We start from the raw sequence: 54,169 nt of genomic DNA on the forward strand, positions 1-54,169 counted from the left end.
CGCGGGCCTCCGCCTGACCGGTGAATTCGTCCAGCGATTGCGGCCGGAGCGTTACATCCAGGTCTTCGCCCCGCTTTTCCGGCGATATCAAACGCGCGGCTTCACTCATGTCAGACGTTCCATTCCCGGTATGCGTTTCGCGGCGTTGGCGTCGAAGGTCATGGTCGCAACGCAACCAGCATTCTTATTGCGGAGTGCGATGAAAGTATCGGCAAACTCTATTGGAGACGCCGCCATCATTCCTAGCACCTCTTCGACAACGGGCTCGTCTTCAAGCACGATATCCTCAGACTCCAAAAGGTCCGAAATGCCTTCCATGATCTGCGATCTCGTCAAATTTATGCGTTTACGCAGAAACCAGGCAAACTCCATCAAGGTAATGCAATTTATGTAGCCAGGCCCGATCTCTGGCAAACGCGCGAAGAGATGTGCGACTTTCTCATTCTGCCCGGGATCATCCTGCAGAAAAAAGCGGAGCAGAATATTGGTATCAAGTCCAATCATTTCGAACCCAGGACATGCTCGACAATCGCGTCTCCAATAGCCTCATCCATCTCTTCGATCGTTATCGGAGCTCTGTTCGGATCGTGGAACTTTCCGGCGAGATCAATTGCCCGCTTGTTCTTTGCCTTCAAGATGATCTCCCCATTGCGATGCACGTAGCGAATCTTGTCGCCTGGCTTCAGCTTCAAGATTTCCCGTACCTCTGCCGGCACCGTGGTTTGCCCCTTCGACGTCATCGTTCCGTAAAATACCGTCATGATCAGCACCTCCTTACTTTGTAATAATAGTAAGGAATCAGGAAAAACTCAAGGAATCACCGCGACAGTTCCTTCAAACCCAGCCGGATCAGCTTGGCGCTATCGGCCTCGTCTCCGGCCACCTTCATCGCTGCCGCGATGGCATTCGCAGCCTGATCGCGGGAATAGCCGAGATTGGTGAGCGCCGAGACGGCATCGGATACCGGCGCCGGGGCAACGCCCTCGCCCAATTCCTGCTTGAAGCCGATATTCGTCGCCTCGCCGGCAAAGGCCGGCACCTTGTTCTTCAGTTCGGTGACAATCCGCATCGCCACCTTCGGTCCGACACCCGGCGCCCGTGATACCGCCGTGCGATCCTGGAGCGCGATAGCGTTGGCAAGCTCCGACGGCGTCAGCGTTGACAGCAGAGCCAGCGCTACCTTGGCGCCGACACCCTGCACGGTCTGGAGAAGGTTGAACCATTCCCGCTCCAGCACCGCCATGAAGCCGAAAAGCCGGATCTGGTCCTCGCGGACATAGGTCTCGATGAAGAGAATACAGGCCTCGCCAACGGAACCGAGCTTCGACAGCGTCCGCGCGGAGCAATAGGCGACGTAGCAGACGCCATGCACATCCACGAGCGCATAATCCTCGCCGATCTCTTCGATAGTGCCTTTCAACTTGCCGATCATGAATGATGTCCGTCAGGGATGGGTTTCGGGAGTGATGAGGTCAAGTGAAGGGAAGTATGAGCGATACCCCTTTGGGTCTCGCGTCAGTATGGAATAACCGCGCACCGCAGCATGCGCGCCGATCAAAAAATCAGGAAGAATGCGCTCTCTCCCGCCGCCAGCCTGACGGTAAACCCTAAAAGCCGCAGCCGCTGCAAAAGCTGCCGACCAAGGCAGGCTCTCCCGGCGAAATTCGCTCTGCGGCAACAGTTCGTCCACACGATCCATGCTGCTGTAACGCACCGAAAATTCCGCATAGATGATGGGATTGATAACGACCGGCCCCTGCTTGAAAGCGGAGAAAACCTGACCACTGGACCAACCATGCCAGGCTGAGCCGGGTATGGCCAAATCAACCAGCACATTCGTGTCGACGATCGTGACCATGATTACCGGTCACGCGTCAGCGACATCAGCGCTTCGGCGTCAATATCCTGATCGCCGGTGCCTTCCAGGCGTTTAAGAGTGGCCATGAACCGATCAAGCCGCTGCCGATCCTCGATCTCTCGCTTGCCGTTCTTCGGCGAAACAACCAGCTTTCCGTCCTCGACGGAAAATATGACTTCGCTGTTGAGCTCTATGCCAGCCAACTCGCGCAAATCGCGGGGGATGGTCACCTGCCCTTTGGATGTCACACGCATTCTTGTTCTCCAGATCTCTGCGGTAAGAATTATCATTACCACGAGAACAAGTCAAGAACAAACTATCCCGCCAATGCCGCCTGCCGCAGCCGGTTGGCACCGCGATTGTGGGCGTGACAGATAGCGATGGCGAGCGCGTCGGCGGCGTCATTGCCTTTGAACTCCGCTTTCGGCATCAGGATCTTCAGCATCATGTGGATCTGCTGCTTCTCGCCGTGGCCGACACCGATCACCGCCTTTTTGACGGCATTCGGCGCATATTCGGCAACCGGCAAGCCGGCGCGGGCCGGCACCAGCATGGCAATGCCGCGCGCCTGGCCAAGCTTAAGCGTCGCCACCGCATCCTTGTTGACGAAGGTCTGCTCGACCGCCGCCTCGTCCGGCTTGTAGCTATGGACGATATCGGCAAGCCCGTCGTGAAGCTGGCAGAGGCGGGAAGCGAGATCCATATCGCCATCCGAGGTCACTGTGCCCGAGGCAACGAAGCGCAGGGAGTTGCCAAGCGTATCGATCACGCCCCAGCCGGTGCGGCGCAGGCCCGGATCGATGCCGATGATGCGAATCGTGTTTTGCATGGGTCAACCTATCTTTCGAGGTTGAGATGTGCCAGCAAAATGTGAACAAAACAAAAACATCTCACAGCCGAGTGCCCAATTCCGGCACTTTCAAAGCACAACGAGAAAATCGGCAAGGCGGGGGTTTGGAATGACGTGTCCGCGCTCCTACATGGGAAGCATCAAACCTCCCTTTCACCACGCAGGTCTCTTGCCATGGTCCCCTTTTCCATTCTTGATCTTTCGCCCGTTGCCGAAGGCAGCACCGTCAGCCAATCCTTTGAAGGATCCAAGAGGATGGCGCAGAAGGCGGAGGAGCTTGGCTACACCAGGTTCTGGCTGGCGGAGCATCACGGCATGCCCGGCGTCGCCAGCGCCGCCACGGCGGTCGTGATCGGCCATGTCGGCGCCGCGACCTCACGCATCCGCATCGGCTCGGGCGGCGTCATGCTGCCCAACCATGCGCCGCTGGTGATCGCCGAACAGTTCGGCACGCTGGAAGCCCTGTTCCCCGGCCGCGTCGATCTCGGCCTCGGCCGGGCTCCGGGTACGGATATGCGGACCGCCCAGGCGCTGCGCCGCAATCTCGACGCCGGCGCCCAGAGCTTCCCCAACGATATCATCGAGCTTCAACATCTGTTCAGCCCCGCCGACGAAAACCAGTCGATCCTCGCTGTGCCCGGCAACGGCGCGAAGGTGCCGATCTGGCTGCTCGGATCGAGCCACTACAGCGCCCATCTCGCCGCCATGCTCGGCCTGCCCTATGCCTTCGCCTCACATTTCGCTCCGGAAGCCCTGCTCGACGCTGTCGCCATCTACCGTGACCGCTTCACGCCCTCGGCAACCCTCGACAAGCCCTATGTCATGGTCGGCGTCATGGGTTCGATGGCGGATACGGACGAAGAGGCGCAATATCAATTTACGTCGGCCGAACAGCAATTCGTCAATCTGCGCCGCAACGTCCGCGGCCCCTTCCCGCGTCCGCGCAAGGACATGGACGACTTCTGGACGCCGATGGAGAAACTGAACGTCGAGCACACGCTGCGCTACGCTGTCGTCGGCTCACCCGCGACCGCGGAGGCCAAGCTGTCTCAATTTATCAAGGATACGGAAGCCGACGAGGTCATCATCTCAATGCCGATCCACGACATCGAGGCGCGGCTGAAATCGGTCGAACTGTTCGCCACGCTGCCGAGCTTCAAGAAGGCGATTTAGCCACCTCCCCCTTGAGGGGGAGGTCGCGCGGAACGCGCGGGTGGTGGTGACGTTCGGCATCCGCAGAAATCACCCCACCCCGAACCTTGGGTCCGACCCTCCCCATCAAGGGGAGGGTAGATCAAGCAGAAAGCTTGGCCATGACTTCTTCGGAAACTTCGAAGTTCGAATAGACGTTCTGCACGTCATCATCGTCTTCCAGGCTGCCGATGAGCTTCATCAGCGACTGTGCCTTTTCTTCATCGACCGGCACGTTGTTCTGCGCACGCCAGATCGCCTTGACGGTTTCGGCTTCGCCGAGCGTCGCTTCCAGCGCCTTGGCGACTTCGTTCATCGCCTCGAAGCCGCAGATGATGGTGTGGCCGTCTTCGTCGCTCTCGACATCATCAGCGCCGGCTTCGATTGCCGCTTCCATGACCTTATCGGCATCACCGACTGTCGGCTTGTAGGTGATCTCGCCGACATGGTCGAAGGAGAAGGAGACCGAGCCGGTTTCGCCGAGCGCGCCACCGGCCTTGGTGAAGATCGAACGGACGTTCGAGGCGGTGCGGTTGCGGTTGTCGGTCAGCGCTTCGACGATGATCGCGGTGCCGCCGGGACCATAACCCTCATAGCGGACTGCATCGTAGTTTTCGCCGTCACTGCCGGCCGCCTTCTTGATGGCGCGGTCGATATTATCCTTCGGCATCGACTGTGCCTTGGCATTCTGGATTGCCAGGCGCAGGCTCGCGTTCATCGTCGGGTCGGGCAGGCCCGCCTTGGCGGCAACCGTGATTTCACGCGCCAGCTTGGAGAACATTTTCGAACGCACCGAGTCCTGACGACCCTTGCGGTGCATGATGTTTTTAAACTGTGAATGGCCAGCCATGGCACCCCTGTTCACGTCTTTTGTTGGGAATGGGCCGCCTTATAAGAGCGATGCGGCCTTCGTTCAAGCAAAAAGCCAGACATAGGCGGCTCGCCCGGCTGTGAACCCTCGCAAGCTGAGCCATACTGATCGGCTCACAGCCCCTTCAGCACATAGATCAGCGGCTTTCGCGGCAGCGCTTTCAACGACACCGTAGTGCTCGCGCTCGGTGCATAGGCGACATCGAAATCAGGGCCGAAAAGGGCGAGGAACTGATCGACCGGTGGCCCCCAGCGATGCATCGGCAGGATCAGCGACGAGCGCAGCCTCTTGACCACGCGGCTCATGCTGTCCGCCCCCATGGTCAAGCCACCGTCGACCGGAACCATGACAACATCGAGCCGGCCGATCTCTGCATATTGCTTGTCGTTGAGCTCGAAATGCAGGTGTCCGAGATGACCGATGCAGAGGCCGGCCACTTCGAAGATGAAGATGGAATTGCCGTTAGGCTCGATGCCCCCGGACCACGAGCGGATATCGGTCACCACATTGCGGATCAGCGTATCGCCGACAGTCAAATGGACCTTCGCCGGTTCGCCGGGCGTATCGCTCCAGCCATGCAGCACATATTGGATCGCCGGATCCGGCGTCAGCGTGTAATGCGTCGGATGCGCCTTGTTCATGGTGACGGCAGTCGGCGTATAGGGCGGCGGATAGGTGCCGCTGAAATCCGTCGCGATCGAGACGCCGCCGGGCGTTTCGATGAAGAAAGTGGCGTGACCGAGGAAGGTGATCTTCACATCACCGTTGACGGGATCCTTGGCAAGAGTCGGACCAGGACCGGAAAAGCTCGCAAAGGTCGCCTTGGGCAGAGACTGCGCAATCGCCTGGCATTGACTGGGTTGAGGGCGGGAAGGTTTCTCCTGGGCGTTCGCAACACTCCAACCCGCCAGAACCAGCAGGAAGAACATGGCAAAGACAGGAAATCGCAACATCATGCCACCCCCTCAAGCCTTACGGAAGCGGAGAGGATGCGGCACGGTTAGAGGCAGGTCCAGCGGCAATCCGATGGGGATTGCTCACAATCGCGTCATTGCCACTGGGCGATGAATGATTGGGCAGCCGCTACCGCCAGAACTCCGGAATGGTCTCGGCCAGACGCGGCCCAAGCCGCAGCGGCGCGATCTTTTCCGCAAGCCCGGTCGCATCCGAAATCTCCACGCCGACACCGCAGATGGTGGCAGGGCCGGAGGCGGCCTCGAAACGGCCCTTCGGCATTTTCGAGATGAAACGGTTGAGCGGTTCTTCCTTCTCCATGCCAAGCGACGAATCGTAGTCGCCGCACATGCCGGCATCCGACATATAGGCGGTGCCGCCGTTCAGGATCTGCGCGTCGGCGGTCGGCACATGCGTATGCGTACCGACGACCAAGCTGGCGCGGCCATCGACGAAATGGCCGAAGCACTGCTTCTCGCTGGTCGCCTCCGCGTGGAAATCGAAGACGATGGCATCAGCCTGTTCCTTCAGCGGGCAGGCATCGAGGATCGCTTCCGCCGACTTGAACGGGTCGTCCAGCTCCGGGTGCATGAAAACGCGGCCCATGATGTTGGCGACAAGCACGCGGGCGCCGTTGCGGGCATAATAGATGCTCGAGCCACGGCCGGGCGTGCCGGCGGGATAGTTGGCCGGGCGCAGGAACTGGTCGTGGCGCTCGCAGAACACCACCGCTTCCTTCTGGTCCCAGACGTGATTGCCCGTGGTCACCACATCGGCGCCGGCATTGATGGTTTCGAGAAAGATATCCTCGGTGATGCCGAAGCCGCCTGCGGCGTTCTCGCCATTGACGATGACGAAGTCGAGCTTCAGATCGGAAACCAAGCCCGGCAAGCGATCCCATACCGCAACCCGTCCGGTCTTTCCGACCATGTCACCCAGAAAAAGCAGCCGCATTCCCTATCCAATCTCCACGGAAACAAAATTGAGCCCGCTCTCGGTCAAAATCGCGTCCAGACGGACATCATGCGGCTCAGCCGGTACTGATGGCACTTCCTGGCAGTCGAATGCAATGCCGATCAGCCGCGGATTCAAGCCTTTTTGATGCAAACGATCGATGGCGCGGTCGTAATGGCCGGCGCCGTAGCCGATGCGATGGCCGGTGCTGTCGAAAGCCGAAAGCGGCACCAGCATGACCTCGGGGTCCAGAACGGCGGCATCAGGCCCGGGCCCCGCCGTGCCGAAACCGCTGGGGACCAACGGCGCACCGGGCACGAGTTCGCGAAAGACGATGGTGAGCTTGTCGAGAATGACCGGCACGCAGAGCCGCGCTCCTCGCTCCCGCAACCGCGCCATCAGCGGCCGAATGTCGGCCTCCGACCGGATCGGCAGGAAGCCGGACACGACCGTCCCCGGTCCGACCTCGATCGCATCGCCGGCATGGGCAAGCATCGCCAGCCCCTTTTCGATGCGCTCGTCTGGCGGGATCGCATCGCGGGCGGCAAGGCGCTCGTTGCGATATCGGGCTTTCAGCTCTTTGGGGGTCATCAGGCTTTCATACATTGGGACAATATCAGGAAAGCATAATGAGCCTGCGGCCTAATGCAATGCGCGAAAGCGACATGGGGTTATCGCCTGCCCGCCCGCGGCTTTAGCCGGCCTTGCTTACCACAGAAAGGTGGCCGTGCCCGTCGACATGCGCCCGAACATTCTCATAGTTCGGCAGCGTCGAATGCGCGGTATCAAGCGGATGGGAATGCGTCGCCGTGATCACCACGACGTCGGCGCCGGCAGCCTCACCGGCTTTGATGCCAGCCATGACATCTTCGAAGACCAGGCAATCGGACGGCCGCAGACCGAGGCGCTCGGCGCCGAGGATGTAGCACTGCGGATCGGGTTTGCCGACCTTGACGTCTTCGGCCGTGACGATGAAGCGCGGAACCGGAATGCCGGCGGCGGCGAGACGCGCATGGGCAAGCCGCAGTGGCGATGACGTGACGATCGCCCAGCGTTCCGGCGGGAGGGAGGCCAGGAATTCGATGGCGCCAGGCAACGGCACGACGCCTTCCAAATCGGTAATTTCCGCCTCCATGATCAGTGCCGATTCCGCGACCGGATCGACACCCGGCAAGTTGAGCTTGCCGATCGTGTCGATGCCACGCGCGCCATGCATGGTCGGCATGAACTTCTCGACATCCAGCCCCTTGCTTCGTGCCCAATCGCCCCAGACACGCTCGGCGGCAGCGATCGAGTTGATGATCGTGCCGTCCATGTCGAACAGGAATCCGGAATAGCTTTTGTCGAAGACGGAAGACGATATGGCGGACAAGGTTCAGTCCCCTCTCGGGTTGGCGGGATCAGGTGGGCGAGCCGGGATCGACTCGCATCGTCTTTCTTCCGACTACCGGCAGCCACGCCAAGAAGCAAACGAATGCTGGGCGGCGGACATGGAAAATAGCGGTGCGTATGGCTGAATAGCTGCTGGAATGCGCGGCGGAACAAGCCGCCGCGCGATCAGTGCGTCACTCGCCGAGCCGGCTCTTCAGGCCGTTGATGATGTGATTGGCCAGAGCCTGGTAATCGTCGTCGAAATGGTGGCCGCCATCCATGGCGATGACTTCGGCGCCCGTACCGGTCAAGACCGGGCAGGCAACATCCTCGTCATCGTCCTTGCCGTAGATGCATTGCACCATCTTCGGATTGATCGATTTGAGGTCATTGGTGGGATCGCCGCCTTTGCCCTCGCTTGTGGCGCCCAGCCAACCCATGACCGAGATCACGTAGTCGACCTTGCGCGACAGCGACAACAGCGACATCTGGACGATCTTGTCCTTATCGGCCTGCTTCAGCCGGTTATAGCTTGCCGGCAGCACGTCGGCGCCGAAGGAATAGCCGACCAGCACCACATGCTTCACCTTGAAGCGCTTGGTGTAGTATTGGATCATCCGACCGAGATCGTCGGCGGTCTGCTGCGGATCGCGCTCCGTCCAGAAGTAATGCAGCGTGTCGACGCCGACGACGGGGATGCCCTGGTCCTGCAGATAGCTGCCGACTTCCTTGTCGATATCGCGCCAGCCGCCATCGCCGGAATAGACGATCGCCAAGGTGTCTTCCGTGGGCTTGGTATCCATGACATCGACGGGCAGACCGAGAGGCGACTTCTCGCTGTCGATCGTCTTCATCAGATCCGCCAACCCGGTGCTGAGGGTGGCATAGGTGTCGTTATCGTCGGAATCGGTAACCTGGACATCGGGGTGATCCTTCTGGATCTCCTCGACATGGTCGCGTCCGTCCTTGGGAGCGTTCGAGGTGAATGTCGCGACGATCGGGTTCGGCAGCGCACCTTCCTGAAGCCCGAAGGACACCATGTCGCCATCGCTCTTCTTTTCGGCGGGCGTGCAGAGCTCCTGCTTCAGCGCAATGCCTGAGGTCGGATCGACGGCGAGCGTGCCGGCAACGGTAGCGTCCGGGGTCTGCGCGGCGATCGTCAAGGCCATGGCGCCGCCCGCGCCGACACCGGCGATGACCGGCAGCTGATAGCTGCTGTCGGCAAAGGAGCGCTGCACCTGCTGGCTAAGCGATTCCAGATCCGAGACCATGTAGATGCAGCCGTCATTCTGGCTGACGTCATATTTGTTGAGCGATGCCAGGAAGGACGGATAGTCGATGCCGATGACCAGCGTGCCGTTGGCGACGAGCTTGTCGGCGACGCCCTTTTCCTTGTCGCCCCAGCCGGCGACGTCGGAGATCAGAATGACCTCGCTCGTCACCTTGCCCTGCGGGCGCAGGATATGCGGTGGGGAGATCATGCCGAGATCGTATTTCGTATCGTCCTCGTCCGCTTTTGCCACGCCGGATACCAGCAGACCGGCAGTCAGCAGCAATGCGGAAGCCAAGGATGTTGCGTATTTCAAGATCATTTCCTCACGACCCCCTTAAGTCCGCCCCCGATGAGGAATGTGGCATCCATCAACGCGATCATTGGACTGACACCTCCCGAAACGGCCAGATAGCGTGGCTGCCATTCAGGATGGAACTTTGATTTGAAGGCACGAAGCCCTTTGAAATTGTAGTAACGTTCGCCGTGTTCGAAGACGGTCCCCCCGACCCTGTCCCAAACCGGCGCCGATTCCCGTCTCGACATGCCCGATAGCGGCGCCATACCCAGATTGAAGCGCTGGAAACCCTGCCCCTTCAGATATTCGAGGATCTGCACAAACAGGAAATCCATCGATCCCTTCGGGGCATCGGGCGAAAAGCGCATCAGGTCGACAGAGCCCTCCTCCCTGGTCTCCGTCATCAGGATATTAGCGAAAGCGACGATCTTACCATCCTTTTTCAGCACGCCAACCGATTGCGAGGCAACATAGTCGGGATCGAAGGCCCCCAGCGAGAAGCCTTTTTCCTTGGCGTTATGATCGGCAAGCCACGATTCCGAAACCTCGGCCAGCTGATCCATGATTTCAGGTACATGCTGCGGCTCGATAACGGCAAATTCTAGTCCGTCGCGCACAGCGCGGCTTGCGGTCTGGCGAAGATTGGCCCATTTGCCGCCCTTGAGCTCGAAATTGGTGAGGTTGACCACCGCCAGCTCGCCAAGCTTGAAAGCGCGCAAACCGGCATCGGCGCAATAGGACAGAAGCGCCGGCGATATCTGATAGAAGACCGAGCGGCAGCCTGCCGCGCGGGCGGTTTCGACGAAGCGCCAGACGAGCTCAGGCAGGGCGTGCTTGGGGCCGATCGGATCGAACAGCGCGATCCACGAGCGGCCCTGCTTGCCGTACATGATGAAGGCATCACCCTTTTCCGAGAACATGATGCTCTTGTCGCCCATCCGCACCAGATTGGCGTCGGCGACGCCCTGGTTGCGGACGATCTCGACAGCCCGCTCCACGGCATCTTCGGAAACCGGGTCCAGTCGCGGCGTCGCCGGCCGCAACAGGCTGAAGATCGCGATCGCCGACGAGACGATGGAAATACCGAGCACGGCGCGCAGCCCGCGCGGCGCCTCACCGGTGAACTCGAACTCCCACCAGAGCTGGTTGCTGTATTCGACGTCACGATAGACGAAGAACAGAATGACGATGGCGCCGATGCAGATCACCGCGATCGCCGTCAGCCAGCCGCCTGTCAGGGCCTGGTTCAGCAGCGATGCCGGCCGGGTGAAGAGCTGACGGCTGACGACGAGGCCGAAGATGAGGAAACCAAGCAGCCCGGCCTCGACAATGGCGATGGCCTTCAGCAGCGACAACAGCAGCGCCAGGACCGCCGAGAAGATCGAAACCCACCAGGCGCCGTCGAGACGCTGGCCAAGCCCGCGGGCGGCAACGATCATCGCAAGCCCAAGAAGGCTGGACAGGAAATGCGCTCCTTCGACGATCGGCAATGCCAGGTAGTCGCGGAGAAATTCGAGGTTCTGATCCGGCGTCGGCGTCACGCTCGAAAAGACCAGCATCATGCCGAGCAGCAGCGCGAAGGTCGACAGCAGCTGCGGCATGAGGCGGCCGCCGATGCGGCGCATGCTGGAGGCGGCAGGATGATCGACGAAGCGACGCAGTTCGGCCACGGAGACCGCCAGGATGGCGATCGCCAACGGAATGACGTTGTAGATGACGCGATAGAGAACCAGCGAACCAAGGACCGCGTCGGCATTCACCGAGCTGCCGAGCCAGGCGATGATGATCGTCTCGAACACGCCGAAGCCGGCCGGAACGTGGCTCAGCACACCGAGGCCGACGGCAATCGCATAGATGGCGAAGAAGCCCGGCCAGCCGATGGCCGTATCCGGCAGCAGCACATAGAGCACCGAGGCCGAGGCGGCGATATCGAAGGCCGTCACCAGGAATTGCCGCGACCAAGTGCGCGAATCCGGCAGGCGAATGGCGATCGGCCCGATCTGCACTTCGCGGCCGTTGCGGCCGATGACGATCACCACGGCGAGCGCCGCGAGAATGGCGGCGGCGATCAGGCGCAGCCACAAGCCGTTGACATTGATCAGCGGGCCGATCTCATCGGCGATGACCAGCAGCGCGATGGCGCCGACGGCGGCAAGACCGAGGCCGAAGGCGAGCGTAACGAAGGCAATGACACGGGTGATGTCATCGGGCGACAGTCCCATCCTCGTATAGGCGCGATAACGAATGGCGCCGGCGCTGAGCGCGCCGAAGCCAGCCGTGTTACCGACCGCATAGGCACTGAAGGAGGTGAGCGCCACATGCGGGAACGGCAGACGCTTGCCGATATACTCCAGCGCGTTCTGATCGTAGAAGATCAGCGAGGCAAAACTCAGGCCCGTGAAGAACAGGGCAAGCAGGATGGAGGAGAGCTTGGTCGTCTCCAGCGCGTGCACGACATCGTCATAGCGGACTTCGTTCGTCAGATCGAAGATCGCATAGGCGGCGATGCAGAAGACGGCGACGGTGAGGACGGCGACGATCAGCGTGCGGTTGCTGTTCAGGAACCCGCTTATCCCGCCGTGTTCCTTCAGTTCCTCATCGGCTTTTTCCAGATCGATTGGGGTCGACATGCTCTACCTGTTTCAAATGGCTTTCGCCGGTCCCGTTTGCTCGGATATGCAGTAACGCTAATATTGCATTTTTATGCTGTCGCCTGCACTTCTTTCCACGGGCTCTTTTTCTCGAGCGCTCCCATGTTTCTCAATTCGGGCAATTTTGGCGCAGGCCGCGTTCCTCTAACAAGGAATCCGTTATTATTAAAAGGAATTTGTCATTCACCAGGAATTTGAGCTTATCCACACAGAAAAGTGACCTGCGCTGCCGGCAAGCAGCGCAGGTCACGATCAGGACATTCAAGCGGGTCACATTCGCTCGACAAGCGTCCGCGAACGACTATCACCACGCGACACGAGACACACCGGTTTTGCTCAACCGCGCCTCAGCGATCCGGCGCCTCGGCGGGCACGCCGCGCATTTCGCTCAGAAAGAACCCTTCCCGCAGATTGATGCCATATTCGACGAAGGCCTTCATGCAGCAGAGCATCTGGGTCCAGCCTTCGCAATTGAGGTAGGTGCCGCGACGGCCGGCCGCATCCTCACGCCAACCGGATTCCGCGATCGTCACCAGGGTACCGCCGTCGTCGAGCGCTTCGAACGTCATCTCCACCTTGGTCCTGTAATGCGCGCCCTCCGCGTCGGTACCGCCATCCCAGTGAAAGACGATGCGGCGATTGGGATCGACCTCGCTCACCTCGACCGGCGCCTTCTTCCACCAGATGACCGTTGTCCCGGCCACGAGCGGCGCGCTGGCGCCGCCGACGGTGGTGAAGTAGCTCGAAAGCTTCTGCGGATTGACCACCGCGTCGAAGACCTCCTCCACCTTGCGGCCGACGCGGCCCGAAATACGGATATCCAACGTCATGGCTTCTCCTCCTCTTTCTGATCGGAATTGTTTCTCCATTGCGATCGACGCCATTATGTTATAAAAACATAACATGTCAAGCGAATCGGATAGCGACCTCATTTTCAAGGCCCTGGCGCACCGTCGCCGGCGCGAAATCCTCGACATGCTCAAGGACGCACCGAGAACCACCGGCATGCTCTGCGAGACCTTCCCGGACATGGACCGATGCACGGTGATGCAGCATCTGAAGGTGCTGGAAGAGGCCGATCTGGTGATCGCCAAAAAGGAGGGGCGCGAGCGCTGGAACCACCTGAACAGCCTGCCGATCAAACAGATTCACGATCGTTGGATCAGCGCCTATGCCGGCCACGCCCTATCCATTCTCGATAGGCTCAGGAGCGATCTCGAAGGCTAAGATGTGAGAGTTCATGACACCGCTGAACCGGACGCTATGCTTCGCCGCTCCGCCCCAGCAACGCCCTGAGCTTCTCGCTGGTGCCGTCCTCCTCGAGCGGCGTGTAGACCACCAGCTTCATGTCGGGCCGGTCGATGACGGTAAGTGCCGTATACTCGAAATTCATCAGCCCGCCCAAGGGATGGCGCAAGCGTTTGTGGCCCGCCAGCGGCCGCAATACGTCCTGCCGCGGCCACCAGGCGCGAAATTCCGGGCTTGCCTGCGTCAAGGTGGCGATCAGCCGTTCGAAATCGGGATCGCCGGCATAGCGCGCGCTATCGGCGCGGAACATGGCGAGCGAGTTCGCCGCCACGATCTCCCAATCGACCAGGAGCTGCCGGTGCACGGGATCGGTGAAGACGCGATGGACAGTGTTGCGCGCATCGCCTTGCAACAGGCCGTAATCGCCGAAAAGCGCCACGGACGCCGCATTCCAGGCGAGCACATCCCAGCGACGGCCAAGCACATAGGCCGGCTGGCCGGTGAGGCTCGCCAGCATGCGCCGCAACGCGGCTGGCACATCCTCCGGCCCGCCTATCGGAACTTCCGTCGATGGCCGATCGCTCAAGGTAAAGAGATGCCGTCGTTCGGCCGGATCGAGTAGCAGGGCATCGGCCAGCGCCGACAGCACCTCCACCGAGGCGCGCACGTCCCGCCCCTGCTCCAGCCATGTGTACCATGTGGTGCCGACACCGGCGAGAAGCGCCACTTCCTCTCGCCTGAGCCCCGGCGTCCGGCGGCGAAACCCGTCCGGAAGCCCGACGCTTGCCGGCGTCAACTTCTCCCGGCGCGAGCGAAGAAAAGCCCCGAATTCGCGGCGGCGGGCGTCTAGAACGGTTTGGTTCTGGCTGATGGTCATGGCTGATCATAGCAGGATGAATACTAGGATAAAGTCAGAACTGTTTGTCGCGTCCGCAAACTGCCAAATATCCCTCAAGAGACGAGGCAGAGGCGATCGCGATGACCATGAGCAACAAGACGATACTGGTTACCGGCTCGACCGACGGCGTCGGCCGGCGGGTTGCCGAAAGGCTCGCGGCAGCGGGTGGCAAGGTGCTGGTGCACGGCCGCGACCAGGCGCGCGCCGAGAGCCTGTTGGCCGACATTCATGATGCGGGCGGGAAAGCGGCCTTTTACCTCACCGATTTCTCCTCGTTGGACGAAGTCCGCGCGCTCGCCGACGCCATCGAGCGTGATCACGGTCGCCTCGACATTCTGATCAACAATGCCGGCATCGGCACGAGCGGCGGTGGCGCTGGGCGTCAGGTGAGCCGCGACGGACACGAATTGCGTTTCGCGGTGAACTACCTTGCCGGCTTCCTGCTCACACGTCGCCTGTTGCCGCTGTTGAAAGCGAGCGGGGCCGCCCGCATCGTCAATGTTTCCTCGGCCGGCCAGCAACCCATCGATTTTTCGGATGTCATGCTGACGCGCGGCTATAGCGGCGTGCGCGCCTATTGCCAGAGCAAGCTGGCACAGATCATGTTCACCTTCGATCTCGCCGAGGAAGTGGCCGGCTCCGGCGTTACCGCCAATTGCCTGCATCCCGCGACCTACATGAACACCACCATGGTCCGCCAGGCGGACGTCACGCCAATCAGCACCGTCGATCAGGGCGCCGACGCTATCCTCAATCTGACCGTGGGTACCGATCCCGAGGGACGCACCGGCCTCTACTACGACGGGCAGTGCCCCTCCCGCGCCAATGCGCAGGCCTATGACGCGAATGCACGTCAGCGCCTGCGACTCCTCAGCCAGGACCTTACCGGCCTGAGCTGAACCCCTCCACAGTCCCATCATTGTCAACCCAACAAGGAGACAGATCATGTCATCCCAACACGCCGTCATCATCGGCGGCTCCTCAGGCATTGGCCTTGCGACCGCCGCCCATCTTCTCGAAAAGGGCTATCGGGTCACCATCACCGGCCGCGATGCGGCGAAGCTGCAGGCGGCGGCCGAAAGTCTGAACGGCGATGTCGCCACGATCGCCATGGACGCGGCAGACCTCAACGGCCTTGCCAAAAGCTTCGAAACGATCGGCTCCTTCGACCACCTGATTCTGGCGCTCGGCGGCGGCAATGGCGGCGGCCCCTTCGCTGCCGTCGATCTTGCCGATCTCAGGAAGGGCTTCGAGCAAAAGACGATGGCGCATTTCGCCTGCGCCCAGGCCAGCCTCTCCTATCTCTCAAAGGAAGGCAGCATCACCTTCGTCTCCGCCGTTTCGGCGCAGGCAGCCATGCCGGGAACGGCGGGACTTGCCGCCATCAACGCGGCAATAGCTGCCCTCGCTCCGGTCCTTGCGGTGGAACTGAAGCCGATACGGGTAAACTGCGTCTCGCCCGGCGTTGTCGACACGCCCTGGTGGGATTTCCTCGGCGAGGATCAGAAGGCGCCGGTCTTTGCGGGCTTTGCCGCGCGCACCCCGGTCGGACGCGTCGGCCAGCCGGAAGAGATTGCCGAGGCCATCGGCTTCCTGATCGGCAACGGCTTTATGAGCGGCCACACGCTGATCTGCGACGGCGGCGTCCGGCTCGGCCAATAATCCGCAACACGCCATTGCCGGTCATCGCCGGCAGTGGCGTCTTCATTTGCCGCCAACGCCTGCCTGTAAATGCGTCAGGATATCGATCAACTCCGGCGCCATGTCCCGGATTTCCTGAAGGTGAATGGCGCTAAGTCTGCGCAGGACATCCTCGGATTTTTCCGCCAACTGCAGCGTCTGGCGGCGTTTGTCGACCGGATCGGGATGGCGGGTGACATAGCCGGCGTCGATCAGCCGACCGACCAGCTCGGTCGCCGTGTGCGGCGCGATCAGCAGGCGTTCGGCTAGCATGCCGATGGTCATTGCCTCGCCGGGCGGATTGCCCTTGATCGCCAGGAGCGCCTGATGCTGCTGCGGCGGCAATCCCTCCTGATGGGCGGCAGAGGTGCTGAAATCCATGAACTTTCGGAGCGTATAGCGCAGCGTCGCCAGTGCTTCATAGTCCGCCTGCGACAGCGTCTTCCCCAAATTCAGCGTCACGCTCATCGTCCTCATAAACACAGTTTGTTTTCTGTCGTTGATTTATATCGCATTACGATATAATTGCCATGGCAACACGATTCCAGCCACTTTGCCGTCGCGCTTTAGCACAGAAAGCATCCCATGCAGGATATCAACGCACATCATCGGCCTGCCCATGATTTTTCGGGCGGGGCCTCTCGCAAAGACAATGGCGACTTCACAACGGACAGGCGTGTTCTGGTTCTGGCAGTCATGGCGCTGGTCGTCGGCACCGGCGGCGCCCTGTCCGCCTGGGTACTGATCAACCTCATCGCGCTCGTCACCAACGCCGTCTGGCTGTTCAAGATCAGCGTCGAACCGCTGTCATTAGGCACTGTCGCACGCTCGCCCTGGATAGTGGCCGCGCCCATTATCGGCGGCATCGTCATTGGCCTGATGGCCCGCTTTGGCTCGGAAAAAATCCGCGGCCATGGCATTCCCGAAGCAATTGAGGCGATCCTCATCGGCGGCAGCCGCATGTCGCCGAAGGTGGCGATCCTGAAACCGCTCTCCTCCGCCATCTCGATCGGCACCGGCGGCCCGTTCGGCGCCGAAGGACCGATCATCATGACCGGTGGCGCCCTCGGTTCCCTCTTCGCACAATTCTTCCACATGAGCGCCGCCGAACGCAAAACCCTGCTGGTCGCGGGCGCCGCCGCCGGCATGACCGCGATCTTCGGTTCGCCCATCGCCGCCGTCATGCTTGCGGTCGAACTGCTGCTGTTCGAATGGAAGCCGCGTAGCTTTATTCCGGTGGTGATCGCATCCTGCGTCTCCATCGCCTGGCGACCTCTGCTGATCGGCAGCGGCCCTCTCTTTCCGGCCCATTTCGATATGCAGATGGGCTGGTGGGGCATCCCGCTCGCCGCCGGCCTCGGCATTCTATCCGGCCTGCAATCCGGCCTGCTGACGACGCTGCTCTACCGCATCGAAGACGCCTTCGAGAAGCTGCCTATTCACTGGATGTGGTGGCCAGCACTTGGTGGCCTCGTCGTCGGTCTCGGCGGGCTGATCGAGCCACGCGCGCTCGGCGTTGGCTACGACATCATCTCCGATCTGCTGAACGACCATATCATGGCGAGCGCCGTGCTCGCCATCCTCCTGGTCAAGGCTGGTATATGGCTGGTGGCCCTGTCGTCGGGAACCTCGGGCGGCGTGCTTGCGCCGCTACTCATCCTCGGCGGCGCGCTCGGCTGGCTGGTCGGCTTCGTTTTGCCCGGCGATCCCGGATTCTGGGCGCTGCTCGGCATGGCCGCGATGATGGGCGGCACGATGCGCGCGCCGCTGACCGGCACCTTCTTTGCAATCGAGCTCACAGGCGACATGCACGCGTTGGTGCCACTGCTTGCCGCCACCGTTGCGGCCTATGCCGTCACCGTATTGCTATTGAAGCGATCGATCTTGACCGAAAAGATCGCTCGGCGCGGCCAGCACATCACCCGCGAATACGGCATCGACCCGTTCGAACTGACCCGCGTGGCCGACATCATGATCGCCAAGGTGGACACGCTGCCCGCCGCCATGCCAGCCGGCGAGGCATTGGCGCAATTGACCGAGAAGATGGATGCCCATCGCTTCTATCCGATTGTCGAAGCTGACGGCCGTCTGGTCGGCATGATCTCACGGGCCGATGCACTGCGCTGGCAACATGGGACCGACCTCGCCGGCCAGACGCTCTACGACCTGATCTCGGATACGTCCATTCCGGTTGCCCATCCGGAAGACACGGTCGGCCGCGTCGCCGACATCATGATCCAGGCCGATACCGGCCGGGTTCCCGTCGTCGACGAGCGGACTGGCGTTCTCATCGGGCTCATTGCCCGCAAGGACCTGCTGCGCCTGCGCAGCGCCGCCAACCGCTCGGAATTCGAGCGTGGCGCCTATCTCGGAGCAAAACGTTAAGGGGAGGATTAGCGGCGTCGGCGGAGCAACAAGAATCCCGCGACGTTGTCTTTCTTTACACAGCCGGAAAAGAAAGAGCGATCCACGACGACCGATGGATTTTTACGATCCTGGGTGCCTACAAACGTAGGTGGGCGCCATATGTCCAAGCCCACGGGCCTGGCCAGGGACAGCTCCCTTTGGATCGAGTATGGCCCCAGGGATTGTGGTTCCTGTCGGGAAGCGCAGACCGCACCCTCTATATAAAGAGCTTTCTCGCCTTGCACCAGTGGGCGCGGTGCCCAGCACAAGAAATAAACGAAAGTCTTAGTTCGGCTCAGTGCCCGGACGCGCCGTGAGCTTCTCGGTGATGCCGCGAATGCGGGTCGCAACCTCGTCGATCACCGTCGCCAGCGTCTCCTCGTTGCGGGTATTGGCCGCAAGCACGGTGTCACGATTGCTGCGCAAGGTTTCGAGTTCGGCCTCGAGCGCCGAGACACGCCGGGTCAGCTCCGACACTTCGTCCATGATCATGATGCCGGCCATCACGGTGACGCGCAGATCGCCGATTTCACCGAACTGGCTCTTCAGATGCATGACGTAGCGGTCGAAGCGGGTGGCGAGATCCGTCAGATGCGCTTCCTGGCCCTCTTCGCAGGCCATGCGGTAGGCCTTGCCGTCGATCGTTACCGTTACCTGCGCCATTCGACTTTCCGATCATTGCCGCTGAACGCGACGGCTGCGTCCCCGAGGGGATCAGCGGTCGAGCACGGCTCTTATGGTTTCCATCGCCGTCACAAGCCGGCGCGACACTTCGCGATTGACTTCTTCGAGCCGGTTCGCTCGGAACTCCGCCTGGTCGAGTTCCTGGGCAAGCCGCGAACGATCGGCATGCACCCGGCGAACTTCGCCTTCGACATCGCTTTGCGCACGCTCGCGTTCAAACCGTCCATCGACGGCACTCTCCAAAGTCGAAAGCGCCTGGCGCAAATGAGTGAGCGCCGCATCCACCGTTTTGCCTGAGGGCTCCATGCCTTTCGAGTCTCCGCGCAAGGCCCGAATCAAAATATCCGGCCACTTGTCTGATTTCCCAACAATATTCAACTCAGCAACTGAACGTCAATAAAGGCGGCCATGCGGCAGGTGGCCTAATCTGTGGATGACGGTCACCTTTGCGCCTTACACAGGCTTTGTCTTACCATTGTCGTCTTTTGTCAAAGTCGACAGGCAAATGTCAAAAAAATGCCAAACCACCCCCGGATCGGCCTGTGGATTTATTGACTTGCGCGCCCTAGCTGCTATGTCTCAGCCGCCTGAGGCAGTGCTGAAAGTGGAGCTGGCAGACGCTTCTCCGCTGCAGCCGCCTTTCAACCGGTGACCCTGCTTTTTAGGCCATCCCCCGAACCCGGAACATTGCGGAAAAACCCATGATCTCTCGCGAACAACACGACCGGATGGCGAATGCGATCCGTTTCCTTGCCATGGATGCTGTCGAGAAGGCCAACTCCGGTCATCCCGGTCTGCCGATGGGGATGGCCGATGTCGCCACGGTTCTCTTTAGCAAATATCTGCGTTTCGACCCGAAGAACCCGCGCTGGCCGGACCGCGATCGCTTCGTGCTGTCGGCCGGCCACGGCTCCATGCTGCTTTATTCGGTCTTGTATCTGACCGGCTATCCGGACATGACGGTCGAGGAACTCTCGCGCTTCCGTCAGCTCGGCTCCAAGACCGCCGGCCATCCAGAATATGGTCACGCCACCGGCATCGAAACCACCACCGGCCCGCTCGGCCAGGGCATTGCCAATGCCGTCGGCATGGCGATCGCCGAGCGCAAGCTGCGCGAGGAATTCGGCTCGGAGCTGCAGGATCACTACACCTATGCCATGTGCGGCGACGGCTGCCTGATGGAAGGCATCAGCCACGAAGCCATCGCGCTCGCCGGCCACCTGAAGCTCAACAAGCTCATTCTCTTCTGGGACAACAACTCGATCACCATCGACGGTGCCGTCTCGCTCTCGGATTCGACCGACCAGGTCGCCCGCTTCAAGGCCGTTCACTGGAACACGATCGAAGTCGACGGTCACGACCAGGCTGCCATCGCTGCCGCCATCGAAGCCGCCCACAAGTCCGACCGCCCGACGCTGATCGCCTGCAAGACGATCATCGGCTTCGGCGCTCCGAACAAGCAGGGCACCCATAAGGTCCACGGTTCGCCGCTCGGCGCCGAAGAAATCGCCGCAACCCGCGTTGCGCTGAACTGGCCTTACGAGCCCTTCGTCATTCCGAACGACGTTCTTGCCGATTGGCGCGCCGCCGGCGAACGCTCGGTCGGCACGCGCGAAGCCTGGGAAGGCCGTCTTGCCGCTGCCGAAGCGGGCAAGAAGACTGAATTTACCCGCCGCTTCGCCGGCGAACTGCCTGCCGGCTTCGACGCCGCCATCAGCGACTACAAGAAGAAGCTCGCCGAAACCAAGCCGACGCTTGCAACCCGTAAGGCATCGGAAGACGCGCTCGAAATCATCAACGGCTTCATTCCGGAAACGATCGGCGGCTCCGCCGACCTGACGCCGTCGAACAACACCAAGACCAGCCAGATGAAGTCGATCACCCCGACCGATTTCTCCGGCCGCTACATGCACTGGGGCATTCGCGAGCACGGCATGGCAGCTGCGATGAACGGCATCACGCTGCATGGCGGCTTGATCCCCTATTCCGGCGGCTTCATGATCTTCTCGGACTATTGCCGCCCGCCTCTGCGTCTGGCTGCCTTGATGGGCATCCGCGCCATCCACGTTCTGACGCATGATTCGATCGGCGTCGGCGAAGACGGCCCGACGCATCAGCCCGTTGAGCAGGTCGCCAGCCTGCGCGCCATCCCGAACTTCATGCTGTTCCGTCCGGCGGACGCCACCGAAACGGCGGAATGCTGGCAGATTGCGGTCAAGACGGCCGATCGTCCGTCGGGCCTCGCGCTTACCCGCCAGAACCTGCTCGCCGCGCGTACCGAATATAGCGAGAAGAACCTCTGCGAACTCGGCGCCTATACGCTGGCCGGCAATGCCGATGCCAAGGTGACGATCTTCGCTTCGGGCTCCGAAGTCGAACTCGCCGTTGCCGCCCGCACGGAACTCGAAGGCAAGGGCGTTTCCACCCGCGTCGTTTCCGTTCCCTGCACGGAGCTGTTCTTCGAGCAGCCGGACGCCTACCGCAAGGAAGTGCTCGGCAACTCGCCGGTCAAGATCGCCGTCGAAGCCGGCGTTCGCGAAGGCTGGGATGCCTTCATCGGTCCGGAAGGCGCCTTCATCGGCATGAAGAGCTTCGGCGCTTCGGCACCGTACAAGGACGTCTACAACCATTTCGGCATCACCAAGGAAGCGGTTGTCGCCGCCGCCGAGGCAAAGCTTTCCTGAGGGCGCTGACAAGCGCTCTCCTTTCCGCTAGATAACCGCCCTGAGTGAACGGGAGTGAATTGAATGACTGTAAAAGTAGCTATCAACGGCTTCGGCCGTATCGGCCGCAACGTTCTGCGCGCCATTGTCGAATCCGGCCGCACCGACATCGAAGTCGTTGCCATCAACGACCTCGGCCCGGTCGAGACCAATGCCCACCTTCTGCGCTACGACTCGATCCACGGCCGCTTCCCGGCCGAAGTGAAGGTCGAAGGCGACACGATCATCGTTGGCGGCGGCAAGCCGATCAAGGTCACGGCGATCAAGGACCCGGCAACCCTGCCGCATCGCGATCTCGGCGTCGACATCGCGATGGAATGCACCGGCATCTTCACGTCTCGCGACAAGGCTGCCGCACACCTGACGGCTGGCGCCAAGCGCGTCATCGTTTCGGCTCCTGCTGACGGCGCCGACCTGACCGTCGTTTTCGGCGTCAACCACGACCAGCTCACCAAGGAGCACCTGGTCATCTCCAACGCGTCCTGCACCACGAACTGCCTGGTGCCGGTCGTTAAGGTTCTCGACGATGCCGTCGGTATCGACCATGGCTTCATGACGACCATCCACTCCTACACCGGCGACCAGCCGACGCTCGACACCATGCACAAGGACCTGTATCGCGCCCGCGCCGCAGCCCTGTCCATGATCCCGACCTCGACGGGCGCCGCAAAGGCCGTTGGTCTCGTTCTGCCACACCTGAAGGGCAAGCTCGACGGCACGTCGATCCGCGTTCCGACCCCGAACGTCTCGGTTGTCGACTTCAAGTTCGTGTCCAAGAAGGCAACGACGGTCGGCGAAATCAACGAAGCCATCAAGGCTGCATCGAACGGCAAGCTGAAGGGCATCCTCGGCTACACCGACGAACCGCTGGTTTCCCGCGACTTCAACCATGACAGCCACTCGTCGATCTTCGCGACCGACCAGACCAAGGTCATGGAAGGCAATTTCGTCCGCGTTCTGTCCTGGTACGACAACGAGTGGGGCTTCTCTAGCCGCATGTCCGACACGGCCGTCGCGCTTGCCAAGCTGATCTGATCATGGCTTTCCGCCCCCTCCTTCCGACGACAGTTCGCTGGCGTCCGCTGGAAGGAGACGGGCTGGAGCATCTGACGATCGCTCCCACCAATACTGCCACCGGCGCGGCCATTCGCGCCTGTGGCACCATTATCGGCGGCCGCGGCGGCTCGCCCTACGGCGTCCTCTACCGCATCGACTGCACGGCCGACTGGGCCGTCCTCTCCTTCTCGATCGAAACCACCGACGGCCGGCGCTTCGCCCTCTTCTCGGATGGCAAGGGCCATTGGCAGACCGAAGACGGTCTTGCTCTGCCGCAATTCGACGGCTGCATCGACATCGATCTCTACGGTTCGCCCTTCACCAACAGCCTGCCGATCCGCCGGCTCGAGATGATGCCGGAAGACGGGACCGTGAAGCTCTCGATGCTCTACATCCCCTTCGACAGCTTCGAGCCCGTGCGCGACAGCCAGCGCTACACCTGCATCACCCCGGAAAAACTCTATCGCTATGCCGCGGAAGACAGGGTTTTCACCGTCGACCTGCCTGTCGATGCCGACGGCCTGGTGATCGACTATCCGATCTATTTCAGGCGCGTGGATCTCTGACCCACTGCGGATATTGCAGGCAGCGGCGCATGGCCCACATTATTCCTCCGATCCGCCCAAATCTTCCCCTCGCCTGCCCTGCTATGGTCCAGATTCACCTATAAATTTTTGATAGGAATTCTCCCCAGGCATTCCGGAACCGATTCGTCGTTCTGTCGAAGCGCATCACACCTTGTAGTCGCAGTCATCGGAGCGGGTTTCGATCCTGACGCCCTCCCCGACAATATTTGTTTTACTAATTTCAAACTGCGCGACAGCATACTGGATGGTGGGGGAATTGCGATCGATCCGGGCTTAAGCCCGAGCAGGGGTATGCGGGAAAGGGGAAGACCGAGTGGAGGCATTTTACGTCATCGTGCTGGTGTGCACGGTTCTGATCCTGATTGCGGCCTTCTCGAGCCTGCTTGCCTTCCGTTTCGGCGCGCCATTGCTGCTGCTCTTCCTGGTGATTGGCCTGCTGGCCGGTACCGACGGGCTCGGTATCGAATTCTCCAACAACTATCTCGCCTATATTCTCGGCTCCCTCGCCCTTGCCGTCATCCTCTTCGATTCCGGATATGGCACGCCGATCCAGGCCTTCAAACTCGCCGCCGCCCCGGCATTGACGATAGCGTCCCTCGGCGTTCTCGTGACGGCGGCGCTGTTCGGCCTCGCAGCCACCTGGCTTCTCGGCTTCACCTGGCTGCAGGGCCTGCTGCTCGGCTCGATCGTCGCCTCGACGGATGCAGCCGCCGTCTTCTTCCTGCTGCGCATCGGCGGCATCAACATCCGCGACAAGGTACGCTCCACGCTGGAAGTCGAATCCGGCACTAACGACCCGATGGCGATCTTCCTGACGCTGGCGCTCGTCGAACTGCTGGCAAGCGGCGAAGGCTATGGCGGCATCAATCTTGCCATGCTTGCCACCTTCATCCAGCAGATGGGCCTCGGCGTTATCCTCGGCCTGCTTGGCGGCATGATGATCGTGCTGATCGTCAGCAATCTGGAGACCGACCGCGGCCTGACGCCGATCTTCGTGCTGGCGCTCGCCCTCCTCGTCTTCTCTTTCACTGGTGCTGTCGGCGGCAGCGGCTTTCTCGCGGTCTACGTCGCCGGCATCTACGCAGGCAATCGCAAGATGCCGGCCTCGGCCTCGATCAAACGCTTCCAGGACGGCATGACGTGGCTAGCGCAGATCATTATGTTCCTCGTTCTCGGCCTGCTCGCCACGCCATCGCAATTTCCGGCAATCGCCATTCCCGCCGTGGCGCTAGCCCTGTTCCTGATCTTCGTCGCTCGCCCGATCGCCGTCTGGCTCTGCCTGCTGCCCTACGATTACACGCAGCGCGAGACCGGCTTCGTCGCCTGGGTGGGCCTGCGCGGCGCCGTCTCCATCCTGCTTGCCATCATGCCGATCCTCGGCAACCTCGAAGCCGGCCAGACCTATTTCAACGTCGCCTTCATCGTCGTACTGGTATCGCTCCTCCTCCAGGGCTGGACGATCAAGCCGATGGCGCGCCGGCTCGGCCTCATCGTGCCCCCGCGCATGGGCGCGGTCGACAAGGTCGAGGTCGACCTGCCGGGTGCGGCCAATCATGAATTGCTCTCCTATCGCGTCGTCAAGGACAGCCCGGTCCTGCGCGGTGAACGCATTCCGCGTTGGGCCATGCCGTCGCTCGTCGTGCGCGACGGTAAATCGATGCGCTATCAATATGCCGGTCGCCTGCGCGAAAACGATCTCGTCTACCTCTTCGTCACCCCCAGCTATTCCCGCCTTCTCGACCGTCTCTTTGCCAGCCGCGCGCCGGTCGATCCTGAAGACACCGATTTCTTCGGCGCCTTCTCGATCTCGCCGCTGCGCCCCGCCGCCGATCTCGACGCCGCCTACGGGCCGGGGCTTCTGAGCGAACAGGAAAAGGGTCTGACGATCGCCGAACTCATGCGCCAACGCCTCGGCGGCAAGGCCGACTATGCCGACCGCGTCCGTCTCGGCGAGATCATCCTGATCGTCCGCGATCTCGATGAAAACGACCATATCCAGTCCGTCGGCATGTCGCTGGAAGCGCTGGAACCGGCAACGGCCCTGCCGATTTTCGTCAATCTGCACGACATCCTGAACGGCATTCGCGGCTACCTGCGCAAGCGCCGGGAACGCACCGAAGAGGCCGGCAAAAACGACGCCTGACCGCCTTGCGTCTCGCATCATCCGTAGTATGGTCGGCGCACTTTACGCCACCACCAACATTGGATTCCTCCCCATGGCAGCCTTCAAGACCCTCGACGATCTCACCGACATCACCGGCAAGCGCGTGCTCGTGCGCGTCGATCTCAATGTGCCGGTCAAGGACGGCAAGGTCACCGACGCGACCCGTATCGAGCGCGTAGCCCCGACGATCCTCGAATTGTCCGGTAAGGGCGCCAAGGTCATCCTGCTAGCCCATTTCGGCCGCCCGAAGGATGGCCCGTCGCCGGATCTGTCACTGTCCCTGATCATCCCGGCCGTCGAGGAAGTGCTCGATCACGCCGTTCTCTTCGCCTCCGATTGCGTCGGCGCGCCGGCAACTGAGGCCGTCGCCAAGATGGGCAACGGCGATATCCTGCTGCTCGAAAACACCCGCTTCCACAAGGAAGAAGAAAAGAACGACGCGACCTTCACGAAGGCCCTGGCCACCAATGGTGATATCTACGTCAACGACGCCTTCTCGGCCGCCCACCGGGCCCACGCCTCGACCGAGGGCCTCGCCCACCTCCTGCCCGCCTATGCCGGCCGTACCATGCAGGGGGAACTCACGGCGCTGGAAAAAGGTCTCGGCAATCCGGTCCGTCCGGTCGTTGCCATCGTCGGCGGCGCCAAGGTCTCTTCCAAGATCGACCTCCTGAAGAACCTTGTGCATAAGGTCGATGCGCTGGTGATCGGCGGCGGCATGGCCAACACCTTCCTCGCCGCGAACGGCATTGATGTCGGCAAGTCGCTCTGCGAACATGATCTCGCCGACACCGCCAAGCAGATCATCGCGGAAGCCAAAGCTTCGAACTGCCAGATCGTCCTCCCGACGGACGGCGTTGTCGCCCGCGAGTTCAAGGCAGGCGCCGCCAACGAAGTGGTTGCGATCGATGCCATCCCGGCCGATGCCATGGTGCTCGATGTCGGCCCGAAGTCGGTCGAAGCCGTGAAGAAAATCATCGAGGGGTCGACGACGCTGGTCTGGAACGGTCCGCTCGGCGCTTTCGAAATCACTCCCTTCGACACTGCCACCGTTGCGGCCGCCCAATATGCTGCCGAACGCACCAAGGCCGGCAAGCTGACCTCGGTTGCCGGCGGCGGCGATACCGTTTCTGCATTGAACCACGCCGGCGTTGCCGACGACTTCACTTATGTTTCGACGGCAGGCGGCGCCTTCCTCGAATGGATGGAAGGCAAGGTTCTGCCGGGCGTGGCCGTTCTTCAGGTCGCCAAGTAAGCAACAGCATCTGACGACGGGACGGGCCGCGAAAGCCAAAACTTTCGCGGCTTTCCACAAGGTGGTAGGATCACCGTGCAAACTTTCAAACGTTTGAAATCAATTCAATCGTTTCAATAGCTTAGCTGAGCATTTCCCTCCTCATATACTTCTGTTATCGCCGACCTATATTGATCTCGATGCCGACAGAAAACGCCTTGGAGAACGAAAAATGAGCGAAAGACTTGAAGACATTGCCGTAAAGATGGTTGCCGATGGCAAGGGCCTGTTGGCGGCTGACGAATCCACCGCCACGAACAAGAAGCGCTTCGACACGATCGGTCTCGTTTCCACCGAGGAGAGCCGCCGCGACTACCGCGAAATGCTCTTCCGCGCCGACGACGCGATGAAGAAATACATCTCCGGCGTCATCCTCTATGAGGAAACCCTCTTCCAGAAGGCTGCAAACGGCACGCCCTTCGTCGATATCATCAAGGCTGCCGGCGGCATTCCCGGCATCAAGGTCGACACCGGCGCCAAGCCGCTGGCCGCCTTCCCGGGCGAAACCGTCACGGAGGGCCTCGATGGCCTGGCCGACCGCCTTGCGAAATATTATGACGCCGGCGCTCGCTTCGCCAAGTGGCGTGGCGTGATCTCCATCTCCGATGCGCTGCCGACCTACGGCGCGATCAAGGCCAACGCACATGCGCTTGCCCGCTACGCCGCTCTTTGCCAGCAGGCCAAGATCGTGCCGATCGTTGAGCCGGAAGTCCTGATGGACGGCGTTCCCGGCACCCACGATCTCGACCGCAGCGAGGAAGTCACCCGCTGGACGCTGCAGATCGTCTTCCAGGAGCTCGCCGAAGCCCGCATCAGCCTCGAGGGCATGATCCTGAAGCCGAGCATGGTCATCGACGGCAAGAAGCTGCGCAAGGCATCGGTCGAACAGGTCGCCGAGCGCACCGTCAAGGTGCTGAAGGAAACCGTTCCTTCCGCCGTTCCGGGCATCGCCTTCCTCTCCGGCGGCCAGACGTCCGAAGAGGCGACCGCGCATCTCTCCGCCATCAACGGCTACGACCTGCCCTGGGACGTCACCTTCTCCTACGGCCGCGCCCTGCAGGACGCAGCACTGAAGGCATGGGACGGCAAGGCGGCAAACGTCGCCGCCGGCCAGCGCGCCTTCACCCACCGCGCCGAGATGAACTACCTCGCCGCCAAGGGCAGCTGGACCAAGAACAGCGAAAAGGCTGCTTGATTTAGATCAATGGTTGAATGACTGAAAGCCCCGATCGCGATGCGTTTGGGGCTTTTTGCATTCGTACTCGTTCTGAACTCAAAGTTCACGATTCCTACCGCCAAACCATCTTCCTCACTGTCATCCTCGGGCTTGACCCGAGGATCCAGGCACAAAGCCTTTCGAGGCGGCACATAGGAGCAAGCAGTATTGAGTGGTTGCCGCAAAAACAGCTTTAATCAAAAAATCGAACGTCAGTCGGGCGTGAAACAAAATACGAAGCTCGTGCGTGGATCCTCGGGTCAAGCCCGAGGATGACGGAGGGTAGGAGAGATCGGCGCAAGAGCCGCGAATTCAAAGCGCCTCGCCGATGGCCGCGGTAACATCGTCAACCTCACCCCAGCACCCCAACTTGTCACCCGCACAAGTTCCAGCTTCCAGCCGCAAACATCCTGCGGCTAAATCCTGCAAACCTATCCAAACTCGCAGGAGCCACCCATGAACACCGTCGCTTACGTCACCACCGACGTCTTTACCTCCGAGCGTTTTGCCGGCAATCCGCTGGCCGTCGTTTCCGATGCGCGCGGCTTGAGTGACAAGGCGATGCAGAAGATCGCGACGGAGTTCAACTATTCCGAAACGACCTTCGTGCTGCCGCCCGAAAATCCAGACAATACGGCACGCGTCCGCATTTTTACCCCGACCGCGGAAATCCCCTTCGCCGGCCATCCGAATGTCGGCACGGCCTTCGTGCTTGGTCAGCAAGCGAAGATCTTCGGAAAAATACCGGGTGACGGGTTGATCTTCGAGGAGAAGGCCGGGCTGGTAAATGTGCAGCTTCTTCGCACCGGCAACGACGTCACCGGCGCGAAAATACGGGCACCGGGCAATCTGCAAATCGGCGATTCCATCGCTGGCGACCTCATCGCCCGCTGCATCCAGCTCGAGCCCGCATCCATTCGACACTCGACACACGCCCCGACCTTCGCCTCCGTCGGCTTGCCGTTTGCCTTCGCGGAATTGGATAGTCTCGAAACGCTCGGCAAGGCGCGCCCGAACGCAGCCATTTTCGCCGAAGCGGCAGCCCTTCATAAGGAAGACAAGACCGGCTTCTCGCTCTTTGTCTATACCCGCTCGGCCGATAACCCCTGGCATATCCGCGCCCGCATGTTCGCGCCGCTGGATAATGTCATCGAAGATCCCGCAACCGGCAGCGCATCGGCCGCACTCGGCGCCTACCTCACCTCGTTGCTGCCCGAACCCGACGTCGAGAACCAGATCACCATCGAACAGGGCGTGGAAATGGGCCGGCGCAGCCTCATCGGTCTTGATATCAGGAAATCCGGCGGTATCGTTACGGATACCTTCCTCTCCGGCCAGTGCGTCAGCGTCATGCGTGGCGAAGTCGCATTTTGACCTGCGGATAAGCCTTTGAGAAAACCGATGCCGGCTTTGGGGATGGTGCGCTAAAACGTCTCGTTGACGATCAGCGCGATTGTCCAGACCGCAAAGGCGATAATGGCGATCTTCCAGAAATCAACACGCCGCTTGAGGCCGGGCAGCCCGAGCGGCTTGATGATCTGCACCGCCATGGCCAGCATCAGCAGCACCGCGATCACTTTTGTCACGGTATTTTTCCCCGTTTGCGCAAGAGTGAGCACGACCCCTTCAAAAACCACTGCGCAGTTTTCGTGATCATGCTCTATTCGTCATAGGACGGACATCTTTCCGCGCCAACAGACTGTTTCTACACGCCGATAGCGGCAATCCGGGGCACAATCAATAGCGAAAACTGGCGGGAACCCATTCCTGCCTTATCGGTTCTTTAAGCGGAGCCGATTGAAAGTAGGAACATGAAACGAAATATCCTGCCCGTTCTCGCCCTGCTTTTCGGCACGCTCTTCCTGTTTACGGGAAATGGCCTGCACAGCCTGCTTTTACCCGTGCGCGGCACGGCCGAGGGCTATGCCACGACGACGCTCGGTCTGCTCGGCACGACATGGGCTACCGGCTTCGTGCTCGGCTGCCTGACAGCGCCGAAACTGGTCCGGCGCATCGGCCATGTGCGCGCCTTTTCCGGCTTCATCTCGGTCATCGCCATCATCGCGCTTCTCACCGGCATCATCGTCGATCCCGTCTGGTGGGTGGCGCTGCGCGCCGTCACCGGCTTTTGCACGGCCGGAACCTCGATGATCATCGAAAGCTGGCTCAACGAACGCGCGACCAATGAAAGCCGGGGCGCGATCTTCTCGCTCTATATCGGCATCACCCTGATCGGCGCCGTCGCCGGCCAGATGATGATCCCCTTCGCCGACATCCACACACCCATCCTCTTCATGATGTGCGGCATTTGCTATTGCGTCGCCATGCTGCCGACGACGCTGTCGACCGCCGCTTCGCCGCAACCACTGAAGGCCGTCAGCCTGGACCTGAAGGCGCTCTATCGCAATTCGCCAGTCGCCTCCCTCGGCATCCTGCTGGTCGGCATCGCCAATGGCGCCTACGGAACGCTCGGCGCTGTCTTCGGCGCCAATGCCGGCCTCTCCGAGGGCAATATCGCATTGATGATGAGCTCGACCATCTTTGCCGGTGCAGTGATGCAGTTTCCGGCCGGGCGCCTTTCCGATCGTATCGACCGCCGCTACGTGTTGGCCGGCATGGCCGCCGTCGCCGCCATCGACGGCCTGCTGCTCTTCTTGGTGAAGCCAGGCAACCCGTATTTCCTGATTGGCATGGTGGTGATCTATGGTGCTGTCGCCAACACGCTCTACCCGATCACCGTCGCCCACGCCAACGACTTCGCCGCACCGGAGGAATACGTCAAGGTTTCCGGCGGCCTGCTGCTGCTCTACGGCATCGGTACGATTATCGGCCCGACGCTCGGCGGCCCGGTCATGTCGAGCATCGGCCCCTATGCGCTGTTCTTCGTCACCGCAGTCGCGCATGTGCTGATCACGACCTACGCGATCTTCCGCAGCCGCCAGCGAGCGGCAAAGCCGGCAGGCGATCGCGATGCCTATACAACCATGCCGTCGGCCAATGCGCAGATGATCACACCCGAGAGCATGTCGCTTGCGCGCAGCGAGACTTCAAAAAAGGATGATAACACTGTAAATTACGGCACCTGAGCCCAGTGGAGCATCCCGCTTTCAGACAGTATCGCCTGAAAGCCGACAAGATGCTCTGGATTCAAAAGGCTGGAGCAACCTTTACGCGTTCAGATGAACGCGCGGCGCTTTAGCGGCAAGGAGGAGCCGAAATGAGCATTTTCGACGACGACCAACCGAAGCAGCCTTCCGCCCATGAGATCGGCAGCGATCTTTCGCTGCTCTCCGTCGACGAGCTTAAATATCGCATCACCATGCTGCAGGCCGAGATCGCTCGGCTGGAAGACGAGATCGCCGCCAAGGCATCCGGCCGGAAAGCCGCTGAAAACCTCTTCCGCTTCTAGAGCAATTCCAGGAAAAGTGCGCGGCGGTTTTTCGTCCGGAATTGCGCAAAAAATACTCCGCCATCGGCGCAAAACCTGTGCACCCGAAACAGGCGGACGGATATGCTCAACGGAATATTAAGCTTTACGACATATTACTATAGGCATCCAGATTTGCTCTGGACTCAGACAGTTCCTCCACTTGTCGAATTGGTCTGATTTTTCTCCCTGTTTTACCTTGAGAGCCGCTTTTGCGGCTCTTCTTTTTTGTTTTTCGGAAGCTGTTCGACGAAACTGTGGAGATTAACCCTTTCTTAAGAATCGCCTTGCGGATTTCAGTTAAAATCATCATCTTGAAGTCATAAGAACGGATGCCGAGAGTCCTTCTGGACTTGCCCGGTCTTTCCTGAACAAAAGTGTTGCGTGAAGCAGGGATTTCTTCGATGTCGGAACTTGGGTTGAACACGATCAGCTTTGCTGGCCATGCAGCGTCGTCGGCACAGTTCAGGATGCTGTATTCCGAAGGCATGTCGCTGGTCGAAGAAACCGCCGGCTATCTCGATGGCCAGGGCCGCACCGCCTCCAAGGTTCTGCCGCGCATGGCCTCCGTACTCTACGCCGCCGAATCCATGCGGCTCACCACCCGCCTGATGCAGATGGCCTCCTGGCTGCTCTTGCAGCGCGCCGTCAACAATGGCGAAATGTCGCGCGATCAGGTGCTGGCCGAAAAGAACAAGGTCCGCCTCGACGGCTTCAACGTCGACCGCAACGCGCCCGGCTGGAACGACCTGCCGGAAGCCTTCCGCGACCTCGTCGAGCGCTCGCTGCGCCTGCAGAACCGCGTCGCCCTGCTCGACCGCGAAATCTATCGCCCGACCGAACCCCAGATCGTTCCGGACAACCAGAACAGCGTCAAGGCGCAGCTCACCCTGCTGCAGACGGCTTTCGGAGAATAACCGAGAAAGCATCATTTTGCGGACGAATTGAACCGGTCGTGCCCTGCGCGGCCGGTTTTGTTCTGCCGGGAAAAGCGATACCCTGGCGACGGCATCCTGGCGAGGTGATCATGGGTCCCGATGACGTTCTGAAGCTTTACGAGACCAAGATCAAATCACAGCGTTTCGATGAATTGGTGCCGCTCATAGCTGATGACGACGTCTTCTGGTTCTCCGACGGCTCCCATTGTGGCCTCGAAGAGATCCGGGCCGCGTTCGAAAGAACCTGGGAGAAAGCTAAGAATGAAGTCTATTGGCTTGAGGATCTCAGGTGGATCGCTGTCGGTAGCGACGCCGCAAGCTGCATCTACACTTTTCACTGGAAAGGATTGTGGGACGGCAAAGCCTTCGAAGGCAAAGGCCGGGGCACGACGGTTCTCCAGAAGAGATCCGGCGAATGGAAAATCACCCATGAGCATCTGAGTCATTTCCCGCGTTAGCAGACAACAAAAAAGCCCGGCAAAAACCGGGCTCTTGTCAAAACGTCGAATCGCGAAGCGATTAGACGCCGAGGCTGCCGAAGCGCTTGTTGAACTTGGAGACGCGGCCACCGCGGTCCATGAGCTGCTGATTGCCGCCCGTCCAAGCCGGATGCGACTTGCTGTCGATTTCGAGGTTCATGGTGGCGCCTTCAGAACCCCAGGTCGAGCGGGTTTCGTATTCGGTGCCGTCAGTCATGACTACCTTGATGGTGTGGTAGTCGGGATGGATGTTGGCCTTCATAACAATCTTCCTGTCATGCCAGGGTCCATTTGTCGCAAGCCATTGCGGCAACCGAACCGATTGAATAAATGAAGCCGCAGTCCGATTAGGCTACGGCTTCCAATTAAGATGGCGTGCCTATACATGAAGGCGGCAAGGATAACAAGGGGCGAAAAAGCGAAGTCCCTTGCTGATATGGGGATTGGAGACGACTTGTCAGAGACTGGCCAGACAGACGACAAAAAACGCGGATCCATCCGCCCCCTCGGGCGGCTGACGCCCTATCTCAAGCGCTATCGCGGCATGGTGGCGGGCGCCCTCATCGCGCTGATCGCCGCCGCCGTCACCTCGCTCGCCCTGCCGCTTGCCGTCCGGCGCATGATCGACCATGGCTTCGATCAGGCCGACCGTGGTCTCATCGACAGCTATTTCGTGGCGATGCTGCTCATGGCCGTCGTCCTCGCGGTGGCAAGCGCAATGCGCTACTATTTCGTCATCACCATCGGCGAGCGCATCGTCTCGGATATGCGCCGCGAAGTCTTCGACCATGTGACGCGGCTGTCGCCCTCCTTCTTCGACGTCAATCAATCCGGCGAGATCGTCTCGCGGCTGACGGCCGATACGACGCAGATCAAGTCCGCCGTCGGCGCGACAGCCTCTGTAGCTTTGCGCAATCTTATCCTCTGTCTCGGTGCTGTGGGGATGATGATCGTCACCAGCCCGAAACTGTCGAGCATCGTGCTCATCGCCATTCCGATCATCGTGCTGCCGCTCGTCAGTTTCGGACGTTCGGTGCGCAAGCGCTCGCGGGCAGCGCAGGATACGCTCGCCCAGGCATCGGCCTACGCCAACGAAACCATCGCCGCCAGTCGCACCATTCAGGCCTTCAACGGCGAGACCGCCGCCGCAGAGCGCTATGGCGCATCGGTCGAAGATGCCTATCAAGCAGCACGCGCCGCGATCAAATCCCGCTCGCTGCTCACCGGCTTTGCCATCACCATGATCTTCGGCAGCATCGTCGCCGTGCTCTGGGTCGGCGCCGAGAACGTGCTCGCCGGCACGATGACGGCCGGAACGCTCGGCCAGTTCCTGCTCTATTCCGTCATCGCCGGCACATCGCTCGGCTCCCTGTCCGAGGTCTGGGGTGAACTGTCACAAGCAGCAGGCGCGGCCGATCGCCTGGGCGAGCTTCTAGCGGAGGTATCGCCGATTGCCGCGCCCTCCGATCCCCTGCCCCTGCCCCAGCCGCCGCAAGGCCGGGTGGACTTCTCGGACGTACATTTCTCCTATCCGTCGCGGCCTGGCAGGTCGGCGCTGCATGGCCTGTCGCTGTCCGTCAAGCCGGGCGAGACGGTGGCGATCGTCGGCCCTTCGGGCGCCGGCAAGAGCACGATCTTCTCGCTGCTCCTGCGCTTTTACGATCCGCAACAGGGCAGCGTCGCCATCGACGGCATCGACATCAGCCGTGTCTCCCCGGAAGCCTTGCGCGACCGCATCGCCATCGTGCCGCAGGACACGACGATTTTCGCCGCCACGATCCATGACAATATCGCCTTCGGCCGACCCGGCGCGTCGCGCGACGAAGTGCGCGCTGCAGCGATCGCCGCCCAGGCGGATGAGTTCATTCTGCGCCTGGATCAAGGTTACGACACGCAGGTGGGCGAACGCGGCATTACCCTTTCCGGCGGGCAGCGCCAGCGCGTCGCCATTGCCCGCGCCATCCTGAAGAATGCGCCGATCCTGCTGCTCGACGAAGCGACATCGGCGCTCGACGCCGAAAGCGAGACACTGGTGCAGAAGGCGCTCGATGGCCTGATGGAAACACGCACCACCCTCGTCATCGCCCATCGCCTGGCGACCGTGCTCAAGGCCGACCGCATTCTGGTGCTCGATCAAGGCCGCATTGTCGAGGAGGGCACGCACCAGAGCCTCATCCATCACGGCGGCATCTACGCCAAGCTGGCCCGGCTGCAATTCGACGCCGGCGTCGAAGATCGCATGCTCGTTGTGAAATAACGACAGATTGATCAAGTCATTGCGAATGCAACAGGTGGAAATGGCGTTGAAGTTGCGCTAGATTTCCGGTGTTATCTCGCACTGATGCGATTCTAGGAGACGGGAACGATGTATAAATTTGAAGTCTACAAGGATAAGGCTGGCGAATTCCGATTCCGGTTCAAGGCCTCGAACGGCGAAACCATGTTTGGCTCCGAAGGCTACAAGGCGAAGGCTTCCGCCCTGCACGCCATTGAATCCATCAAGGCCCATGTCGGGGGCGCCGTTATCGACGACCAGACCACAGCCACCGCTTAAGACTTCACGTCGAGCGTCTGCTATGACAGCCTTCTACGGCCGGCCGCCTTTGGGCGTGTCGGCCGTTTTGTTTGATCGCCGGAAAACTTCGAAAAATTTCGCTCCGCTTTGTCGAAACCGGCCCGGCTCGCGGCTCATTGTATTGGAACGGCATGAAGCCGCTTCACCGGCGGCGTTGCGCATTTTTAGATTTGCTTCTTAGATGCAGCATCCGGCCCGGAAAACCGTCAACACAGCGAGCAGGAGTTTCCCATGCAATACGCCTTGATCATCCGTGAATCGGCCGAGGATTTTAAGCGCCGCGAGGATCCCGCCTACAAAAACGGCTGGATCGCCTATACGCAGGCGCTCGTCCAGGCCGGCATCATGACCGGTGGCGCCGGACTGACCGCGCCGGAAACCGCAACGCTTATCCGCCACCGTGGTGGTGATCATGATGTGCAGGACGGCCCTTTCCCGGAGGGCAAGGAGCAGCTCGGCGGCTTCTACCTGATCGATGTGCCGGATCTCGACACAGCCCTGGAATGGGCCGTACGTGTGCCGGTTTCTCAGCAGGGCTCCGTCGAGATACGTCCGCTCCTGCACATGTGAGACGACCATGAACCCCGACGCCGGGCGCGCCGCCGAGCGGGTGGCGCGTCAGTCCTACGGCAAGCTGATCGCCTTTCTCGCGGCACGTTCGGGTGATGTGCCGTCGGCTGAGGATGCGCTCTCCGAGGCGCTTGCCGCCGCGCTGAATAACTGGCCCGAGCGGGGCATCCCGGATAATCCTGAAGCCTGGCTGCTGGTCGCGGCGCGGCGCAACCTCTATCGCGCTGCAAGGCATGCGAAAGTGAAAGCCGCCACCCGCGATACGATCGCCGTGGCATTCGCGGAAGCAGAGGAACGCATGAATGCGGATGGCCCGGCCTTCCCCGACGAACGGCTGAAGCTGTTGTTCACCTGCACCCACCCAGCCATCGACCGCTCGGCACATACGCCGCTAATGCTGCAGACAGTCCTCGGCATCGACGCCAAAACCATCGCGCGGGCCTTTATCGTCTCGCCCGAAACAATGAGCCAGCGGCTGGTGCGGGCAAAGGCCAAGATCCGCGAGGCGCGCATTCCTTTCACCGTTCCCGATCGCTCCATGCTGCCGGAACGACTGGCGGGTGTACTCTCGGCGATCTATGCCGCTTACGGTCTCGGCTGGGACGGGCTTGACGGCGAAGACGGCAAGCGTAGCTCGCTGGCAGATGAGGCCATCTGGCTCGGCCGCGCCCTGCTCACCATCCTGCCGGAGGAGCCGGAAGCGGCCGGCCTGCTGTCCCTGATGCTCTATTGTGAAGCCCGCCGCAGCGCTCGCCGGGATGCCGAAGGCTGCTATGTACCGCTCGACGAACAGGACACCACACGCTGGAACGCCATCATGATCGCCGAAGCCGACAATCTGTTGCGGCAGGCAGGCGCTTTCGACCGCTTCGGCCCGTTCCAGTGCCAGGCGGCAATCCAGTCCGTCCACGCCGAACGCCGCCGCTCCGGCGTCACCAACTGGGCGGCGCTCGCAATGCTTTACGATGCGCTCGTTCAGATGACACCAACCGCTGGCGCCCGCGTCAGCCGGGCCGCCGTCATCGGCCGGGCACAAGGCGCAGCCGCGGGATTGCATCATCTGAACCAGATGGTCGAGCGCGATATCGCCAGCTACCAACCTTACTGGGCTGTGCGCGCGCATCTGCTGGCTGAGGTGGGCGATACGGAAGGCGCCGTCGCGGCCTATCGCACGGCAATCGGTCTCAGCGATAGCGAAGCTGTTCGCGAGTTTCTTTCAGAGCGGCTGGTTGCTCTCGAGACATAACGAGGTTGAGCGCGCGCTCCATCCCCGGCAGGCCCCCTCACTTCTCCGTCAGCTTCAGCTCGATACGCCGGTTGGTGGCGCGAGCTTCCGGCGTGTCGCCGGGGGCGATCGGCTGGAACTCGCCAAAGCCGGCGGCAACGAGCCGGTCTGCGGGAACGCCCTGGGCAATCAGGAACTTGACGACGGCGATGGCACGGGCCGACGACAGCGCCCAGTTATCCGGATAATGGCCACTGCCCGAGAGCGGCACATTGTCCGTATGCCCGTCGACGCGCAGCACCCAGTTGATCTCCGGAGGAATTTCCTTGGAAAGGTCGATCAGCGCGGCGGCGAGCTTGGCCATCTCCGTCTGGCCGGCCGGATTGAGATCGGCCGCCCCCGAGGGAAACAGCACTTCGGACTGGAAGACGAAGCGGTCGCCGACGATGCGGATATTGTCGCGGTCCGAGAGGATTTCGCGCAATCGCCCGAAGAAGTCCGAGCGATAGCGGTTGAGCTCCTGCACCCGCTGCGCCAGCGCCACATTCAGCCGCCGGCCAAGATCGGCGATCTTTACCTGCGATGACTGATCCTTGCTTTCCGACGCCTGCAAAGCGGCCTCGACGGCGGCGATCTGGCTTCGGAGTGCGGCAATCTGCTGATTGAGGAGTTCGACCTGACTGAGCGCGCGGGCGCTTGTCTGCTTCTGCTCGTCAAGCTGCTGCGTCAGCGTGCCGACCTGCTGCTGGGCGGCTTGGCTATTGCCGGAGCCGGCGCTGAGCAGTGCCTGCAGACGTGAACGGTCGCTTTCCGCCATCGACAGCGATGCTTGCAGATTGGCGACCGAATCTTCGAGATCCTGCTTGCCGTTCTTCTCCAACGCCAGTTGCTCCACCAGATCGTTGATGCGGCTGTTGAGGCGGTTCAACACCTCGTCACGGCCGGAAATCTCACGGCTCAAGATAAACTGCCCGACGACAAACACCGTCAGCAGGAACATGATCGCCATCAACAGCGTGGATAGCGCATCGACGAAGCCGGGCCAATAATCGACCGATCGCTGATGGCGGCGGTTTCGCGCGAGCGCCATGGCTTACTTGCTCCCGGTTTTCTCGGTATGGCTGATGCGGTCGGCGAGACGGTCGAGCGTGCGACGCATCGATTTCGCCTCCTCCTGCTGTGCCTCGATCCAGTCGCGCAGCATCTGCTGTTCGTTGCGCATGTTCTTGACCAGGCCCTGAATGCCCTCAGCAAGGTTCGCCATCGCCGTCACCGAACGCTGGCCGCCGCCCTCGTCGGCAATCTTGCGCAGATAGTCCGACAGCGCACGCACATCCTCCGAGGAGGCGCCGTTGGCACCTTCGATGACCGGGGCAAGATCGGAACCGACATCGGTCACGGAGGAAAGCCAGTTTTCCAGTTCCGTATAGAAACGGTTCTGCGCGCGGCCGGCCTGCAGATCGAGGAAGCCGAGGATCAGCGAGCCGGAAAGACCGAGCAGCGAGGAGGAAAAGGCCGTGCCCATGCCGACCAGCGGGCCGGAGAGGCCGGATTTCAGCGCACCGAGAATATCGCCGCTATCACCCGAGCCGACATCGAGGCTCTGGATGACGTCGTTGATCGACCCGATCGTGCCGATCAGGCCCCAGAAGGTACCGAGCAGGCCGAGGAAGACCAGCAGGCCGATGAGATAGCGCGAGGTGTCGCGCGACTCGTCGAGGCGGGTGGCGATGGAATCGAGGATCGAGCGCAACGTTGCCGTCGAAAGCTGCATGCCGCGGCGGTTGCCGATCAGCGCCCGCATCGGCGCCAGAAGCCGGGGATTGCGGCCAACCTTGTCGGCATTGCCAACGGCGCGGAAATGATTGAACCAGCGGACTTCCGGCCGCAGCATCAGCACATGGTTGAAGACCAGCAGGATGCCGACGGCGAGAACACCGAGGATCAGGCCATTGAGGCCGGGATTGTGCATAAAGGCGACTTGAGCCTGACGAAACAGGATCGCCACGATAAAGCCGACAATGACCAGGAAGAGGATCATCGTCCAGAAGAAGGCCATTGGGCTGGAGAGCTTGTAGGTATATCCGCCCGACGCATTGTCGGTCGACCCCAGATCCCCCAGGTTCACATTTTCCATCGCACACTCAGCCTCCGGAGTTTCCGCAGGCGGAGACTAGAGCAACATTGAGCCGAATTGAAGAGACGGAAACCACAAAACGACCCGTTGGCAACAGGCAGTTTTGCCACAGGTGATTTGGTGTAAGGCGACCTTATTTCGTCGGGATCGGCCGCTTGACGACCTCGGCCAGCGCCTTGTGGATATGCTCGTTGCCGCAGACGATCGAGCTGGTGGCGAGCATGTCGTTGCCGCCGTCGAGATCCGACACGAAACCACCGGCTTCACGCACCAGCAGAATGCCCGCCGCCATGTCCCAGGGCGACAAGCCCACTTCCCAGAAACCGTCAAAACGACCGGCGGCGACATAGGCAAGGTCGAGAGCTGCCGAGCCGACACGGCGGACACCGGCGACTTCACCCATGACGTGACGCAGCTCGATGAGGAACTTGCCATGATTGCCGCCGCCGAGATGCGGAATGCCACAGCCGATGACGCAATCCGACAGCACGCGGCGCGAAGCAACGCGCAGGCGGCGATCGTTGAGGAAGGCGCCGCCGCCGCGCTCGGCGGTGTAGAGCTCGTCGGTTGCCGGATTGAAGACGACACCGCCGACGATTTCACCATTGCGCTCGAGTGCGATCGACACGGAGAACATCGGAATGCCGTGCAGGAAATTGGTCGTGCCGTCGAGCGGATCGACGATCCAGCGATGCGCGCCGTCGGTGCCCTTGATCTCCTCGTGCGACTCTTCGCCGAGGAAGCCATAGGTCGGCCGCGCCTTCAGCAGCTCGTCACGAATGATCTTCTGCGCCTTGAAATCGGCCTGGCTGACGAAATCGCCCGGTCCCTTCACCGAAACCTGCAGGTTCTGCACTTCGCCGAAATCGCGGCTGAGCGACTTGCCTGCCTTGAGGGCAGCCTGAACCATGACATTGAGAAGAGCAGAACGGGCCATCGGTTTTCCTTGGGTAATATAGAAGGCACTGACCGGACCCGAAAAAGGCCCCGGCGGAGCGGGATCGGCAGCGCAATAAAAGATTGGCGGCCTCAAGACCACAAAATCGGGGGAATTTCAAGTGCCGAGGCAAAGGCCGACGTTATGAGCTCGCTCGCAGGACTTCAGGAAAGCCCAAACGCGCTACCGCGCCCGGCGGAACTTGTTGGCCGCGTCGATCGCGGCCTTCTGCTGATAATCCTCGATGCCCTGATAGAAATCCTCGAGCTCCGGATCCTTCAGACCAGCGCGGCGGGAGATGACATACCAGGTGGCAGCCGCCACCGGATCCTGCTTCGTGCCGAGCGCATTGATATAGAGATGCGCGAGCTTGTTCTGGGCAACGACATTGCCACGATAGGCGGCAACCCGCATCCAGTTGAAGCCGTTTTCCAGATCCTGCTTGCCACCGGTGCCATTGATCAACCAGACGCCCATGTCGAGCTGCGCGGTATCGAAACCGGAATTGGCGGCACGCGATAACCATTCCCGTGCGCGCGCCTTCTTTTCCGGCGGCAGGTCGGGCATGTTGAGATAGAGCTGCGAGACGGCATATTGCGCGTCTGCAATGCCCTGTTCGGCGGACTTCTCATAATAGGGGAGAGCCATTTGCAGGCCCTTGATGCCGGGATTTTCGGCCGTCAGGATCTGCCCCAAATTGAATTCGGCGGAAGCCTGACCGGCATCGGCGGCCTTCCTCATCCACTCATCGGCTTTCTTCCGGTCGCGCGGCACGTCACGCCCCTCCATCAGGACCAGGGCATATTTGAACATCGCGGTGGCGTCGCCGCCCTCGGCGGCCTTGCTGTACCAGAAGGCCGCATCCTTGGTATCGCGCTTGACGCCGAGACCTTGAGACATCAATTCGGCAATAAGGGTCTGCGCGGCGGGATCACCGAGCTGCGCCCGTGGCAGGGCCTTTTGGAAAGCGGTCAGATAATAACCGCGCTGGAAGGCGCCATAGGCCTCGTCGACCTTGCCCTTGAAGGGCTTTTCCGGCGGCAGATCGGGCAGATTCGCGCCCATGCGCTCAAAGACCCCGACGCCTTCGGACGGCTGTACAGTGTCGGGCTTCGGCTCCGCGCCAGGCTGGATCTTCTCGGTCTTGAAAGTGTTCGCGCCGGCGTCCAGCGGGCGTGTCACAACGCTCTCGCCATGCGTCGGGGCATCGTCCGGAGGCACGTCGGTATCGTCGGCAAGCCCGCCTTCGGTGGGTTTGGCACCCTTGTTAGGCTGCGCGGTAATGCCTGGCAGCGACGTATCGCTGTTGCTCGACTGCGCCACCGCCAGCAACGGCAACGCCGTCAGTCCGACGGCGAGCGCGGCAAGAAAGGAACGGTGACTGAATCGAGGCGTAAACGACATGGTTTGCTATCAATCTTCAAACCGTGGCGCTTTTTCGTCGAGAAGTGCATTCACTTCGGCAACGATGGACGCCGCCGCTGCGGGATCGGCGAAAACAGCCGTGTGCAGCGCCACGAATTCGGCGCCTGACAAAGCCACCTCCAGCGCCGATTTCGGATCGGTACCGCCCATGACGATGCAGGGGATGGCAATCATCGAGGCCCACCACTCGCCAAGCGCCACGTTTTTCGGATGCGCCTCTGGCTTGATGTCGCCGTCGAGCTTGCCGAAGAAGATATAGTCGGGCCGCAGCTCGCCGATCTCCAGCGCGTGATGCCTGTCGGTGGCATTGCCGCCGCCGACGATCAGCTTCGGCACATGTTTTTCCACCGCCTCGGTGAATTCGGCAAGATTGCCGGTGATGTGCAAGCCGTCGGCCTTGGCCCGGCCGGCCACGCGGCTGTCGCCGGCGATCAGCGCTGCGGCGCCCGTCTCCTGCACCAGGGGCACCAGCTTTTCCGCGTGCTTCTGGAAAGTGTTGTCGTCAAGCCCGTATTGCGGGATGATGACCGAGGCCACATCCCCGCCCCTCAACGCATCGGCCACCACCTTCGCCTGCTCGTCGATATCGGCAATATCGGGAGCGATGAGAACGAGGCGGCAACGATCTTCAGGCACGGTCATTGAGAGTTTCCATGTTTACGGGTTCATTCGTCAGGAATGGCGTACCCGTTCGATGTTTGTGAGTAAATCCGTTAGAACGCTCTGACAAGGGGCAGGCCGCCGAAACCGCTCCACGCCATGAACACCTTATCTGTTACGAAGACCCCGTGGAACCTTTCGGCCGAGATGCCGGAAACAAAGCGCAATCCATCATTGCATCGCACAATTGACTTGCCGGTCCCCCAGGTTTGACGTAGCCTTTTGCCATGTCGATCATGGACCCCTTCGCAGCCATCGCTGATCCGAACCGGCGCCATCTGCTGGAAGAGTTGCGGCGCGCACCTAAAACGGTCAATGAACTGGCGCAGGGCCTGCCCATCAGCCGCCCCGCCGTGTCGCAACATCTCAAGGCGCTGCTCGACAGCAATCTCGTTTCCGTCACCTCCGAAGGCACGAAGCGGATTTACGCGGTCAACAGCCGCGGTTTCGACAAGCTCAATTTGTGGCTGGATCAGTTCTGGGCCTGAGAGCGGCGCTTAGCGCCTTGCGGCGAATTCCCGGCATTTCACAGAAAACCGGTATTTCACATAAAAATTGCGCCGACTTCCACTTGTGACATGTTGAAGCCGGCGCATTTTTTGAACTGGAATGCCCACCATCTCGACCGGGATTGTCCCTGGGCCTTTTGGCCCGCCTGTCCTTCCTGGCTGTGATCGGTGGTTTTGTCCCTTAAAAGACGTTGCGTCAGTGAACTGACGATTTCAGACGATGGATTTCGTCCTTGAGGCGCAGCTTCCTGCGCTTGATGTCGGCTATTTCGGTATCATTGATAGAGGGAGATGTCAGTGCAGAATGCAGCGCCTCCTCGAGAGCGACATGTTTCTTTTCGAGCGATTCAAGATGTGCTTGAACAGTCATATGACCCTTCCTTCCTCTTACGATCTCCGGCTATCCCGTCGCCAGAGCTCTAGGTGTCAACCCTATCAGTGTGACATAATATTGAACCCTTGTCGAAGGCGAAAACGTGGCCTTTGAGCGACAAATTCATGATGACGGATAACTTCCCGTCCCCGCCATTTGGTGATAGGAGCTTGCGGAATTCATGAGGCGGGACGAACGCGATTCCGCAAGCATTGGGGAAATAAGCATGGCCGATCAGGAACAGGCGGAAATCAGGCTGATCGTGGCGCGGTTGCGTCAGGAACACGAGGATTACGACGCCGCGATCAATGCCATGATCCAGACGGGCTGCGAGGCTCTGCGCATTCAGCGCATGAAAAAGAAGAAGCTCGTCATCAAGGACAGGCTGACCAAGCTGGAAGACCAGATCATCCCCGACATTATCGCCTGAGGAGCAAGACGCGACGATGATGACAGAAAGACCGCCCGTTGCCATTATCATGGGCAGCCAGTCCGACTGGGAAACCATGAAGAACGCCGCGGATACGCTGGAAGCGCTGGAAATCACCTATGATGCGCGCATCATTTCCGCGCACCGCACCCCGGACCGGCTGATGAGCTTCGCCAAGGGCGCGCGCGACGAGGGCTTCAAGGTCATCATCGCCGGCGCGGGCGGCGCTGCCCACCTTCCAGGCATGGCCGCCTCGATGACGCCGCTGCCGGTCTTCGGCGTGCCGGTGCAATCGCGTGCCTTGTCCGGACAGGATAGTCTTCTTTCCATCGTCCAGATGCCGGCCGGCATTCCCGTCGGCACATTGGCAATCGGCAAGGCCGGCGCCATCAATGCCGCGCTTCTGGCCGCCGCCGTCCTCGCGCTCAGTGACGAAGAGATCGCCGACCGGCTCGACGAATGGCGCGCCCGGCAGAGCGCCGCGGTTGCCGAATATCCGATGGACGACCTATGACCGCGAAAACGATCGGCATCATCGGCGGCGGCCAGCTCGGCCGCATGCTGGCCATGGCCGCGGCCCGGCTGAATTTTCAAACGGTCATCCTGGAGCCGCAGGCCGATTGTCCGGCAGCGCAGCTGGCAAACGAGCAGATCGTCGCTGCCTATGACGATCCCTCCGCCCTTGCCGAACTGGCGAAGCGCTGCGACGTCGTCACCTATGAATTCGAAAACGTGCCGGTCGTTGCCGCCGAAAGGCTGGCCAAGGATGTCCCCGTCTATCCACCGCCGAAGGCATTGGAAATGGCGCAGGACAGGCTGACTGAAAAGCGCTTCATCAACGATTGCGGCATTCCGACCGCCCGCTTCCACGCCGTCGACAGCCAGGCCGATCTCGAAGCCGCCCTTGCCGATTTCGGCGGACAGGGCGTGCTGAAGACCCGTCGCCTCGGCTATGACGGCAAGGGCCAGCGTGTCTACCGCTCGTCCGCCGATAGCGCCGAAGGCGGCTATGCAGCCCTCGGCAGCGTGCCGCTGATCCTCGAAAGCTTCGTGTCCTTCGAGCGGGAGATTTCCATCATCGCCGCCCGCGGCCTGGATGGCGCAATCGCCTGCTATGATCCGGCGGAAAATATCCACCGCGACGGCATCCTCCACACCTCCACCCTGCCCGCGAGCATCTCCGACGAGACAGCGGCAGCAGCCCGCGAGGCTGCGGAGAAGATCTTGGCTGCGCTCGGCTATGTCGGCGTCATCGGCATCGAGTTCTTCGCGCTTGCCGACGGCAGCCTGATCGCCAATGAAATGGCGCCGCGCGTGCACAATTCCGGCCACTGGACAGAGGCTGCCTGCGTCGTCTCACAATTCGAGCAGCATATCCGCGCCGTCGCCGGCCTGCCGCTCGGCAATCCCGTCCGGCATTCCGACTGCGTGATGCAGAATCTGATCGGCGACGACATCCTTTCGGTCCCCGATTGGCTGCGCCGTGACGATGTGCTAGTGCATCTCTACGGCAAGACGGAGTCCCGTCCCGGCCGCAAAATGGGCCATGTCACGCAGCTTCGCCGCTAACAGTACAGGGAAAAAGCCCCTGACGTGGTTGACAGGGCCCAGGCGACGAGGTATTTGCTCCCCACCCTAAAGAGCGCGCCCTGAGCGCGCTTTTGATTGTTAAAAGATACGGGCGAATGTGACATTCCCCCTCAGAGATCGCGGATCAGAAAAATGAAGATCAAGAATTCGCTCAAGTCGCTCAAGGCGCGTCACCGTGACAACCGTCTGGTTCGCCGCAAGGGCCGCATGTACATCATCAACAAGCTGAACCCGCGCTTTAAGGCTCGTCAGGGCTGATTTTGCGTGGAGCCCGGTTTACGAACCGGGCCGGCCGTCTAACGGCCGGATTATGATCTCGCATCATAATCGTTCGGGATGATCACATCAAAATTGTTTTGATCTTCGACATTGGCGGGCTACTATGCCCGCCATGCGCGTTTTTGCTTTGTCATATCCGGCCCTGCCGATTCTCCTTGCCCTGACCGTCGTCGCCCCGCATGTCGCGATGGCAGATGATTCCGGTATCGTTGAGAAAAAAGACCCTAGCACCGCTGCCGCGAGCCTATCGCCGAAGCAGCAGGTCGACAATCTCTTCACAGCTCTGAAGCGCCAGCGCGATCCCGATCAGGCAAACCTGATTGCCGACCAGATCCGCGTGGAATTGAGTGATTCCGGCAGCGCCACCATCAATCTCCTGATGCAATGGGCCGACAAGGCCATCCAGGAAAAGCGCAATCCGGCGGCCATGGATTTTCTCGACCAGGTCATCTCGCTGAAGCCGGACTATGTCGAGGGCTGGAATCGGCGCGCAACGCTGAATTACGCCATCGGCGACTATCGCAAGTCGATGGAGGACATCAATCAGGTCCTGCGGATAGAGCCGCGCCATTTCGGCGCGCTCGGCGGCATGGCCGCGATCCTGAGCGAGGCCGGCAAGGACGAGATGGCGCTGAAGGCGTGGGAACGCTTCCTTGAGGTCTATCCGGCGAATCGCGCCGCCCAGGAGCAGGTGAATACGCTCTCGGAAAAAATCGCCGGGAGCCGAACTTGAGATTTATCAACAACGGGTAAGCCTGCGACGGACGAGAGGTCATAGACGTCGGACTGGCTGACGGCCCCAATAGCTGCATCATACCGAAATGATCAATGTGCTGTTTTACGCCCTTGTTTTCATTCTGATCGCCGTTGCCGGTTTCTCGGCCTTCAAGACGCGCGCCATAGAGCAGGCCCATCCCAATATCGGCGAGTTGACCGATATCGGTGATCTCCGCATCAATGCCGTGCATCTGCCGCGTCCGGCCACAGCCGACCTGCCGCCTCTGATCTTCATCCATGGCGCCAGCGGCAATCTGCGCGACCAGTTCGAAGCCTTTGCCGGCCCACTTGCGGGCCGTGCCGAAATGCTGTTCGTCGACCGGCCCGGCCACGGCTATTCCGAACGCGGCGGCCCGGAAAACGCCCTGCCCTCCGGCCAGGCCGACGCCATCGCCCGATTGATGGAGAAACGCGGCATCGAAAAGGCCATCATCATCGGCCATTCCTTCGGCGGTGCGATCGCCGCCTCCTTCGGCGTTCGCCACCCCGACAAAACTGCCGGCCTGCTCTTCCTCGCACCGGCGACCCACCCCTGGCCCGGCGGCATCGACTGGTACTATACGCTTGCCGCCATGCCGGTCCTCGGCTGGCTCTTCTCGCATCTGCTGGTGATACCGATGGGTCTGCGGCGGGTGGAAAGCGGCACGCGCAATATCTTCCGTCCCAACGAACGACCGGCCGACTATGTCGAAAAGACAGCGCCAGCGCTGGTGTTGCGACCGAAGACCTTCCGCAACAACGCGGCCGATGTCGTCAACCTCTTCGCCTTTGTTTCGGCGCAAGCGCCCCGCTATCGCGAGATCAAGGCGCCGACTGTCATCATCACCGGAGATAGTGACGATATCGTTCTGGAGGAACTGCATTCGCGCGGCCTGGCGCGCGACATTCCCGGCGCGGAACTCATCACCATCCACAATCTCGGTCACAAGCCGGACTATGTGGCAACCGACGTCGCCATCGCCGCGATGGAACGCCTCGCTGGCGCATCACGCGACCTCCAGTCACTCGCCCGACAGGCGGAAGCGCGCATCGCCAACCTGAAGCCGCAGCCGGCGACCGAAATCGCCGCGCCGCCTCAGGCAGTCTCGACCTCGTAGTCCGGCTTGTCAGCAAAGACCCGCCCCTGCGGCATGGTCTCCACCGTCTGCCGCACCGCCTGCAGCATGATCGAAGCCAGCCGTTCCGTCGCCGGGCTCGCCTCCGCCTCGGCGCGATGCAGCACGAGATCAAGCTTCGGCAATGGCGGCAGGCCGGCTTCGCCCGCCATTAGCGGCCGCACCTTGTCCGGCAGGCCCAGCGGCGTTCTCACCGTCACGCCCAACCCCGCCGCCGTCGCGGCCCAGAGACCACCAAGGCTCGGGCTGACGAAGGAAATCCGCCAGCCGATGCGGGCGCGATCCAGCACCTTCGTCGCAATCGACCGCAGCAGGCAAGGCGCCTCCAGCGATGCCAGCGGCAGCGGCTCGCCTCCCGCGGCATGCCAATGGATAGGTCCCTCAGCCGGCCCGACCCAGCACATCGGCACTTCGGCGATCCGTTCGCTGTGGGCGGTGCGAAATCCGTCGCTCCAGGCAAGCGCCAGATCGAGCTTGCCGGATGTTACCCGGTCGACCAGCTCCGCATTACGAACCACGCGCGCCTCGATGCGGACCTTCGGATGGGCACGGGCAAAGCGCCCCAGCACCTCCGGCAGCAGCGTCTCGCCGAAATCCTCCTGCAGGCCAAGCCGCACCCAGCCCTCCAGATCCCGCCATGGATCGCGGTCGCGGCCTCGTCGTTGAGATCGAGCAATCGTCGCGCATAGGCGAGCATGGTCTCCCCGGCCTCGGTCAGTGCCAGCCCGCGTCCGGCCTTGCGGAAGATCGGCGTGCCCGCCTGCTCCTCCAGCTTCTTCAGCTGCGCGCTGACAGCCGATGTCGAACGCCCGAGCCGGTCGGCCGCCTTGGCAAAGCTGCCAAGCTCCATGCCGGTGACGAAACTGCGCAGGACGTCGAGATCGAAGATGATTTTCCGCACGGCAAATCGTCCATATTTTTGGGACTATACGTCCAATATTTTCTGATTTTCAGTATGATTATCCCGTGACATGGTGTGCTCGTCAAGTGGACAGAGAACAGGAGCACATCATGCCCTTCACGAATATTTCCCTTCTCCGCGGCAAGTCGCCAGAATTTCTGAAGGCTCTCTCGGACAATTTCCACCGCGCCATGGTCGAGACCTTCGACGTGCCGCCGACCGATCGTTTCCAGGCGATTCATCAGCTGGAACCGAACGAGCTGATCTTCGACCGCACCTATCTCGGTGGCCCACGCTCGGACGATTACGTCTTCTTCCACATCACCATCGGCAAGCCGCGCTCGACGGAGGTCAAGAAGGCCTTCTACCGCCGGCTCGTCACCTTGCTTGCGGACGCGCCGGGCCTGCGGCCGGAAGACGTCATGATCAACATCGTCACGTCGGCGCGCGAGGACTGGTCCTTCGCCGACGGTATCGCGCAGATGATCCAGCAGGATTGACCAGGATGAGCCAGAAAACCGTTCGGCAGTCACCCCCGATCCATCGCGCCGGCGCGAATACCCAACGTTCGCCCGAAGGCATCGCCAGCGCACCCTTCTGGGTGGAGATGCTGGTCGAGAGCAGGGAGGACGGCGACCTGACAGCCATGCGCTGCATACTCGAGCCCGGCACCATGACACAGTGGCACACCCATCCACACGGCCAGATCCTCTACGTCCTCTCGGGCGTCGGGCTGGCCGAGCGCGATGGCAAAGCGGCCGAGGAGTTGCGCGCCGGTGACTGCGTCACTTTTGCGCCTGATGAGCGCCATCGCCATGGTGCTACGCTGCATAGCACCTTCGCCTATATCAGCATCCAGGCTGTCCTAGGTGGCAGCGCCGTGACCTGGCTCGAGGATTGAACCATGATCGCCATGCAGTACGTCTTCACCCCGCCCGCCGACTACGACATGACGATCATCGATCGTCGCATCCGGGAGAAAGGCCCTTTGCTCGACAATTTGCCCGGCCTGAAATTCAAGGCCTATCTCACCGCCCGGAAGGGCGATGCGACAACGGGAAGCCGGGACAATTTCTACGCACCCTTCTATGTCTGGGACAAGGACGAGGGCCTGAGTGGTTTCCTCTGCGGCCCCGGCTTTGCCGGAGTGACCGAGAGCTTCGGCTGGCCACAGGTAAAGACGTGGGTGGTCTGGCGTGCCGATGTCTCGCCGGACATCCGCAAGGCCCACTTCGCCACAAGGGAGATCATCCAGACCGAACCCTATGCGCCGCTTGCCGAGATTCGCCGGCAGGAGAACGAGGAGGCCACCGCCGAAGTCGCCCGTGGCGAAGCGCTCGCCTCCGTCGCCGCCTTCGAGCCGACGAGCTGGACGCGGGTGCGTTTCCGGCTCTTTACCGATCTGCCGAAGGACGCGCTGCGGCCGGGCGTGCAGGCCTATAATGTCGGCCATCTTTCAGCGCCGGGCGTAAGCTGAAGTGTCACCGGGACAAAGTCGTTGTTTTAAAGAGCTTCGCGGCGTTTTATGGATGGAGAGACTTTCCGCAGCAAAAGAGTGATCCCTCCATGGTCGATATTGCAATGATCGAAGCCGCGCGCGCGCGTATAGACGGTCGCGCGCGGCGTACGCCCCTTCTTTCCTCGCCCTTCCTCGACGAAATCGCCGGGCGGCGGCTGTTCGTGAAGGCGGAGTGCCTGCAGCATACGGGATCGTTCAAATTCCGAGGCGGCTGGTCGGCGGTGTCGGCGCTGGAACCCTCGGTACGCGCCAGGGGCGTCATCGCCTTTTCCTCCGGCAACCATGCCCAGGGCGTGGCGCTGGCCGCGCAATTGCACGGTATTCCAGCCGTCATCATCATGCCGTCCGATGCACCGAAACTGAAGATCGCCAACACTCGCGCATTGGGCGCCGAAGTCGTGCTTTACGACCGCGTGAAGGAAGACCGCGACGAGATCGGCGCGCGGCTTTCCAGAGAGCGCGGCCTGACGCTGATCAAGCCTTTCGACGAACCGCAGGTCATTGCCGGCCAGGGAACGACCGGGCTGGAAATCGCCGAACAAGCGGCCGAAGAGGGCATCGATACCGCAACGGTGCTGGTCCCCTGCGGTGGCGGCGGGCTGACATCGGGCATCGCGCTGGCGCTCGAAGCCCGCGCCCCCGGCTTCAAGGTCCGTCCCTGCGAGCCCAAGGATTTCGAGGATACCACCCGTTCGCTTGCCTCGGGACGGATCGAGCGCAACGCCGCGCTACAGGGCTCGATCTGCGACGCCATCATCACGCCGCAGCCCGGCAACATCACCTTCCCGATCCTGAAGCGTCTCTGCGGTCCTGGTCTGGTCGTGACCGATGAAGAAGCGCTCGACGCCATGGAACTCGCCTTCAAGCGCCTGAAGATCGTCGTCGAGCCCGGCGGTGCCGTGGCGCTGGCGGCAGCTCTGTTTCATGGCAAGGAGATCGACGGCGACACGGTGATCGCGGTCACCTCCGGCGGCAATGTCGATACGGATGTCTTCGAGGCGGCGTTGCGCCGTCACTAACCCTTAGTTTGCAGCGCGACGATAAAGCGCCAGCGAACCCGCCAAAGCCAGGAGTGCCCCGCCACAGGCGCGTTCCAGCCATTTCGCGCCTTCCGCCTTCAGGAACCGCACGGCCTGCGAGCCGAAAACGGCGTAGCCGAACATGATCGCGAAATCGAGCGCTGCGAAGACCAGCGCCAGGATCGCATATTGCGCCATCAGTGGCGCGGTCGGATCGATGAACTGCGGCAGGAAGGCCGAGAAGAACAGATATCCCTTGGGATTGGTCACCGCCACCATGAAACTTTTCAGCCCGATGGAGAGCACCGTGCCCTTCGCCTGCTCGGCATTGGACCTCAGCATGCCGTCGATCGCTCCCTTCGAGCGCAGCATCATGATCCCAAGGAAAGCGAGATAGGCCGCACCCGCCCATTTCAGCGCCGAGAACCAGAATTCCGATGCCGCCAGCAGCGCGCCAAGACCAATCGCAACCGCGCCGATCAGCACGAAATCCGACAGCACGGCGCCAACCATGCCGGCCAAGGCACGACGCACGCCGAAACGAGAACCGTTGGTCAGCGCCAGCAGCACGGTCGGCCCCGGCGTCGCGATACCGATGAAGGAGACTGTGATGAAGGCAAGCAGAGTGGTGGCGTGCATGGTTTCCTCCCCTATGGTTGTCGGAAAGTTGCATGCGATATCGCGCTTGGCAAGCGGGCACCATTCCGACGGATGCGGCAATCCTTGCGCAGCAAAAAACCCGCTATCTTGCGACAGCGGGTTCAGGATGTTCTCAAAGGGTACGTCGGTAGGCGTTATACGCCGGACTGGCCGTCCGAACCGATATAGGCAAGGCGCAGCATGTTGGTGGCGCCGGGCGTGCCGAGCGGCACGCCGGCCGAGATGATGATACGGTCGCCAGGCTTGCCGAAGCCTTCCTCGGCAACGATGCGGCAGGCGTTGTTGACCATATCGTCGAGGTCGGTGGCGTCATGGGTGACGACACAATGCATGCCCCAGACCACCGACAGGCGGCGGGCGGTCTGGATGATCGGCGACAGCGCCAGGATCGGAACCTGCGGGCGTTCGCGCGAGGCGCGCAGGCCCGTCGTGCCCGACGACGTGTAACAGACGATGGCGGCAAGCTTCAGCGTCTCGGCGATCTGCCGGGCGGCGAGCGAAATCGCGTCGGCGCCGGTTGCTTCCGGCTGGGCGCGCTGCGCGTAGATGATGCCCGAATAATGCGGCTCGCGCTCGATCGTGCTGGCGATCGACGCCATCATCGACACGGCCTCGACCGGATAGTCGCCGGAGGCGGATTCGGCCGACAGCATGACGGCATCGGCGCCTTCGAAGACGGCGGTGGCGACGTCGGAGACTTCGGCGCGGGTCGGAACCGGCGCGGAGATCATCGATTCCAGCATCTGCGTGGCAACGACCACCGGCTTGCCGGAACGGCGGCAGGCGCGGATCAGCTGCTTCTGGATGCCCGGAACGGCTTCGAGCGGCATTTCGACGCCGAGGTCGCCACGGGCGACCATCAGAGCGTCGGAAAGCTCGATAATTTCCTCAATGCGCTCGACGGCCTGCGGCTTTTCGATCTTCGACATCAGGCCGACGCGGCCGCGCGAGATCTTGCGGACTTCCGACAGGTCTTCCGGACGCTGAATGAAGGAAAGCGCCACCCAGTCGATTTCATTGGTGGCAAGCACGGCGTCGAGGTCGACGCGGTCCTTCTCGGTCAGCGCGCCGACGCCGAGCAGCGTATCGGGCAGGCTCACGCCCTTGCGGTCGGAAATCTTGGTGCCGGAAATGACGGTGGTGACGATGCTCTTGCCGTCGCATTTTTCAGCGCGCAGAGCCAGCTTGCCGTCGTCGATCAGCAGGCGATGACCGGGCTGAACCGCTTCCAGGATTTCCGGATGCGGCAGGAACACGCGGGTGTTGTCGCCGGGCGTGTCGTTGTTGTCGAGCGTAAAGGTCTGGCCAGGCTTGAGATCGACCTTGGTGTCGGCAAACTTACCGACGCGCAGCTTGGGACCCTGCAAGTCGGCGAGAATACCGATCGGACGGCCACAGCGGGCCTCGACGGCGCGGATGCGCTGGATCAGCGAGCGCATGACGTCATGGCTGGCATGGCTCATGTTGATGCGGAACAGGTCGGCACCGGCCTCATGAAGCTTCTGGATCATCTCCTCGGAGGAGGAGGCCGGGCCTAGCGTCGCTAGGATTTTGACTTTTCTGTTGCGTTTCATCAGTTCTGGCTCTCTTGGCTGCCCGGAGTATCGGAAAGCTGAACCATCCAGCTCGCCTGACGCCCCGTGTCGTATTCCTTGAATCCCATCTTCTGGAAGCCGCGCGCGTAGCAATCCTTCACGCCTGGGATTTTGAATTCATTTTCCGCCACGCACATTTCGACGTCACCCGTCCAGCGGCCGCCACGGGCCGCATCTTCTGCGTAGAGGTAATAATAGCGGGACTGGAGCGGTCCCTCGATCAATGTGGCGCAGGTGGTGGCCGGAACCTGCCACCATCCCTCGGTGGTCCAACCATCCTTCGCCCGATAACCGATCGCCACGCCCACGAGATTCTGCGTGCCGTTGCAGACACGGAAGTCGGCATGGGCTGCATTCGGCGCAAAGAAAAACGGCGCGGCGGCGGCAAGGATGAAAAAAGCGAATCGGGCGAGCGGCCCTGACCGCGTAACGAAACTTGGCGCGACTTGGCTGAACACGGCTTCCAATGGGCTCCCGATTATTCGTTGTTGCGTCTTCTTGCGCCGCCATCCAATGAATGTCAACGCAACTCTAATCGATTATATTTTCTTCACGGGATGGTGACGACGCCCTCCAGCGCGCCTTACCCGATCAATCAGGCGAGCCTTGCACCTTCCGCCCTCGCATGCAATCAAACAACGAGATGAAAATGCAATAATCGACAATCCACATGAACGACTTCAAATCCTTCGAGACCATATTCGGCAATCGTGACAAAGGCATGGTCATTCTCGGCGATCATGCAATGCGTCATCTTCCCGAGGCTTATGGCCGGCTTGGCTTGCCCGAAACCGCCTTCTCGCGG

At 61.2% G+C, this 54,169-nt stretch carries 63 protein-coding genes, 1 other RNA gene and 1 pseudogene (2 of these 65 running past the window's edge); 32 read left to right on the plus strand and 33 right to left on the minus strand.

What is annotated here, in order from left to right:
* The 7 genes from ruvB to ruvC all read right to left on the minus strand — a co-directional run.
* Positions 1-109, minus strand: partial view of a Holliday junction branch migration DNA helicase RuvB gene (gene ruvB / locus AB6803_RS10275; protein WP_007701367.1) — the beginning only. The gene continues 935 nt to the left of window position 1, outside the view; only the first 109 of its 1,044 coding nucleotides appear in the window; it begins with the start codon at positions 107-109; its stop codon lies off the left edge, out of view.
* Entirely contained in the window at positions 106-504 is a 399-nt protein-coding gene (locus tag AB6803_RS10280) for a PIN domain-containing protein (RefSeq protein ID WP_371108781.1), read from the minus strand. The genes ruvB and AB6803_RS10280 overlap by 4 nt, the downstream gene beginning before the upstream one ends.
* Complete coding sequence (locus AB6803_RS10285; protein ID WP_371108782.1) at positions 501-761, minus strand: AbrB/MazE/SpoVT family DNA-binding domain-containing protein; 261 nt, start codon at positions 759-761, stop codon at positions 501-503. Before AB6803_RS10285 ends, AB6803_RS10280 begins: the two co-directional genes overlap by 4 nt.
* A 56-nt stretch (positions 762-817) precedes the next feature.
* Entirely contained in the window at positions 818-1,432 is a 615-nt protein-coding gene (ruvA, locus tag AB6803_RS10290; RefSeq protein ID WP_150192522.1) for a Holliday junction branch migration protein RuvA, read from the minus strand.
* A gap of 12 nt (positions 1,433-1,444) precedes the next feature.
* Positions 1,445-1,858, minus strand: coding sequence for a type II toxin-antitoxin system VapC family toxin (locus AB6803_RS10295; protein ID WP_007701360.1), 414 nt, complete (start codon positions 1,856-1,858; stop codon positions 1,445-1,447).
* Between the two features lie 2 nt (positions 1,859-1,860).
* Positions 1,861-2,112 (minus strand): AbrB/MazE/SpoVT family DNA-binding domain-containing protein, encoded by a 252-nt coding sequence (locus AB6803_RS10300; RefSeq protein ID WP_007701353.1) that lies wholly within the window; start codon positions 2,110-2,112, stop codon positions 1,861-1,863.
* Positions 2,113-2,174: 62 nt separating this feature from the next.
* Entirely contained in the window at positions 2,175-2,687 is a 513-nt protein-coding gene (ruvC, locus tag AB6803_RS10305; protein WP_007701350.1) for a crossover junction endodeoxyribonuclease RuvC, read from the minus strand.
* 195 nt (positions 2,688-2,882) lie between these two features.
* Between ruvC and AB6803_RS10310 the strand changes: the two genes are divergently transcribed.
* Entirely contained in the window at positions 2,883-3,881 is a 999-nt protein-coding gene (locus tag AB6803_RS10310; RefSeq protein WP_371108783.1) for an LLM class flavin-dependent oxidoreductase, read from the plus strand.
* Between the two features lie 121 nt (positions 3,882-4,002).
* On the opposite strand, the gene AB6803_RS10315 is transcribed toward AB6803_RS10310, so the two are convergent.
* The 8 genes from AB6803_RS10315 to AB6803_RS10350 all read right to left on the minus strand — a co-directional run bounded on the left by AB6803_RS10315 (position 4,003) and on the right by AB6803_RS10350 (position 13,098).
* On the minus strand, positions 4,003-4,749 hold the full coding sequence (locus AB6803_RS10315) for a YebC/PmpR family DNA-binding transcriptional regulator (protein WP_007701343.1): 747 nt from the start codon (positions 4,747-4,749) through the stop codon (positions 4,003-4,005).
* 134 nt (positions 4,750-4,883) lie between these two features.
* Positions 4,884-5,726: an MBL fold metallo-hydrolase gene (locus AB6803_RS10320; RefSeq protein ID WP_371108784.1), complete on the minus strand. Its 843-nt coding sequence runs from the start codon at positions 5,724-5,726 to the stop codon at positions 4,884-4,886.
* 127 nt (positions 5,727-5,853) lie between these two features.
* Positions 5,854-6,678: a YmdB family metallophosphoesterase gene (locus AB6803_RS10325; protein WP_371108785.1), complete on the minus strand. Its 825-nt coding sequence runs from the start codon at positions 6,676-6,678 to the stop codon at positions 5,854-5,856.
* Between the two features lie 3 nt (positions 6,679-6,681).
* The gene (locus AB6803_RS10330) at positions 6,682-7,269 is read right to left on the minus strand and encodes a 5-formyltetrahydrofolate cyclo-ligase (protein WP_371108786.1); all 588 of its coding nucleotides are present in this window, start codon (positions 7,267-7,269) and stop codon (positions 6,682-6,684) included.
* A gap of 103 nt (positions 7,270-7,372) precedes the next feature.
* Entirely contained in the window at positions 7,373-8,050 is a 678-nt protein-coding gene (locus AB6803_RS10335) for an HAD family hydrolase (RefSeq protein ID WP_371108787.1), read from the minus strand.
* A gap of 193 nt (positions 8,051-8,243) precedes the next feature.
* Positions 8,244-9,641, minus strand: a complete 1,398-nt coding sequence (locus AB6803_RS10340) for a virulence factor (protein ID WP_371108788.1) — start codon at positions 9,639-9,641, stop codon at positions 8,244-8,246.
* Complete coding sequence (gene mprF, locus AB6803_RS10345) at positions 9,638-12,247, minus strand: bifunctional lysylphosphatidylglycerol flippase/synthetase MprF (protein ID WP_371108789.1); 2,610 nt, start codon at positions 12,245-12,247, stop codon at positions 9,638-9,640. The genes AB6803_RS10340 and mprF overlap by 4 nt, the downstream gene beginning before the upstream one ends.
* Before the next feature lie 368 nt (positions 12,248-12,615).
* A complete protein-coding gene (locus tag AB6803_RS10350) occupies positions 12,616-13,098 on the minus strand; it encodes an SRPBCC domain-containing protein (RefSeq protein ID WP_371108790.1) in 483 nt (160 codons plus the stop codon).
* A gap of 73 nt (positions 13,099-13,171) precedes the next feature.
* Here AB6803_RS10350 and AB6803_RS10355 point away from each other — a divergent pair, with 73 nt between their 5' ends.
* Positions 13,172-13,495: an ArsR/SmtB family transcription factor gene (locus AB6803_RS10355; RefSeq protein ID WP_371108791.1), complete on the plus strand. Its 324-nt coding sequence runs from the start codon at positions 13,172-13,174 to the stop codon at positions 13,493-13,495.
* Between the two features lie 34 nt (positions 13,496-13,529).
* Here the strand turns inward: AB6803_RS10355 and AB6803_RS10360 are convergent, their stop codons facing one another.
* Entirely contained in the window at positions 13,530-14,393 is an 864-nt protein-coding gene (locus tag AB6803_RS10360) for a helix-turn-helix transcriptional regulator (RefSeq protein ID WP_371108792.1), read from the minus strand.
* A gap of 101 nt (positions 14,394-14,494) precedes the next feature.
* On the opposite strand from AB6803_RS10360, the gene AB6803_RS10365 reads away from it, so the two are divergent.
* Entirely contained in the window at positions 14,495-15,313 is an 819-nt protein-coding gene (locus AB6803_RS10365; protein WP_371108793.1) for an SDR family NAD(P)-dependent oxidoreductase, read from the plus strand.
* A 46-nt stretch (positions 15,314-15,359) separates the two neighbouring features.
* Complete coding sequence (locus tag AB6803_RS10370; RefSeq protein WP_371108794.1) at positions 15,360-16,076, plus strand: SDR family oxidoreductase; 717 nt, start codon at positions 15,360-15,362, stop codon at positions 16,074-16,076.
* Between the two features lie 42 nt (positions 16,077-16,118).
* On the opposite strand, the gene AB6803_RS10375 is transcribed toward AB6803_RS10370, so the two are convergent.
* Positions 16,119-16,475: a helix-turn-helix domain-containing protein gene (locus AB6803_RS10375; protein ID WP_234904722.1), complete on the minus strand. Its 357-nt coding sequence runs from the start codon at positions 16,473-16,475 to the stop codon at positions 16,119-16,121.
* Positions 16,476-16,679: 204 nt separating this feature from the next.
* Between AB6803_RS10375 and AB6803_RS10380 the strand changes: the two genes are divergently transcribed.
* Positions 16,680-18,479 carry a chloride channel protein gene (locus AB6803_RS10380; protein WP_371108795.1) on the plus strand — a complete coding sequence of 600 codons (1,800 nt, stop codon included), beginning with the start codon at positions 16,680-16,682 and terminating at the stop codon, positions 18,477-18,479.
* A 75-nt stretch (positions 18,480-18,554) separates the two neighbouring features.
* Here the strand turns inward: AB6803_RS10380 and ssrS are convergent.
* From ssrS to AB6803_RS10395, 3 genes are all read right to left on the minus strand, one after another.
* Positions 18,555-18,713, minus strand: a non-coding RNA gene (gene ssrS, locus AB6803_RS10385) — 6S RNA.
* Positions 18,714-18,785: 72 nt separating this feature from the next.
* On the minus strand, positions 18,786-19,163 hold the full coding sequence (locus AB6803_RS10390) for a cell division protein ZapA (protein WP_371108796.1): 378 nt from the start codon (positions 19,161-19,163) through the stop codon (positions 18,786-18,788).
* A 51-nt stretch (positions 19,164-19,214) separates the two neighbouring features.
* A complete protein-coding gene (locus tag AB6803_RS10395) occupies positions 19,215-19,490 on the minus strand; it encodes a DUF4164 domain-containing protein (protein WP_007701292.1) in 276 nt (91 codons plus the stop codon).
* 395 nt (positions 19,491-19,885) lie between these two features.
* Here AB6803_RS10395 and tkt point away from each other — a divergent pair, with 395 nt between their 5' ends.
* The 7 genes from tkt (at position 19,886) to AB6803_RS10430 (ending at position 29,598) form a co-directional block, all read left to right on the plus strand.
* Positions 19,886-21,868 carry a transketolase gene (gene tkt / locus AB6803_RS10400; protein WP_371108797.1) on the plus strand — a complete coding sequence of 661 codons (1,983 nt, stop codon included), beginning with the start codon at positions 19,886-19,888 and terminating at the stop codon, positions 21,866-21,868.
* Between the two features lie 63 nt (positions 21,869-21,931).
* On the plus strand, positions 21,932-22,942 hold the full coding sequence (gap, locus tag AB6803_RS10405; protein ID WP_371108798.1) for a type I glyceraldehyde-3-phosphate dehydrogenase: 1,011 nt from the start codon (positions 21,932-21,934) through the stop codon (positions 22,940-22,942).
* A gap of 2 nt (positions 22,943-22,944) precedes the next feature.
* On the plus strand, positions 22,945-23,529 hold the full coding sequence (locus AB6803_RS10410; RefSeq protein WP_371108799.1) for a putative glycolipid-binding domain-containing protein: 585 nt from the start codon (positions 22,945-22,947) through the stop codon (positions 23,527-23,529).
* A 334-nt stretch (positions 23,530-23,863) separates the two neighbouring features.
* Positions 23,864-25,693 carry a potassium/proton antiporter gene (locus tag AB6803_RS10415; protein WP_371108800.1) on the plus strand — a complete coding sequence of 610 codons (1,830 nt, stop codon included), beginning with the start codon at positions 23,864-23,866 and terminating at the stop codon, positions 25,691-25,693.
* Between the two features lie 16 nt (positions 25,694-25,709).
* Positions 25,710-26,969 (plus strand): phosphoglycerate kinase, encoded by a 1,260-nt coding sequence (gene pgk / locus AB6803_RS10420; protein WP_371109007.1) that lies wholly within the window; start codon positions 25,710-25,712, stop codon positions 26,967-26,969.
* Between the two features lie 211 nt (positions 26,970-27,180).
* On the plus strand, positions 27,181-28,203 hold the full coding sequence (locus AB6803_RS10425; RefSeq protein WP_371108801.1) for a class I fructose-bisphosphate aldolase: 1,023 nt from the start codon (positions 27,181-27,183) through the stop codon (positions 28,201-28,203).
* 477 nt (positions 28,204-28,680) lie between these two features.
* Complete coding sequence (locus tag AB6803_RS10430; RefSeq protein ID WP_371108802.1) at positions 28,681-29,598, plus strand: PhzF family phenazine biosynthesis protein; 918 nt, start codon at positions 28,681-28,683, stop codon at positions 29,596-29,598.
* Between the two features lie 50 nt (positions 29,599-29,648).
* On the opposite strand, the gene AB6803_RS10435 is transcribed toward AB6803_RS10430, so the two are convergent.
* On the minus strand, positions 29,649-29,810 hold the full coding sequence (locus tag AB6803_RS10435; protein ID WP_371108803.1) for a hypothetical protein: 162 nt from the start codon (positions 29,808-29,810) through the stop codon (positions 29,649-29,651).
* Between the two features lie 225 nt (positions 29,811-30,035).
* Here AB6803_RS10435 and AB6803_RS10440 point away from each other — a divergent pair, with 225 nt between their 5' ends.
* A complete protein-coding gene (locus tag AB6803_RS10440) occupies positions 30,036-31,310 on the plus strand; it encodes an MFS transporter (RefSeq protein ID WP_371108804.1) in 1,275 nt (424 codons plus the stop codon).
* A gap of 131 nt (positions 31,311-31,441) precedes the next feature.
* Positions 31,442-31,633, plus strand: a complete 192-nt coding sequence (locus AB6803_RS10445) for a DUF1192 domain-containing protein (protein WP_371108805.1) — start codon at positions 31,442-31,444, stop codon at positions 31,631-31,633.
* A 124-nt stretch (positions 31,634-31,757) separates the two neighbouring features.
* On the opposite strand, the gene AB6803_RS10450 is transcribed toward AB6803_RS10445, so the two are convergent.
* Entirely contained in the window at positions 31,758-32,141 is a 384-nt protein-coding gene (locus AB6803_RS10450) for a hypothetical protein (protein ID WP_371109013.1), read from the minus strand.
* Here AB6803_RS10450 and AB6803_RS10455 point away from each other — a divergent pair.
* Entirely contained in the window at positions 32,056-32,568 is a 513-nt protein-coding gene (locus AB6803_RS10455; protein ID WP_153364722.1) for a DUF1465 family protein, read from the plus strand. The two genes, AB6803_RS10450 and AB6803_RS10455, sit on opposite strands and share 86 nt — an antisense overlap.
* 110 nt (positions 32,569-32,678) lie before the next feature.
* Entirely contained in the window at positions 32,679-33,047 is a 369-nt protein-coding gene (locus tag AB6803_RS10460) for a nuclear transport factor 2 family protein (protein ID WP_371108806.1), read from the plus strand.
* A 61-nt stretch (positions 33,048-33,108) separates the two neighbouring features.
* Here AB6803_RS10460 and rpmE read toward each other — a convergent pair whose 3' ends face one another.
* The gene (gene rpmE / locus AB6803_RS10465; protein WP_007701269.1) at positions 33,109-33,330 is read right to left on the minus strand and encodes a 50S ribosomal protein L31; all 222 of its coding nucleotides are present in this window, start codon (positions 33,328-33,330) and stop codon (positions 33,109-33,111) included.
* Positions 33,331-33,504: 174 nt separating this feature from the next.
* On the opposite strand from rpmE, the gene AB6803_RS10470 reads away from it, so the two are divergent.
* From AB6803_RS10470 to AB6803_RS10485, 4 genes are all read left to right on the plus strand, one after another.
* A complete protein-coding gene (locus AB6803_RS10470; RefSeq protein WP_371108807.1) occupies positions 33,505-35,325 on the plus strand; it encodes an ABC transporter transmembrane domain-containing protein in 1,821 nt (606 codons plus the stop codon).
* A gap of 108 nt (positions 35,326-35,433) precedes the next feature.
* Positions 35,434-35,622 (plus strand): YegP family protein, encoded by a 189-nt coding sequence (locus tag AB6803_RS10475; protein ID WP_015341032.1) that lies wholly within the window; start codon positions 35,434-35,436, stop codon positions 35,620-35,622.
* 252 nt (positions 35,623-35,874) lie between these two features.
* Positions 35,875-36,213 (plus strand): YciI family protein, encoded by a 339-nt coding sequence (locus AB6803_RS10480; RefSeq protein WP_371108808.1) that lies wholly within the window; start codon positions 35,875-35,877, stop codon positions 36,211-36,213.
* Between the two features lie 7 nt (positions 36,214-36,220).
* On the plus strand, positions 36,221-37,459 hold the full coding sequence (locus tag AB6803_RS10485) for an RNA polymerase sigma factor (RefSeq protein ID WP_371108809.1): 1,239 nt from the start codon (positions 36,221-36,223) through the stop codon (positions 37,457-37,459).
* A gap of 37 nt (positions 37,460-37,496) precedes the next feature.
* Here AB6803_RS10485 and AB6803_RS10490 read toward each other — a convergent pair whose 3' ends face one another.
* The 5 genes from AB6803_RS10490 to AB6803_RS10510 all read right to left on the minus strand — a co-directional run bounded on the left by AB6803_RS10490 (position 37,497) and on the right by AB6803_RS10510 (position 42,579).
* Complete coding sequence (locus tag AB6803_RS10490; RefSeq protein WP_371108810.1) at positions 37,497-38,528, minus strand: peptidoglycan -binding protein; 1,032 nt, start codon at positions 38,526-38,528, stop codon at positions 37,497-37,499.
* 3 nt (positions 38,529-38,531) lie between these two features.
* Positions 38,532-39,575 carry a flagellar motor protein MotA gene (locus AB6803_RS10495; RefSeq protein ID WP_371108811.1) on the minus strand — a complete coding sequence of 348 codons (1,044 nt, stop codon included), beginning with the start codon at positions 39,573-39,575 and terminating at the stop codon, positions 38,532-38,534.
* 133 nt (positions 39,576-39,708) lie between these two features.
* Positions 39,709-40,512: an inositol monophosphatase family protein gene (locus AB6803_RS10500; protein WP_371108812.1), complete on the minus strand. Its 804-nt coding sequence runs from the start codon at positions 40,510-40,512 to the stop codon at positions 39,709-39,711.
* A 183-nt stretch (positions 40,513-40,695) separates the two neighbouring features.
* A complete protein-coding gene (locus AB6803_RS10505) occupies positions 40,696-41,916 on the minus strand; it encodes a tetratricopeptide repeat protein (protein WP_371108813.1) in 1,221 nt (406 codons plus the stop codon).
* Positions 41,917-41,925: 9 nt separating this feature from the next.
* The gene (locus AB6803_RS10510) at positions 41,926-42,579 is read right to left on the minus strand and encodes a thiamine phosphate synthase (protein WP_371108814.1); all 654 of its coding nucleotides are present in this window, start codon (positions 42,577-42,579) and stop codon (positions 41,926-41,928) included.
* A 245-nt stretch (positions 42,580-42,824) separates the two neighbouring features.
* Here AB6803_RS10510 and AB6803_RS10515 point away from each other — a divergent pair, with 245 nt between their 5' ends.
* The gene (locus AB6803_RS10515; protein WP_371108815.1) at positions 42,825-43,085 is read left to right on the plus strand and encodes an ArsR/SmtB family transcription factor; all 261 of its coding nucleotides are present in this window, start codon (positions 42,825-42,827) and stop codon (positions 43,083-43,085) included.
* Between the two features lie 217 nt (positions 43,086-43,302).
* Here the strand turns inward: AB6803_RS10515 and AB6803_RS10520 are convergent, their stop codons facing one another.
* On the minus strand, positions 43,303-43,476 hold the full coding sequence (locus AB6803_RS10520; protein ID WP_007701218.1) for a YdcH family protein: 174 nt from the start codon (positions 43,474-43,476) through the stop codon (positions 43,303-43,305).
* A gap of 229 nt (positions 43,477-43,705) precedes the next feature.
* On the opposite strand from AB6803_RS10520, the gene AB6803_RS10525 reads away from it, so the two are divergent.
* From AB6803_RS10525 to AB6803_RS10550, 6 genes are all read left to right on the plus strand, one after another.
* Entirely contained in the window at positions 43,706-43,909 is a 204-nt protein-coding gene (locus tag AB6803_RS10525; protein ID WP_012652299.1) for a YdcH family protein, read from the plus strand.
* A 19-nt stretch (positions 43,910-43,928) separates the two neighbouring features.
* Positions 43,929-44,423, plus strand: coding sequence for a 5-(carboxyamino)imidazole ribonucleotide mutase (purE, locus tag AB6803_RS10530; protein ID WP_039974757.1), 495 nt, complete (start codon positions 43,929-43,931; stop codon positions 44,421-44,423).
* The gene (locus AB6803_RS10535; protein WP_371108816.1) at positions 44,420-45,478 is read left to right on the plus strand and encodes a 5-(carboxyamino)imidazole ribonucleotide synthase; all 1,059 of its coding nucleotides are present in this window, start codon (positions 44,420-44,422) and stop codon (positions 45,476-45,478) included. Before purE ends, AB6803_RS10535 begins: the two co-directional genes overlap by 4 nt.
* 153 nt (positions 45,479-45,631) lie before the next feature.
* Entirely contained in the window at positions 45,632-45,757 is a 126-nt protein-coding gene (gene ykgO / locus AB6803_RS10540; RefSeq protein WP_003542835.1) for a type B 50S ribosomal protein L36, read from the plus strand.
* Between the two features lie 124 nt (positions 45,758-45,881).
* Positions 45,882-46,511, plus strand: a complete 630-nt coding sequence (locus AB6803_RS10545) for a hypothetical protein (protein ID WP_371108817.1) — start codon at positions 45,882-45,884, stop codon at positions 46,509-46,511.
* A gap of 88 nt (positions 46,512-46,599) precedes the next feature.
* Complete coding sequence (locus AB6803_RS10550) at positions 46,600-47,652, plus strand: alpha/beta fold hydrolase (protein ID WP_371108818.1); 1,053 nt, start codon at positions 46,600-46,602, stop codon at positions 47,650-47,652.
* Here the strand turns inward: AB6803_RS10550 and AB6803_RS10555 are convergent.
* Positions 47,631-48,571, minus strand: a pseudogene (locus AB6803_RS10555) (LysR substrate-binding domain-containing protein). The gene AB6803_RS10550 and the pseudogene AB6803_RS10555 overlap by 22 nt on opposite strands.
* A 110-nt stretch (positions 48,572-48,681) precedes the next feature.
* Here AB6803_RS10555 and AB6803_RS10560 point away from each other — a divergent pair.
* From AB6803_RS10560 to AB6803_RS10575, 4 genes are all read left to right on the plus strand, one after another.
* Positions 48,682-49,071 carry a tautomerase family protein gene (locus AB6803_RS10560; protein WP_371108819.1) on the plus strand — a complete coding sequence of 130 codons (390 nt, stop codon included), beginning with the start codon at positions 48,682-48,684 and terminating at the stop codon, positions 49,069-49,071.
* A 5-nt stretch (positions 49,072-49,076) separates the two neighbouring features.
* Entirely contained in the window at positions 49,077-49,472 is a 396-nt protein-coding gene (locus tag AB6803_RS10565; RefSeq protein WP_371108820.1) for a cupin domain-containing protein, read from the plus strand.
* 3 nt (positions 49,473-49,475) lie between these two features.
* A complete protein-coding gene (locus tag AB6803_RS10570; RefSeq protein ID WP_371108821.1) occupies positions 49,476-50,048 on the plus strand; it encodes a DUF4865 family protein in 573 nt (190 codons plus the stop codon).
* Positions 50,049-50,137: 89 nt separating this feature from the next.
* Complete coding sequence (locus AB6803_RS10575; protein ID WP_371108822.1) at positions 50,138-51,109, plus strand: threonine/serine dehydratase; 972 nt, start codon at positions 50,138-50,140, stop codon at positions 51,107-51,109.
* A gap of 3 nt (positions 51,110-51,112) precedes the next feature.
* Here the strand turns inward: AB6803_RS10575 and AB6803_RS10580 are convergent, their stop codons facing one another.
* The 3 genes from AB6803_RS10580 to AB6803_RS10590 form a co-directional block, all read right to left on the minus strand.
* Positions 51,113-51,748, minus strand: coding sequence for a LysE family translocator (locus tag AB6803_RS10580; protein WP_371108823.1), 636 nt, complete (start codon positions 51,746-51,748; stop codon positions 51,113-51,115).
* Between the two features lie 155 nt (positions 51,749-51,903).
* A complete protein-coding gene (gene pyk / locus AB6803_RS10585; protein WP_007701164.1) occupies positions 51,904-53,343 on the minus strand; it encodes a pyruvate kinase in 1,440 nt (479 codons plus the stop codon).
* A complete protein-coding gene (locus tag AB6803_RS10590) occupies positions 53,343-53,831 on the minus strand; it encodes a DUF1036 domain-containing protein (RefSeq protein ID WP_371108824.1) in 489 nt (162 codons plus the stop codon). Before AB6803_RS10590 ends, pyk begins: the two co-directional genes overlap by 1 nt.
* 203 nt (positions 53,832-54,034) lie before the next feature.
* Here AB6803_RS10590 and AB6803_RS10595 point away from each other — a divergent pair, with 203 nt between their 5' ends.
* Positions 54,035-54,169, plus strand: partial view of an N-formylglutamate amidohydrolase gene (locus AB6803_RS10595; RefSeq protein ID WP_371108825.1) — the start only. 663 nt of this gene lie beyond the right edge of the window; only the first 135 of its 798 coding nucleotides appear in the window; the start codon lies at positions 54,035-54,037; its stop codon lies off the right edge, out of view.

This window comes from Rhizobium sp. RCC_161_2 (assembly GCF_041355235.1).
Lineage (GTDB): Bacteria > Pseudomonadota > Alphaproteobacteria > Rhizobiales > Rhizobiaceae > Rhizobium.

Excerpts from the sequence above, each read along its gene's own strand:
- AB6803_RS10535 (WP_371108816.1), top strand. The coding sequence starts at position 44,420 with ATGACCGCGAAAACGATCGGCATCATCGGCGGCGGCCAGCTCGGCCGC.
- AB6803_RS10460 (WP_371108806.1), top strand. The coding sequence starts at position 32,679 with ATGGGTCCCGATGACGTTCTGAAGCTTTACGAGACCAAGATCAAATCA.
- AB6803_RS10370 (WP_371108794.1), top strand. The coding sequence starts at position 15,360 with ATGTCATCCCAACACGCCGTCATCATCGGCGGCTCCTCAGGCATTGGC.
- purE (WP_039974757.1), top strand. The coding sequence starts at position 43,929 with ATGACAGAAAGACCGCCCGTTGCCATTATCATGGGCAGCCAGTCCGAC.
- AB6803_RS10300 (WP_007701353.1), bottom strand. The coding sequence starts at position 2,112 with ATGCGTGTGACATCCAAAGGGCAGGTGACCATCCCCCGCGATTTGCGC.
- AB6803_RS10390 (WP_371108796.1), bottom strand. The coding sequence starts at position 19,163 with ATGGCGCAGGTAACGGTAACGATCGACGGCAAGGCCTACCGCATGGCC.
- tkt (WP_371108797.1), top strand. The coding sequence starts at position 19,886 with ATGATCTCTCGCGAACAACACGACCGGATGGCGAATGCGATCCGTTTC.
- AB6803_RS10355 (WP_371108791.1), top strand. The coding sequence starts at position 13,172 with ATGTCAAGCGAATCGGATAGCGACCTCATTTTCAAGGCCCTGGCGCAC.
- AB6803_RS10295 (WP_007701360.1), bottom strand. The coding sequence starts at position 1,858 with ATGGTCACGATCGTCGACACGAATGTGCTGGTTGATTTGGCCATACCC.
- AB6803_RS10515 (WP_371108815.1), top strand. The coding sequence starts at position 42,825 with ATGTCGATCATGGACCCCTTCGCAGCCATCGCTGATCCGAACCGGCGC.
- AB6803_RS10410 (WP_371108799.1), top strand. The coding sequence starts at position 22,945 with ATGGCTTTCCGCCCCCTCCTTCCGACGACAGTTCGCTGGCGTCCGCTG.
- AB6803_RS10395 (WP_007701292.1), bottom strand. The coding sequence starts at position 19,490 with ATGGAGCCCTCAGGCAAAACGGTGGATGCGGCGCTCACTCATTTGCGC.
- AB6803_RS10510 (WP_371108814.1), bottom strand. The coding sequence starts at position 42,579 with ATGACCGTGCCTGAAGATCGTTGCCGCCTCGTTCTCATCGCTCCCGAT.
- AB6803_RS10570 (WP_371108821.1), top strand. The coding sequence starts at position 49,476 with ATGATCGCCATGCAGTACGTCTTCACCCCGCCCGCCGACTACGACATG.
- AB6803_RS10310 (WP_371108783.1), top strand. The coding sequence starts at position 2,883 with ATGGTCCCCTTTTCCATTCTTGATCTTTCGCCCGTTGCCGAAGGCAGC.
- ruvA (WP_150192522.1), bottom strand. The coding sequence starts at position 1,432 with ATGATCGGCAAGTTGAAAGGCACTATCGAAGAGATCGGCGAGGATTAT.
- AB6803_RS10520 (WP_007701218.1), bottom strand. The coding sequence starts at position 43,476 with ATGACTGTTCAAGCACATCTTGAATCGCTCGAAAAGAAACATGTCGCT.
- AB6803_RS10455 (WP_153364722.1), top strand. The coding sequence starts at position 32,056 with ATGTCGGAACTTGGGTTGAACACGATCAGCTTTGCTGGCCATGCAGCG.
- AB6803_RS10375 (WP_234904722.1), bottom strand. The coding sequence starts at position 16,475 with ATGGATTTCAGCACCTCTGCCGCCCATCAGGAGGGATTGCCGCCGCAG.
- AB6803_RS10545 (WP_371108817.1), top strand. The coding sequence starts at position 45,882 with ATGCCCGCCATGCGCGTTTTTGCTTTGTCATATCCGGCCCTGCCGATT.
- AB6803_RS10445 (WP_371108805.1), top strand. The coding sequence starts at position 31,442 with ATGAGCATTTTCGACGACGACCAACCGAAGCAGCCTTCCGCCCATGAG.
- AB6803_RS10325 (WP_371108785.1), bottom strand. The coding sequence starts at position 6,678 with ATGCGGCTGCTTTTTCTGGGTGACATGGTCGGAAAGACCGGACGGGTT.
- mprF (WP_371108789.1), bottom strand. The coding sequence starts at position 12,247 with ATGTCGACCCCAATCGATCTGGAAAAAGCCGATGAGGAACTGAAGGAA.
- AB6803_RS10340 (WP_371108788.1), bottom strand. The coding sequence starts at position 9,641 with ATGATCTTGAAATACGCAACATCCTTGGCTTCCGCATTGCTGCTGACT.
- AB6803_RS10560 (WP_371108819.1), top strand. The coding sequence starts at position 48,682 with ATGCCCTTCACGAATATTTCCCTTCTCCGCGGCAAGTCGCCAGAATTT.
- AB6803_RS10575 (WP_371108822.1), top strand. The coding sequence starts at position 50,138 with ATGGTCGATATTGCAATGATCGAAGCCGCGCGCGCGCGTATAGACGGT.
- AB6803_RS10495 (WP_371108811.1), bottom strand. The coding sequence starts at position 39,575 with ATGGAAAATGTGAACCTGGGGGATCTGGGGTCGACCGACAATGCGTCG.
- AB6803_RS10475 (WP_015341032.1), top strand. The coding sequence starts at position 35,434 with ATGTATAAATTTGAAGTCTACAAGGATAAGGCTGGCGAATTCCGATTC.
- AB6803_RS10485 (WP_371108809.1), top strand. The coding sequence starts at position 36,221 with ATGAACCCCGACGCCGGGCGCGCCGCCGAGCGGGTGGCGCGTCAGTCC.
- AB6803_RS10490 (WP_371108810.1), bottom strand. The coding sequence starts at position 38,528 with ATGGCGCTCGCGCGAAACCGCCGCCATCAGCGATCGGTCGATTATTGG.
- AB6803_RS10280 (WP_371108781.1), bottom strand. The coding sequence starts at position 504 with ATGATTGGACTTGATACCAATATTCTGCTCCGCTTTTTTCTGCAGGAT.
- AB6803_RS10285 (WP_371108782.1), bottom strand. The coding sequence starts at position 761 with ATGACGGTATTTTACGGAACGATGACGTCGAAGGGGCAAACCACGGTG.
- AB6803_RS10365 (WP_371108793.1), top strand. The coding sequence starts at position 14,495 with ATGACCATGAGCAACAAGACGATACTGGTTACCGGCTCGACCGACGGC.
- AB6803_RS10360 (WP_371108792.1), bottom strand. The coding sequence starts at position 14,393 with ATGACCATCAGCCAGAACCAAACCGTTCTAGACGCCCGCCGCCGCGAA.
- AB6803_RS10550 (WP_371108818.1), top strand. The coding sequence starts at position 46,600 with ATGATCAATGTGCTGTTTTACGCCCTTGTTTTCATTCTGATCGCCGTT.
- AB6803_RS10565 (WP_371108820.1), top strand. The coding sequence starts at position 49,077 with ATGAGCCAGAAAACCGTTCGGCAGTCACCCCCGATCCATCGCGCCGGC.
- AB6803_RS10440 (WP_371108804.1), top strand. The coding sequence starts at position 30,036 with ATGAAACGAAATATCCTGCCCGTTCTCGCCCTGCTTTTCGGCACGCTC.
- rpmE (WP_007701269.1), bottom strand. The coding sequence starts at position 33,330 with ATGAAGGCCAACATCCATCCCGACTACCACACCATCAAGGTAGTCATG.
- AB6803_RS10525 (WP_012652299.1), top strand. The coding sequence starts at position 43,706 with ATGGCCGATCAGGAACAGGCGGAAATCAGGCTGATCGTGGCGCGGTTG.
- AB6803_RS10380 (WP_371108795.1), top strand. The coding sequence starts at position 16,680 with ATGCAGGATATCAACGCACATCATCGGCCTGCCCATGATTTTTCGGGC.
- AB6803_RS10580 (WP_371108823.1), bottom strand. The coding sequence starts at position 51,748 with ATGCACGCCACCACTCTGCTTGCCTTCATCACAGTCTCCTTCATCGGT.
- AB6803_RS10470 (WP_371108807.1), top strand. The coding sequence starts at position 33,505 with ATGGGGATTGGAGACGACTTGTCAGAGACTGGCCAGACAGACGACAAA.
- AB6803_RS10430 (WP_371108802.1), top strand. The coding sequence starts at position 28,681 with ATGAACACCGTCGCTTACGTCACCACCGACGTCTTTACCTCCGAGCGT.
- AB6803_RS10320 (WP_371108784.1), bottom strand. The coding sequence starts at position 5,726 with ATGATGTTGCGATTTCCTGTCTTTGCCATGTTCTTCCTGCTGGTTCTG.
- gap (WP_371108798.1), top strand. The coding sequence starts at position 21,932 with ATGACTGTAAAAGTAGCTATCAACGGCTTCGGCCGTATCGGCCGCAAC.
- AB6803_RS10480 (WP_371108808.1), top strand. The coding sequence starts at position 35,875 with ATGCAATACGCCTTGATCATCCGTGAATCGGCCGAGGATTTTAAGCGC.
- AB6803_RS10315 (WP_007701343.1), bottom strand. The coding sequence starts at position 4,749 with ATGGCTGGCCATTCACAGTTTAAAAACATCATGCACCGCAAGGGTCGT.
- ykgO (WP_003542835.1), top strand. The coding sequence starts at position 45,632 with ATGAAGATCAAGAATTCGCTCAAGTCGCTCAAGGCGCGTCACCGTGAC.
- AB6803_RS10350 (WP_371108790.1), bottom strand. The coding sequence starts at position 13,098 with ATGACGTTGGATATCCGTATTTCGGGCCGCGTCGGCCGCAAGGTGGAG.
- AB6803_RS10425 (WP_371108801.1), top strand. The coding sequence starts at position 27,181 with ATGAGCGAAAGACTTGAAGACATTGCCGTAAAGATGGTTGCCGATGGC.
- AB6803_RS10330 (WP_371108786.1), bottom strand. The coding sequence starts at position 7,269 with ATGACCCCCAAAGAGCTGAAAGCCCGATATCGCAACGAGCGCCTTGCC.
- pyk (WP_007701164.1), bottom strand. The coding sequence starts at position 53,343 with ATGAAACGCAACAGAAAAGTCAAAATCCTAGCGACGCTAGGCCCGGCC.
- AB6803_RS10450 (WP_371109013.1), bottom strand. The coding sequence starts at position 32,141 with ATGCCTTCGGAATACAGCATCCTGAACTGTGCCGACGACGCTGCATGG.
- AB6803_RS10505 (WP_371108813.1), bottom strand. The coding sequence starts at position 41,916 with ATGTCGTTTACGCCTCGATTCAGTCACCGTTCCTTTCTTGCCGCGCTC.
- AB6803_RS10500 (WP_371108812.1), bottom strand. The coding sequence starts at position 40,512 with ATGGCCCGTTCTGCTCTTCTCAATGTCATGGTTCAGGCTGCCCTCAAG.
- ruvC (WP_007701350.1), bottom strand. The coding sequence starts at position 2,687 with ATGCAAAACACGATTCGCATCATCGGCATCGATCCGGGCCTGCGCCGC.